The sequence below is a fragment of the Myceligenerans indicum genome (genome assembly GCF_016742955.1).
In the GTDB taxonomy this organism is placed as follows: Bacteria; Actinomycetota; Actinomycetes; order Actinomycetales; family Cellulomonadaceae; genus Myceligenerans; species Myceligenerans indicum.
Genome location: NZ_JABBYC010000001.1, coordinates 57,672 through 115,342, shown reverse-complemented (window position 1 = coordinate 115,342; position 57,671 = coordinate 57,672). Strand labels below are relative to the sequence as shown.

42 protein-coding genes (2 of these 42 cut by a window edge) are annotated in these 57,671 nt (G+C 71.3%); 12 read left to right on the top strand and 30 right to left on the bottom strand.

Annotated elements, in window-relative coordinates:
* Positions 1-1,101, bottom strand: partial view of an RICIN domain-containing protein gene (locus HGK34_RS00450; RefSeq protein WP_201844597.1) — the 5' portion only. It extends 312 nt beyond the left edge of the window; 1,101 of the gene's 1,413 nt are visible here — the first part of the coding sequence; the start codon lies at positions 1,099-1,101; its stop codon lies off the left edge, out of view.
* A 190-nt stretch (positions 1,102-1,291) separates the two neighbouring features.
* Between HGK34_RS00450 and HGK34_RS00445 the strand changes: the two genes are divergently transcribed.
* Together HGK34_RS00445 and HGK34_RS00440 are read left to right on the top strand one after the other, a co-directional pair.
* Positions 1,292-1,576, top strand: coding sequence for a Uma2 family endonuclease (locus HGK34_RS00445; protein ID WP_201844596.1), 285 nt, complete (start codon positions 1,292-1,294; stop codon positions 1,574-1,576).
* A 36-nt stretch (positions 1,577-1,612) separates the two neighbouring features.
* Positions 1,613-2,065: an SRPBCC family protein gene (locus tag HGK34_RS00440; RefSeq protein WP_201844595.1), complete on the top strand. Its 453-nt coding sequence runs from the start codon at positions 1,613-1,615 to the stop codon at positions 2,063-2,065.
* Between the two features lie 47 nt (positions 2,066-2,112).
* On the opposite strand, the gene HGK34_RS00435 is transcribed toward HGK34_RS00440, so the two are convergent.
* The 4 genes from HGK34_RS00435 to HGK34_RS00420 all read right to left on the bottom strand — a co-directional run bounded on the left by HGK34_RS00435 (position 2,113) and on the right by HGK34_RS00420 (position 7,379).
* Positions 2,113-3,939, bottom strand: coding sequence for a glycoside hydrolase family 35 protein (locus HGK34_RS00435; RefSeq protein WP_201844594.1), 1,827 nt, complete (start codon positions 3,937-3,939; stop codon positions 2,113-2,115).
* A 171-nt stretch (positions 3,940-4,110) separates the two neighbouring features.
* Positions 4,111-5,454 carry an extracellular solute-binding protein gene (locus HGK34_RS00430; protein ID WP_201844593.1) on the bottom strand — a complete coding sequence of 448 codons (1,344 nt, stop codon included), beginning with the start codon at positions 5,452-5,454 and terminating at the stop codon, positions 4,111-4,113.
* 105 nt (positions 5,455-5,559) lie between these two features.
* Positions 5,560-6,465, bottom strand: coding sequence for a carbohydrate ABC transporter permease (locus tag HGK34_RS00425; RefSeq protein ID WP_201844592.1), 906 nt, complete (start codon positions 6,463-6,465; stop codon positions 5,560-5,562).
* Entirely contained in the window at positions 6,465-7,379 is a 915-nt protein-coding gene (locus HGK34_RS00420) for a carbohydrate ABC transporter permease (protein WP_201844591.1), read from the bottom strand. Before HGK34_RS00420 ends, HGK34_RS00425 begins: the two co-directional genes overlap by 1 nt.
* A gap of 121 nt (positions 7,380-7,500) precedes the next feature.
* Between HGK34_RS00420 and HGK34_RS00415 the strand changes: the two genes are divergently transcribed.
* Positions 7,501-8,550, top strand: a complete 1,050-nt coding sequence (locus HGK34_RS00415; protein WP_201844590.1) for a LacI family DNA-binding transcriptional regulator — start codon at positions 7,501-7,503, stop codon at positions 8,548-8,550.
* A 39-nt stretch (positions 8,551-8,589) separates the two neighbouring features.
* Here the strand turns inward: HGK34_RS00415 and mmsB are convergent, their stop codons facing one another.
* The 3 genes from mmsB to chvE all read right to left on the bottom strand — a co-directional run bounded on the left by mmsB (position 8,590) and on the right by chvE (position 12,520).
* Complete coding sequence (gene mmsB, locus HGK34_RS00410) at positions 8,590-9,756, bottom strand: multiple monosaccharide ABC transporter permease (RefSeq protein WP_201844589.1); 1,167 nt, start codon at positions 9,754-9,756, stop codon at positions 8,590-8,592.
* On the bottom strand, positions 9,753-11,303 hold the full coding sequence (gene mmsA, locus HGK34_RS00405) for a multiple monosaccharide ABC transporter ATP-binding protein (protein WP_201844588.1): 1,551 nt from the start codon (positions 11,301-11,303) through the stop codon (positions 9,753-9,755). The genes mmsB and mmsA overlap by 4 nt, the downstream gene beginning before the upstream one ends.
* An 80-nt stretch (positions 11,304-11,383) precedes the next feature.
* Entirely contained in the window at positions 11,384-12,520 is a 1,137-nt protein-coding gene (gene chvE / locus HGK34_RS00400) for a multiple monosaccharide ABC transporter substrate-binding protein (protein ID WP_201844587.1), read from the bottom strand.
* Between the two features lie 154 nt (positions 12,521-12,674).
* Here chvE and HGK34_RS00395 point away from each other — a divergent pair, with 154 nt between their 5' ends.
* Positions 12,675-13,841 (top strand): ROK family transcriptional regulator, encoded by a 1,167-nt coding sequence (locus tag HGK34_RS00395; RefSeq protein WP_307815594.1) that lies wholly within the window; start codon positions 12,675-12,677, stop codon positions 13,839-13,841.
* A gap of 15 nt (positions 13,842-13,856) precedes the next feature.
* Positions 13,857-14,633, top strand: coding sequence for an ATP-binding cassette domain-containing protein (locus HGK34_RS00390; protein ID WP_201844586.1), 777 nt, complete (start codon positions 13,857-13,859; stop codon positions 14,631-14,633).
* Here the strand turns inward: HGK34_RS00390 and HGK34_RS00385 are convergent.
* Entirely contained in the window at positions 14,611-15,117 is a 507-nt protein-coding gene (locus HGK34_RS00385; RefSeq protein WP_201844585.1) for a GNAT family N-acetyltransferase, read from the bottom strand. The two genes, HGK34_RS00390 and HGK34_RS00385, sit on opposite strands and share 23 nt — an antisense overlap.
* Before the next feature lie 128 nt (positions 15,118-15,245).
* Between HGK34_RS00385 and purU the strand changes: the two genes are divergently transcribed.
* Complete coding sequence (gene purU / locus HGK34_RS00380; protein WP_201844584.1) at positions 15,246-16,106, top strand: formyltetrahydrofolate deformylase; 861 nt, start codon at positions 15,246-15,248, stop codon at positions 16,104-16,106.
* Positions 16,107-16,168: 62 nt separating this feature from the next.
* Here purU and pulA read toward each other — a convergent pair whose 3' ends face one another.
* The 4 genes from pulA to HGK34_RS00360 all read right to left on the bottom strand — a co-directional run bounded on the left by pulA (position 16,169) and on the right by HGK34_RS00360 (position 27,641).
* Positions 16,169-21,652: a pullulanase-type alpha-1,6-glucosidase gene (gene pulA, locus HGK34_RS00375; protein ID WP_201844898.1), complete on the bottom strand. Its 5,484-nt coding sequence runs from the start codon at positions 21,650-21,652 to the stop codon at positions 16,169-16,171.
* A 124-nt stretch (positions 21,653-21,776) separates the two neighbouring features.
* Positions 21,777-22,247: a GNAT family N-acetyltransferase gene (locus HGK34_RS00370; RefSeq protein WP_201844583.1), complete on the bottom strand. Its 471-nt coding sequence runs from the start codon at positions 22,245-22,247 to the stop codon at positions 21,777-21,779.
* A 44-nt stretch (positions 22,248-22,291) separates the two neighbouring features.
* Positions 22,292-25,906, bottom strand: coding sequence for an ATP-binding cassette domain-containing protein (locus HGK34_RS00365; protein WP_201844582.1), 3,615 nt, complete (start codon positions 25,904-25,906; stop codon positions 22,292-22,294).
* 46 nt (positions 25,907-25,952) lie between these two features.
* Complete coding sequence (locus HGK34_RS00360; protein ID WP_201844581.1) at positions 25,953-27,641, bottom strand: HNH endonuclease signature motif containing protein; 1,689 nt, start codon at positions 27,639-27,641, stop codon at positions 25,953-25,955.
* 279 nt (positions 27,642-27,920) lie between these two features.
* Here HGK34_RS00360 and HGK34_RS00355 point away from each other — a divergent pair, with 279 nt between their 5' ends.
* A complete protein-coding gene (locus tag HGK34_RS00355) occupies positions 27,921-28,124 on the top strand; it encodes a helix-turn-helix domain-containing protein (RefSeq protein ID WP_201844580.1) in 204 nt (67 codons plus the stop codon).
* A gap of 52 nt (positions 28,125-28,176) precedes the next feature.
* Complete coding sequence (locus tag HGK34_RS00350) at positions 28,177-28,710, top strand: Clp protease N-terminal domain-containing protein (protein WP_201844579.1); 534 nt, start codon at positions 28,177-28,179, stop codon at positions 28,708-28,710.
* Positions 28,711-28,797: 87 nt separating this feature from the next.
* Here HGK34_RS00350 and HGK34_RS00345 read toward each other — a convergent pair whose 3' ends face one another.
* Both HGK34_RS00345 and HGK34_RS00340 read right to left on the bottom strand, forming a co-directional pair.
* On the bottom strand, positions 28,798-31,017 hold the full coding sequence (locus HGK34_RS00345; protein WP_201844578.1) for an NADP-dependent isocitrate dehydrogenase: 2,220 nt from the start codon (positions 31,015-31,017) through the stop codon (positions 28,798-28,800).
* Positions 31,018-31,131: 114 nt separating this feature from the next.
* Positions 31,132-32,118, bottom strand: a complete 987-nt coding sequence (locus tag HGK34_RS00340) for a malate dehydrogenase (RefSeq protein WP_201844577.1) — start codon at positions 32,116-32,118, stop codon at positions 31,132-31,134.
* A gap of 222 nt (positions 32,119-32,340) precedes the next feature.
* On the opposite strand from HGK34_RS00340, the gene HGK34_RS00335 reads away from it, so the two are divergent.
* On the top strand, positions 32,341-33,261 hold the full coding sequence (locus HGK34_RS00335; protein ID WP_201844576.1) for an MIP/aquaporin family protein: 921 nt from the start codon (positions 32,341-32,343) through the stop codon (positions 33,259-33,261).
* A 91-nt stretch (positions 33,262-33,352) separates the two neighbouring features.
* On the opposite strand, the gene HGK34_RS00330 is transcribed toward HGK34_RS00335, so the two are convergent.
* Positions 33,353-34,711 carry an NAD(P)/FAD-dependent oxidoreductase gene (locus HGK34_RS00330; protein ID WP_201844575.1) on the bottom strand — a complete coding sequence of 453 codons (1,359 nt, stop codon included), beginning with the start codon at positions 34,709-34,711 and terminating at the stop codon, positions 33,353-33,355.
* 89 nt (positions 34,712-34,800) lie between these two features.
* On the opposite strand from HGK34_RS00330, the gene HGK34_RS23390 reads away from it, so the two are divergent.
* Positions 34,801-35,247, top strand: a complete 447-nt coding sequence (locus HGK34_RS23390) for a DUF3017 domain-containing protein (protein WP_201844574.1) — start codon at positions 34,801-34,803, stop codon at positions 35,245-35,247.
* A gap of 6 nt (positions 35,248-35,253) precedes the next feature.
* Here HGK34_RS23390 and HGK34_RS00320 read toward each other — a convergent pair whose 3' ends face one another.
* From HGK34_RS00320 to HGK34_RS00285, 8 genes are all read right to left on the bottom strand, one after another.
* Positions 35,254-36,282, bottom strand: coding sequence for a septum formation family protein (locus HGK34_RS00320; protein ID WP_201844573.1), 1,029 nt, complete (start codon positions 36,280-36,282; stop codon positions 35,254-35,256).
* A gap of 89 nt (positions 36,283-36,371) precedes the next feature.
* On the bottom strand, positions 36,372-38,006 hold the full coding sequence (gene purH, locus HGK34_RS00315; RefSeq protein ID WP_201844897.1) for a bifunctional phosphoribosylaminoimidazolecarboxamide formyltransferase/IMP cyclohydrolase: 1,635 nt from the start codon (positions 38,004-38,006) through the stop codon (positions 36,372-36,374).
* 193 nt (positions 38,007-38,199) lie between these two features.
* Positions 38,200-39,873, bottom strand: coding sequence for a BCCT family transporter (locus tag HGK34_RS00310; RefSeq protein ID WP_201844572.1), 1,674 nt, complete (start codon positions 39,871-39,873; stop codon positions 38,200-38,202).
* A 178-nt stretch (positions 39,874-40,051) separates the two neighbouring features.
* Positions 40,052-40,696 carry a phosphoribosylglycinamide formyltransferase gene (gene purN, locus HGK34_RS00305; protein ID WP_201844571.1) on the bottom strand — a complete coding sequence of 215 codons (645 nt, stop codon included), beginning with the start codon at positions 40,694-40,696 and terminating at the stop codon, positions 40,052-40,054.
* A gap of 9 nt (positions 40,697-40,705) precedes the next feature.
* On the bottom strand, positions 40,706-42,049 hold the full coding sequence (locus HGK34_RS00300; RefSeq protein WP_201844570.1) for a cell division protein PerM: 1,344 nt from the start codon (positions 42,047-42,049) through the stop codon (positions 40,706-40,708).
* Positions 42,050-42,285: 236 nt separating this feature from the next.
* Positions 42,286-43,182 (bottom strand): succinate--CoA ligase subunit alpha, encoded by an 897-nt coding sequence (gene sucD, locus HGK34_RS00295; protein ID WP_201844569.1) that lies wholly within the window; start codon positions 43,180-43,182, stop codon positions 42,286-42,288.
* A gap of 39 nt (positions 43,183-43,221) precedes the next feature.
* Positions 43,222-44,400, bottom strand: coding sequence for an ADP-forming succinate--CoA ligase subunit beta (sucC, locus tag HGK34_RS00290; RefSeq protein ID WP_201844568.1), 1,179 nt, complete (start codon positions 44,398-44,400; stop codon positions 43,222-43,224).
* A 232-nt stretch (positions 44,401-44,632) separates the two neighbouring features.
* Complete coding sequence (locus HGK34_RS00285; RefSeq protein ID WP_307815590.1) at positions 44,633-45,877, bottom strand: AGE family epimerase/isomerase; 1,245 nt, start codon at positions 45,875-45,877, stop codon at positions 44,633-44,635.
* Positions 45,878-45,940: 63 nt separating this feature from the next.
* On the opposite strand from HGK34_RS00285, the gene HGK34_RS00280 reads away from it, so the two are divergent.
* Both HGK34_RS00280 and HGK34_RS00275 read left to right on the top strand, forming a co-directional pair.
* Positions 45,941-48,097, top strand: coding sequence for an alpha-galactosidase (locus HGK34_RS00280; RefSeq protein ID WP_201844566.1), 2,157 nt, complete (start codon positions 45,941-45,943; stop codon positions 48,095-48,097).
* Between the two features lie 89 nt (positions 48,098-48,186).
* Positions 48,187-50,184 (top strand): acyltransferase family protein, encoded by a 1,998-nt coding sequence (locus tag HGK34_RS00275; protein ID WP_201844565.1) that lies wholly within the window; start codon positions 48,187-48,189, stop codon positions 50,182-50,184.
* Between the two features lie 21 nt (positions 50,185-50,205).
* On the opposite strand, the gene pcrA is transcribed toward HGK34_RS00275, so the two are convergent.
* The 6 genes from pcrA to HGK34_RS00245 form a co-directional block, all read right to left on the bottom strand.
* Positions 50,206-52,893, bottom strand: a complete 2,688-nt coding sequence (gene pcrA / locus HGK34_RS00270; protein WP_201844564.1) for a DNA helicase PcrA — start codon at positions 52,891-52,893, stop codon at positions 50,206-50,208.
* A 106-nt stretch (positions 52,894-52,999) separates the two neighbouring features.
* On the bottom strand, positions 53,000-54,382 hold the full coding sequence (locus tag HGK34_RS00265; RefSeq protein WP_201844563.1) for a hypothetical protein: 1,383 nt from the start codon (positions 54,380-54,382) through the stop codon (positions 53,000-53,002).
* Positions 54,379-54,966, bottom strand: a complete 588-nt coding sequence (locus tag HGK34_RS00260; protein ID WP_201844562.1) for a SigE family RNA polymerase sigma factor — start codon at positions 54,964-54,966, stop codon at positions 54,379-54,381. The genes HGK34_RS00265 and HGK34_RS00260 overlap by 4 nt, the downstream gene beginning before the upstream one ends.
* Before the next feature lie 164 nt (positions 54,967-55,130).
* Positions 55,131-56,468, bottom strand: coding sequence for a hypothetical protein (locus HGK34_RS00255; protein WP_201844561.1), 1,338 nt, complete (start codon positions 56,466-56,468; stop codon positions 55,131-55,133).
* On the bottom strand, positions 56,465-57,040 hold the full coding sequence (locus HGK34_RS00250) for a SigE family RNA polymerase sigma factor (RefSeq protein WP_201844560.1): 576 nt from the start codon (positions 57,038-57,040) through the stop codon (positions 56,465-56,467). The genes HGK34_RS00255 and HGK34_RS00250 overlap by 4 nt, the downstream gene beginning before the upstream one ends.
* Positions 57,041-57,235: 195 nt before the next feature.
* A protein-coding gene (locus HGK34_RS00245; RefSeq protein ID WP_201844559.1) for a hypothetical protein crosses the window boundary here: on the bottom strand, positions 57,236-57,671 show its final stretch. Its footprint extends 1,001 nt past the window's final position; the window shows 436 of its 1,437 coding nt (coding positions 1,002-1,437); the start codon falls outside the window, past its right edge; it ends in the stop codon at positions 57,236-57,238.

Here is a 57,671-nt window from a genome sequence, read left to right as displayed (position 1 = left end):
CAGCTGCTCACCGGCCGTGAGATTGTTGTTCGTCACGTCGGCGCAGGTGCTCGCGTGCCGGGGCTCCAGGGTGAGGAACGGCCCTCCCTGTCCGGTGACGGTCCCGGCCGCGGTGTCGATGGCCAGCTCGGCGAAGTAGTCCACCTGCATGGTGGTGCTGTTCGGGAACTCGATCGGCGCCCACACGTAGCGGGAGTCGTTGACGATGCCGCCGAACGAGTTGCCCCACCGGTCGCCCATGTAGAGGTAGTCGGTGCCCTGGCTGCCCTGGACCGGCAGCACGAACGCCGTCTGCGAGCCGTACATCGTCGAGTCGCCGACGTTCTGCATCGCCGTCCAGGGGCCGGCGATGCTCGACGCCGTCGCGTACTGCTGCTGGTTCGGCGACCAGCCGGTCGCGCCGGAGGTCAGCATGAAGTAGGTGTTGCCCCGCTTGAACAGGGCGGGCGCCTCGCGGTGACCGCCGTGCCACGGGTCGGCGACCTGTGCGTCGATCCCCGTGAAGTCGGCGGTGAGCCGGTAGATGAGCAGGTCGTAGTTGTTCCGGGCCGCGGAGTACATGTACCCGGTGCCGTCGTCGTCCACGAAGACGCCGATGTCGCGGGACATGTTGCCGAGCGGCTGGAAGCTGCCCTGGTAGTCGTAGCTGCCGCACGGCTGGTTCGTCGTGGAGACGGCGACGGCGGCCCGCGCCTCGCTGTAGTCCGACCCGTTCTCCTTGTGGGCCCAGATCACGTACCGGTCCGTGGCCGCGTTGTACATGATCTTGGGCCGCTCGATGTTGGCGGACTGCAGTTCCGGGTCGCTGGACTGCGTGAGCACGTTGTTGACGAACTCCCAGTTCGCCAGGTCCGTGGACCGGTAGCAACTGACGTACCGGAATCCGTTGTCCGTGGGCTGGCGATTCTCGCCGATCCAGTAGTAGTAGCTGCCCGACTTCACGACACCGCCGCCGTGGGCGTGCACGGGGCTCCCGCCCGTGGTGGTGAACTGGGTCGCGTTCTGCACGGTGACCTGCTGGGCCCAGGCCGGCAGCCCGAACGTCAGCGCCGAGACGACCGCACAGCACAGGGCCGCGAGGGCCCCGTAGATGCGTCGCATGACGAACCACACTCCTTCTTCGCAGTGCACTTCTCGCCCCGCGGCCGCCGTCGGCCCGGGGCCCGGACCGGGACCTTCGCCCGGACCGCCCCCGAGAGTATGGCAACGTTAACATCGGGTCAATGGATCATTTCAACGGGCCTTCGCCGCCACCTGCTGCGTAGTGACCTAGATGCTTCAACGTCTGGTCGTGCAATCGGCATGGCTTCCCGCGGCCGACGTCGAACTGGTGGTCGAGGTCATCTCCCCGGAGTCCGAGCAGCGCGACAAGAAGATGAAGCCCGTCAAGTACGCGGGCGCAGGAATCCGGCACATGCGGCTCGTCGAGCAGGAGAACGACGGCGGCATCGCCGTCTCGGTCTACGAGCTCGACGACGTCGCCGCCGCCTACACCCGCACGCAGGTCGCCCGGCGCACGCTGACGACTCCCCTCCCGTTCCCGATCGAGCTCGACCTCACGACGCTCGCCCCCTGAACGCCCCCCGCCGGCGCCGGCCTCTAGGCTCGCCTCATGCCTCACCTGCGCTTCGAGACCCTCGTTCCGGCGACGACCGACGAGTGCTTCCGCGCCAGCCTGTCGGTGGACGCGCACACCGCGTCCATGGCCGCGTCCGGGGAGCGTGCGGTCGCGGGCGTGACCCGGGGCGTCATGGACCTCGGTGACACCGTGACCTGGCAGGCCCGCCACTTCGGGCTCCCGATCCGCATGACGTCGGCGATCACCGCCCTGGACCGGCCACACCGCTTCGTCGACGAGCAGGTGTCCGGCCCGTTCGCGCACTGGTACCACGAACACGTGTTCACGCCGGTGGACGCGGGGACCCGCATGGTGGACACGATCGACTTCCGGGCGCCGCTCGGACCCCTCGGCGCCGTCGTCGACCGCCTGGTGCTGACGCGGTACATGACCCGCCTGATCCGGGAACGGAACAGCTGGCTCGTCGCGGCGGCGGGCACGCCCTAGGACCCGCCGGGGAGGCGCCGCCCGGGCCCGGGCGGCGCCTCCCCGGGTCACTCCTCGTCGTGCCCCAGGTCCGGCGCCGCCACGAAGCGGGCTTCCGCCGAGGCCGCGCCGTGCAGCTCCAGCACCACGAGCTCGTTGTGCTCGCGCAGCACCGGTCCGGGGACGTACATCGTGCGCGTGGGGCCGTGACTCCAGTACCGGCCGAGCGGCCAGCCGTTCACCCAGGCCAGGCCCTTGGTCCAGCCGTCGAGCCGCAGGAAGTGGTCCGCCCCGGGTTCGCTCGTGAACTCGGCCCGGCACAGCACGGGCCCGGCGACCGGCCGGTCCGCACCCGGTGGGGTGCCGGCCGCCGCACCGGTATTCGTGCCCTCCCCCGCCACGGCGTCGCGGACGACGGGCGACAGCATGCCGTCCTCCCCGTCCAGCGCCAGCGGGGTCAGGCTCCAGTCGGTCACCTCACGGGTCGCCGTCCGGGCGGGCCCGATCAGCCCCTTCGCCTCGCCGATGCGGGCGCCGTAGCTGACGCGCCCCTGGTCCTCGACGAGCAGCGTCAGCTCGCCGTCCACCGCGGGCAGGGGCAGCGTTCGCTCCCCCAGCGTCCGGCTCAGCGTGCCCACGGGAGCGCCGTCCACGAACGCGATCGCCCGGTCACGGACCTCACCGAAGGTGATCGCTCCGTCGTCGGCCCGCACGCGGGTGGTGTAGACACTGAGACCGGACCAGTGTCCGACGTCGTCGTGGGTCAGCAGGCGGTCGCCGTGCACCACACGGCCCAGGTCCGGGGCTGCCGGCACGAGGGGCAGGCGCTCACGGAGCGTCACGGAGAACGCGGGCGCCGGCGCGACCGTCGCGGGCGTCTCCTCGGGCACGTCCCGGTACCGTCCGATCACCTCGCGCATCGCGTGGAACTTCGGGGTCACCGCACCGTGCTCGGCCAGCGGCGCGTCGTAGTCGTACGACGTGGCGATGGGCAGGTAGGTGCCCTTGTCGTTGGCGCCGTTCGTCAGCCCGAAGTTCGTCCCGCCGTGGAACATGTACAGGTTCACCGAGGCGCCCGCCGCGAGCAGGTCGTCGAGGTCACGGGCATTCGTGCCGGGGGCCGCGGTGTGGTGGTGCTGCCCCCACGAGTCGAACCACCCGTTCCAGAACTCCATGGACATCAGCGGCCCGGTGGGCTGATGGCGGCGCAGCACCTCCAGGCGCTCGGTGGACCGCGACCCGAACGACGCCATCCTGTGCAGCTCGGGCAGGCCGCCCCGGGACTGGTGGTGGTCGTTCGCCTGGTCCACGGTGAACAGTGGCACGTCCAGGTACTCCCGGAGCAGGTCGACGAGCGCCCGCAGGTACTCCTCGCGACGCTCGGGCGGGTCGTCGCCGTAGGCGCCGTACTCGTTCTCCACCTGCACGGCGAGCACCGGCCCGCCGGCCGTGACCTGGCGCTTGGCGACGATCGGCAGCAGCGCGCCGAAATACTCGCCGATCGCGGTGAGGAACGCCGGGTCCGCGCAGCGCACGGCGGCCGCGCCCCGGCCGTCGTCGGCGGCGAACAGCCAGGCGGGGAGGCCGCCACCGTCCCACTCGGCGCAGATGTACGGGCCCGGGCGGACGACGGCGTGCAGCCCCTCCGCGTCGACGAGGTCGAGGAACCGCCCCAGGTCGTAGCGACCGGTGGTGCGGAACTCGCCGCGCGACGGCGCGTGGAAGTTCCACGGCACGTACGTCTCGATCGCGTTCAGGCCCATGAGCCGGGCCTTGCGGATCCGGTCGGCCCACAGGTCGGGGTGCACCCGGAAGTAGTGCAGCGCGCCGCTGACGAGCTGCATCGGCTCCCCGTCGAGCAGGAAGTCCCGCTCACCGATCTCGAACCTGGTCATGGGGTCCTTCCCTCAAGCGATTCCGTCTCAGACCATCCCGCTCGGAACCCCGCCGGGGCCCGTTCAGACCTCGGTCCCCCTGGGGTGATCGGCAGGTCGCGATGCCGATCGCCCGCAGAGGGACCGATCGTGCGGCCGGCCGGTCACACGGTGACCGACCGGCCGATCAGCTCACTCGGTGACCGTGAAGCCCTGGTCGGTGCCGTACTTCACGTTCTCCGCCTGCCAGGCCGCCAGCCCGTCGGCCAGGGTCGTCTCACCGAGCCACGCCTGGCCCACCGTGTCCGCGAAGATGCCGTTCGCGTACGACTGCCACGGCAGATACTGCCACCCCTCGACGACGTCGTCCGCGCCGGCCACGAGCACCTCGTTGATCGCCTGGCCGCCGAAGTACTCGGACTCGTAGCCGAGGAACTCGTCGGACTCCAGCTGCTTCACGGTCGCGGGGAAGCCGCCGGTCGCCATGAACTCGTCGATCGACTCGTCGCTCGTGTTGAGCCACTTGAGGAAGCCGACGCCGAGCAGCTTGTTCGGCGCGTCGGCGGGCACGGCCTCCGAGGAGCCGCCGTTCTCGGCGTTGACCGGGGTGCCGTCGTAGCTCAGCATCGGGGCGATCCGCCAGTCACCGGCACCGTCGGGCACGCTGCCCTCGAGGATGCCCGGTCCCCACGCACCGAACGTGATCGATGCGATGGTGCCGTCGTTGAGCGCCGCGAACCACTCGTCGGTCCAGCCGGGGATGTCGCAGAGGATGCCGGCGTCGAGGACCCGCTGGTACATGTCCGCCCACCGGGTGGTGCCCTCGTCCGCGAGGTCGATCGTGACCTGCTCGCCCTCGGCGCGGAACGGCTGGCCACCGGCCTGCCAGATGAGGCTCGTGGCGAGGCCCGCGTCACCGGTGTCGTTGCCGATGCAGACGTCCGGGTCGGCCTTCTTGAGCGCCTTGCCGGCCTCGATGTACTCGTCCCAGGTGGTGGGGACGTCCACGCCGTGCTCGGCGAACAGCGCCTCGTTGTAGAAGAACGCCATGGGGCCGCTGTCCTGCGGCAGACCCCAGATCCCGTCGTTCTGTGACACCGCGCCCCAGGTGGACGGCGTGTACAGGTCCTCGAGGTCGCCGAAGCCGAACTCCGTCAGGTCCGTCAGCTGCCCGGGGAGCTGGAACTGCAGCAGGGACTGGTATTCGATCTGCACGACGTCCGGCACACCGTCACCGGCGGCGATCGCGTTCTGAAGGGCCTGGTTGTTGTCCGCCGCACCGGACGTGTCGACCAGGTTCACGTCCACGTTCGGGTAGGCCGCCTCGAACGCCGCGACCTGCTTCTCGGCCTGCGGCGTCCACGTCCAGTAGGTGAGCTCCCCGCCCTCCTGGAGCGCGGCCTCGATCTCGTCGGCGGAAGCGCCGTCGCCACCGCCGCCACCGGCCTCGGAGCCGCCGCCGCAGGCGGCCAGCGTTCCGGCCAGGGCCAATCCCGCGCCGGCGGCCAGCGCCCGGCGCATCGTGTGGTTCTTCATGTCGTTCTCCGGATCTCTCGTCAGTGAGGTTGTCGGTCGGGGAGGTGCTCGGGATGCCGAGCGGGACTCAGCGGGACGGATGCGGTGCGTGCCCGGCTGTGGCGGTCACTGCTTGACCGATCCCGCGCTCAGCCCGGACTGCCAGTAGCGCTGCAGGACGAGGAACGTGATGACGATCGGCACGATCGTCAGGAACGCTCCCGTGATGACCAGGTGGAACACGGGCTGAGCACCGACCCCGGACGCGTCGGCCAGCCACCGGTACAGGCCGAGGGTGAGGGGAAAGAGGTTGGGGTCGTTGAGCATGATGAGCGGCAGGAAGTAGTTGTTCCACGTCGCGACGATCGCGAACAGTGCCACCGTGACGATGCCCGGCACCAGCAGGCGCAGCGAGATCGTGAAGAAGGTGCGCAGCTCGCTCGCGCCGTCGACCCGGGCCGCCTCGAGCAGCTCGGTGGGGACGGCCTCGGCGGCGAACACCCACATGAGGTACAGGCCGAACGGCGAGACCAGGGAGGGCAGGATGATCGCCCACATCGTGTTGGTCAGACCGAGCTGGCTGAACAAGAGGAACGTCGGGACCGCCAAGGCCGTGCCAGGAACGGCGATCGCGCCGAGGACCACCGCGAACACCGCGTTGCGGCCACGGAACCGGAACTTCGCGAGGCCGTAGCCGCCAGCCGTGGCGAGCAGCGTGGCACCGCCGGCGCCCACGACGACGTAGACGATGGTGTTGAGGAACCAGCGGGTGAAGATCCCGCCGTCGTAGGTGAACACCTCGGCCAGGTTGTCGAACAGCGAGAAGTCCTCGCCGAACCACAGGCCGAACGAGCTGATCAGGTCCGGCTGGTCCTTGGTGATGCCGAACAGCAGCCAGGTCAGGGGCAGCACGGAGTAGATCAGCAGGAAGCCGAGCAGCACGGTGAGCGTGATCGACCTGCGCGGCCGGGAGTACGAGTACGCCGACGAACCGCGCAGGCGGGACGACGACCGGGTCAGGGTGAGAGCCATCAGCTGTCCCTCCGCATCCCGCGCAGCTGCACGAGGTAGGCGATGCCCGCCGTGATGACGCCCATGACGATCGCGACCGTGGCCGCGTAGCTCACCTGGTTGCCCTGGAAGCTGAGCGTGTAGGCGTAGATGTTGGGCGTGTACGACGTCGAGATCAGGTTCGGCACGAGGCCCTTGAGGATCTGCGGCTCGTTGAACAGCTGGAAGCTGCCGATGATCGAGAACACCGTCGCGATGACCAGCGCACCGCGCACGGCGGGCAGCTTGATGTGCCGCACGATCCGGAACTGGTCGGCGCCGTCGATCGCCGCGGCCTCGTACGTCTCCGTGGGCACGTTCTTGAGCGCGGAGTACAGGATCAGCATGTTGTAGCCGACGAACTCCCAAGTCACGATGTTGCCGATGGAGACCAGTAGCCAGTGCTTGGCGTACGGCGCGAGCAGGTCGAAGCCCGCCAGGTCGTTCAGGGAGCCCGTGAGCCCGATCCGGTCGGAGTACATGAAGCCCCACATCATCGCTGCCACCACGCCCGGCACGGCGTACGGCAGGAAGAGTCCGATGCGGAAGAGCCTGCGCCCGTGCAGCCGGCCCGAGTCGATGGCGAGCGCCGCCACGAGTGCGATGGCCAGCATGATCGGAACCTGCACGGCGAGGAACAGCATCACGCGCAGCGCGCCGTCCCAGAATTTGGGGTCGACGAACACGGCGGCGTAGTTGTCAAGCCCCACGAACTGCGTGCCGCCCACGAGTTGGTTGCGGAACAGGCTGAGGTACAGGGAGTAGGCCAGCGGCGCGATGAAGACCAGCGCGAACGCGATCAGGAACGGCGTCACGAAGCCGGCTCCGGCGCGGGACACGCGCGCCGTGAGCCGGCCGCCGGGTCGCGGCCGGGTGGCAGGTGGTAATGCGGACATCCTCGTCCTCTCGCCGTGGTCATCGAGCAGACGAGATTCTTGCCCACCGCCGACTGTTTACGCAAACATTTCTGGTGTCGATTCGGCCACGAGCGTGGCCCGGGCCCAGTATCGTCAAGGTATGACCGAGTCCCGTGGCAGTTCAGAGGCCCGTCGGCGGCGGCCGACCCCGCCCGGCCCGTCGATGACCGATGTCGCCGCGCTCGCCGGGGTGTCCGCCCAGACGGTGTCCCGGGTCGCCCGCGAGGAACCGACGGTGCGCGAGGCGACCGCCGTACGCGTGCGCGCCGCCATGGAGGAACTCGGATACACCCCCAACCGTGCCGCCCGGGCCCTGCGGTACGGGCACTACGGCACGGTGGGGATGATCGCGCACCGGCTGGCCCGCACGGGTGAGTCGCGCACGGTGGAGGCCGTGGTGGAGGCCGCCCAGGCCGAGGGATACACGGTGACCCTCGTCGACATCGCCTCCCCCGCACCCCATGACGTGTCCGCGGCCGTGGCACGGCTGTCGCACCAGGACATCGACGGCCTGATCATCATCCGGGCCGAGAGCGCGACCCCGGACACCCTGGCGCTGCCGTCGCACCTTCCGGTGGTCGTGTCCGACTCCCGGTTCGTGGGGCACCACCCCGCCGTCGGTGCCGATCAGGCCGGAGGCGCGCGGGCGGCCGTCGAACATCTGCTCGGGCTCGGGCACCGCACCGTGCACCACCTGGCCGGGCCCGCCGACTCGACCCCGGCCCGGCAGCGGGAGGAGTCATGGCGTTCGGCGCTCACGGCGGCCGGGGCGACCGTGCCGGCCGTCGTCCGGGGCGACTGGACCGCGGCCTCCGGACACGACGCCGGGGCCGCCCTGGCCGCGGACCCCGAGGCGACCGCCGTGTTCGCCGCCAACGACGAGATGGCGGCGGGGCTGGTGCGCGCTCTGCACGAGGCAGGGCGCTCCGTGCCCGCGGACGTGTCCGTGGTCGGGTTCGACGGGATCGAGCTGTCGGCCCAGCTCTGGCCCCCGCTGACCACGGTGGAGCAGGACTTCGGGGAGATCGGGCGGCAGCTGGTGGACCTGCTGCTGCGTCAGGTCCGCGACGACGAGGACCTGCAGGACACCCACACGGTCGTTCCGGTCCGGCTGGTCGAGCGTCAGTCCACGGCACCGCCCAGGCCCTGACGGCTCGGCGGGACGGGAGTCCCGTCCCGCCGCGCCGCCTCAGGCGTAGGCGCGGCGCCGCTTGCTGACGACGTCCAGGGCGACCGCGAGAAGGAGGACCAGGCCCTTGATCGTCTGCTGCCACGCGGAGTCGACCGCCAGGATCGACAGGCCCATGTTGAGCACGCCCATGATGAGCGCGCCGATCATGGCGCCGGAGATCTTGCCGACGCCGCCGCGGACGGCACAGCCACCGATGAAGCAGGCCGCGATCGCGTCCAGCTCGTACAGCTGGCCGGCCGAGGCCACGCCGGCTCCGGCCCGGGAGGTGGTGACGATGGCCGCCACCGCGGCCAGCAGGCCCATGTTCACGAAGATCATGAAGTCGGTCACGCGCGTCCGCACGCCCGAGAGCTGGGCGGCGTGCCGGTTGCCGCCGACGGCGTAGATGTGGCGCCCGAACACCGTCCGGCTCAGCACGAACGTGAAGATCATGATCAGACCGCCGACGATGAGCAGCACGATCGGCGTGGCCCGCAGCGCGAGCCAGTAGGACACCACGCCGATGAGCGCGACCACCACCAGGTTCTTCACGAGGAAGATCCCCATCGGCTCGACGGCGAGCTCGTGCTTGATCAGGCCGCGGCGCGCACGCAACTGGGACAGGACGAAGCCGGCCATGCCGATGGCGCCGATCAGCAGGGTCACACCGTCCAGCCGGCCGACGAACCCGAGCCAGGAGGGCAGCTCGCCGCCGGCGATCGCGTTGAACGCGTCGGGCAGACTGGCGCGGGTCTCGCTGACCAGCACGATCGCGAGCCCGCGGAAGATGAGCATGCCCGCGAGCGTCACGATGAAGGCCGGGATACCCACATAGGCGACCCAGAACCCCTGCCAGCAGCCCACGAGCAGCCCCAGCACCAGGGCGAGCGCCACCGCGAGGGGCCACGACCAGCCCCAGTCGGACATCATGATGGCCGCCGCGCCGCCGATGAACGCGACGAGCGACCCGACCGACAGGTCGATGTGGCCGGCGACGATCACCATCACCATGCCGATCGCGAGGATCATGACGTAGGCGTTCTGCTGGATGAGGCTCACGACGTTGCTGGGATCGAGCAGCCGCCCACCGGTCAGCGCCTGGAACAGGGCGACGATCGCGAGCAGGGCGATGACGATCCCGTACTGCCGGGCGTTGCGACCCAGGTATTCCGTGATCTCGTTCATCGGGTCTTCTCCATGGTCATGTAGCGCATGAGTTCTTCCTGTGTCGCCCGCTCGCGCGGTACCTCGCCGGTGATCCGGCCCTGCGACATCGCGTAGACACGGTCGCAGACGCCGATCAGCTCGGGCAGTTCGGAGGAGATCACGATCACCGCCTTACCCGCCTCGGCGAGCTCGTTGACGAGGGCGTAGATCTCGTACTTGGCGCCGACGTCGATGCCTCGCGTCGGCTCGTCCAGGATGAGGACGTCCGGGTCGCTGAAGACCCACTTGGACAGCACCACCTTCTGCTGGTTGCCGCCCGAGAGCTGGCCCACCGTCGACTCGACGGACGGCGCCTTGATCCCGAAGTCGCGGCGGTACCGTTCCGCGACCGACGCCTCCCGCTCGCCGCTGATGACGCCCATCCAGTCCATGAGCTTGCCCAGGGCGGAGGAGGAGATGTTCTCCCGGATGGTCTGGATGAGGTTGAGCCCCAGGCTCTTGCGGTCCTCGGTGGTGTAGGCCAGGCCGTGCCGGATCGCGTCGGGGACGGAGGGGATCTTGATCTCGCGGCCGTCCTTGTAGACGCGGCCGGAGATGCCGGTGCCCCACGACCGGCCGAACAAGGACATCGCCAGTTCCGTGCGCCCGGCCCCCATGAGCCCGGCGAGGCCGACCACCTCGCCGGACCGCACGTTCAGGCTCGCGTGGTCCACGACCACGCGCTCGGTGTCTGACGGGTGATGCACCGTCCAGTCCTCGATCCGCAGCACCTCGTCGCCGATCGTGGCGTCGCGGCGGGGGAAGCGGCTCTCCAGCGAGCGCCCTACCATCCCCCGGATGATCCGGTCCTCGGTGACGGGCTCGTCGCCGTGCAGATCGAGGGTCTCGATGGTCCGGCCGTCACGGATGACGGTGACCCGGTCGGCGACCGCGGTGATCTCGCCCAGCTTGTGGCTGATGATGATGCAGGTCATCCCCTGCTCGCGGAACTCGCGCAGCAGCCGGAGCAGATGTTCGGAGTCGTCGTCGTTCAGCGCGGCGGTGGGCTCGTCGAGGATGAGCACGTCCACCCTCTTGGACAGCGCCTTGGCGATCTCCACGAGCTGCTGCTTGCCGACGCCGATCTCGGCGGGGGTGGTCTCGGGGTTCTCGTCCAGGCCCACCCGGGCGAGCAGGTCGGCCGCCGCGCGGTGCGTGCGGTTCCAGTCCACCACCCCGCCGCCCGAGTGCTCGTTGCCGAGGAAGATGTTCTCCGCGATCGACACCTGCGGGATGAGCGCCAGCTCCTGGTGGATGATGACGATTCCCCGGTCCTCGCTGTCCCGGATCCCGCGGAAGGCCATCGGCTCGCCGTCGAACACGATGTCGCCGTCGTACGAGCCGTGCGGGTAGACGCCGGACAGCACCTTCATCAGCGTCGACTTCCCGGCCCCGTTCTCGCCGCAGATCGCGTGGATCTCGCCGCGCCGCACCCGCAGGTTCACGTCCTGCAGTGCCTTCACACCGGGGAACTCCTTGGTGATCCCCAGCATCTCGAGGACGACGTCCTCGTGTTTCTCAGTCATCCCATGTCTCCTGTGCCCGACGGCGGTCGTGGATGAGGGGGTCCCGGCAGGGCGCGCGGCCCTGCCGGGACCTCCCGGCGTCACAGACCCAGGTCGGAGGCCTCGTAGAAGCCGGAGCCGACGAGGACGTCCTCGACGTCGTCCTTCGTCACGACCTGCGGCTCGAGCAGGTAGGACGGCACGACCTTCATGCCGTTGTCGTAGGTCTCGGTGTCGTTGACCTCGACCTCCTCGCCCGCCACGATCTGGTCGACCATGGTGGCCACCTGGTCGCCCAGGGTACGGGTGTCCTTCCAGACCGTCATGGACTGCTTGTCGGCCAGCATGTTCTTCACGTTGGCCTCGTCGGCGTCCTGGCCGGTGATGATCGGCCAGTCCTTGCCGGGCTCGTAGCCGGCGCCCTCGAGGGCCTGCTCGATGCCGAGCGCGAGCGAGTCGTTCGGGGACAGGACGACGTCGACCTTGTCGTCACCCTCGTAGAAGGAGTTGAGACGGTTCTCCATCTCGGACTGGGCCTTGGCCGACTCCCAGCCCTGGATGCCGATGCTGGTCCACTCGTCCACGGTGGCGGGGGCCTTGCCCGACGGGACCTCCAGCACGCCGTCCTCGACGTACGGGGAGAGGACGTCCCAGGCGCCCTTGAAGAAGAACTTGGCGTTGTTGTCGTCGGGGGATCCGGCGAACGGCTCGAGCGTGAACGGACCCTTCTCGCCGTCGTCCAGGCCGAGCTGGTCCACGATGTACTCGCCCTGGAGCGTGCCGACGAGCTCGTTGTCGAACGTGGCGTAGTAGTCGACGTTCTCCGACTCGTTGATCAGCCGGTCGTAGGCGATGACCGTGACGTCCTCGTCGGCCGCGTCCTGCAGCACGGGCGCCAGGGCCGTCCCGTCGATGGACGCGACCACCAGGATGTCCGCGCCCTCGTTGACCATGTTCTGGATCTGGGTGATCTGCTGGTCGACCTTGTTGTCCGCGTACTGGAGGCTGGTCTCGTAGCCGGCGTCCCCGAGCAGCTCCTCCAGGTGCGACCCGTCGTTGTTCCACCGCTCCAGGGAGCGGGTGGGCATGGCGATGCCGACCATGGTGGTCTCCGAGCCTCCGTCCGAGGTCTCTTCCGCCCCACCGGCGCGCTCGGCGCTGCACGCGCCCAGGGCCCCGACGGTCAGCGTGGTGGCGGCCAGGGCCGCGGTGATGCGTCCGAAACGGCGCAGTGACATCGTCGTCTCTCTTTCCTCGTCGAATGAGTCGTCCGGGACGCTAGCACGTTGGGTTCGACCTTCAACCCCACTCCACCGGATCGTGACCTTTTTGTGTTCGAGTCCCTAACTCAAGATCGAGGACTCGATCACACTTCCGGGTTAGAGTCCCAGCGTGACCAGGAGCCCAACGCCCGGCTCGGCGACCTCCATGCGGGAGGCGAACCGGGCGCGCATCGTCGACGCGGTGAAGCGCTACGGAGGGCTGACCCAGGTCGAGCTCGCCGCGGCCACCGGCGTCTCGACGGCGACCGTGTCCACGATCGTGCGCGAGCTGCTCGCGGCCGGCGTCGTGGAGACGCACTCCACGTCGCGTTCGGGGCGTCGTGCCACGCGGGTGACGATGGCCCGCCAGCTCGGCCTCGTCGCCGGGGTGCAGGTGGGGCCGCGCACGCTCCAGGTCGCGCTGAGCGACCTCGCCCTCGACGTCGTCGCCGACCAGCGCATGCCCCTGGCTCTCGACCACCGGGTCGACACCACGCTGGACCGGGCGGCGCTGCTCGTCATGGACCTGCTCGACCAGGTCGGAGCCGACGTCGACGAGCTCCTCGCACTGGGCCTCGCGCTCCCGGCCCCCGTCGACTCCGGCACCGGCGCACTCACGGTGCGCGGAGCCATGCGCGGCTGGGAGGACTCGGAACTCGCCGAGGTGCTGTCCCGGCGTATCTCGCGGCCGGTGTACGCCGACAAGGACGCCAATCTCGGCGCGATCGCCGAGCACGACCTCGGTGCGGCCCGCGGCCTGCACGACGTCGTCTACGTCCGCGTCGGCCACACCACCACGGCCGGGCTCCTGCTCGACGGGCGGGTCCACCGCGGGCGTGCCGGTACCGCGGGCGAGATCGGGCACGTCCAGGTCGATCCCGCGGGCCCCGTCTGCCGGTGCGGCAACCGGGGTTGCCTGGACACGGTGGTGAGCGCACCGGCCCTCCTGAGCCTCCTGCGGGCCAGCCACGGCGATCTCACCGTCCAGGACCTGCTGAGCCACGCCGCCGACGGCGACCCGGGCTGTCGGCGCGTCCTGGCCGACGCCGGCCGCGCCGTCGGCCAGGTGGTCGGGGACCTGGTCACGGCGCTCGGGCCGGAGTCCGTCGTCGTCGGCGGGGAGCTGGCCGCGGCCGGCGGCGTCCTCCTGGATCCGCTGCGCGAGGCCGTGGCCGCCCGCGCCGTCCCGTCCACCCGCGGCGCAGTACCCGTGCTCGGTGGTGAACTGGGCGAGAGAGCCGACATACTGGGCGCGCTCGCTCTCGCACGCCGCAAGACCCAGATCGAACTGGCCTGAAGGAGGCACGACGACGTGACCCACCCCCAGCCCGTGCTCTCCGTACGGGGAGTACACAAGTCCTTCGGCCCCGTGCGCGCGCTCGACGGTGTCGACCTCGACGTGCACGCCCACGAGGTGGTCGCCCTCGTCGGCGACAACGCAGCCGGCAAGTCGACGCTCGCCAAGGTCGTCGCCGGGGTCCTGGTGCCCGAGGCCGGCACCGTCACCGTGGACGGCAACCCCGTCCCGCCCGGCTCGCCGGCGTCGGCCCGGGCTCTGGGCGTGGCGACCGTCTTCCAGGACCTCGCCCTGGCCGAGAACCTGGACGTGGTGCAGAACCTCTTCCTGGGCCAGGAGATGTCCGGCCGGGGCGGGTTCGGGCTCGACGAGGCCGCCATGGAGAACCGGGCACGCGAGATCCTCGAGTCGCTCACCTCGCGCATCCCCTCGGTGCGGACGCCGCTGTCGGCGCTCTCCGCCGGGCAGCGACAGACCGTGGCGATCGCACGCACCCAGCTCGGCTCCCCGAAGGTGGTGGTGCTCGACGAGCCCACGGCCTCCCTGTCCGTGGCCCAGACCGCCGAGGTCCTCACCCACGTCCAGTCGCTGCGGGACCTCGGTCACGGCGTCATCCTCATCAGCCACAGCCTGTCGGACGTGCTCGCCGTCGCCGACCGGATCGAGGTGCTGCGTCACGGACGCAACAACGGCTCGTTCACCGCGGCCGAGGCCAGCCACGAGGCCGTCGTCGCCGCGATCACCGGCGCGACCCGGGTACCGCGGCGCGCTACGCCGTCGTCTCGTCCTTGACCTCGACCGAGCCCAGGACGCGCCGCAGGTAGGTGTACGTCAGGTCGCCCGCGGCCTGGTCGTACTGCTCCTCGTAGCCGTGCTTCGTGTACAGCGACAGGTTCTGCTTGGAGTCCTTGCCCGTGAACACCCACACCTCGGTGATCTCCGGCGGCAGGTACGGCGCGACGGCGACGAGCATCTGGGTGCCGATCCCCCGTCCCTGCTTGTCGGGCGCCACGGCGAGGCGCCCCAGCGTGGCCTTCTGGCCCTCCAGCTCGACACGGATCGAGCCGATCAGGCGGGTGCCCTCCCAGGCCCCGACGGTCACGATGTCCTCGCGGGCCATGTCCTCGCGAAGCTCGTGCAGCGTCTGGGTGAGCGGGGGGATGTTCGGGTCGTCGTAGAGCTGCGCCTCCGTGACGAACGCAGCTCGGCGGAGGGTGAGGAGTTCGCCTGCGTGGTCGTCGTCGACCAGGGCGATCGTCGTGGGTGCGTCGCTCATGGGGCCATGGTCGCAGAGTTGCGCGCCGCGCGGTGCACGGTTCGCCATCTGGTCGCACGATCGATGCGCGGGCGGCCGCCGTGTGGGACGTTCGCGCGCGCCACGGCGGGCCGACATAGGCTTCCGGAGTGACCGCACAGACCGAGACGACCCACTGGATCCTCACCCTCTCCTGCCCTGACGGTCCCGGAATCGTGCACGCCGTCGCCGGGATGCTCGCCGAGCACGGCGGGAACATCACCGAGTCGCAGCAGTTCGGTGACCCGTACTCGGGACGGTTCTTCATGCGGGTCCAGGTGGAGTCGGCGGCGTCACGCGAGGACCTGGTCTCGGCGGTGACCCCGCTGGCGGCACGGTTCGACATGACCTGGAACCTGGACACGGCCGGCCGGCCGATGCGCACGCTCCTGCTCGTGTCGAGGGCCGCGCACTGCCTGGTGGACCTGCTCTACCGGGAACGGTCGCAGCATCTGCCGATCGACGTGGTCGGCGTCGTGGGAAACCATCGCGACCTGGAGGACATCGCCGCGTTCTACGACAAACCGTTCCACCACGTGCCCGTCACGAAGGACACGAAGCCGCAGGCGGAGGCTGCGCTCCGCGAGCTGATCACCGGCACCGGCGCCGAGCTCGTCGTGCTGGCCCGCTACATGCAGATCCTGTCGGACGAGATGTGCCGCGACCACGCCGGGCGGATCATCAACATCCACCACTCGTTCCTGCCGTCGTTCAAGGGCGCCGGCCCCTACCGGCAGGCGCACGACCGCGGCGTGAAGATCATCGGCGCCACCAGCCACTACGTGACGGGCGACCTCGACGAGGGTCCCATCATCGAGCAGGACGTGGAACGGGTGGACCACACCCACACCATCGACGACCTGGTCCGCATCGGCGAGGACACGGAGCGCCGCACCCTGGCCCGCGCGGTGCGCTGGCACGCGGAGCACCGGGTCCTCCTGGACGGGCACCGTACCGTCGTCTTCCGCTGATCCCCCGCCGCCGACGTCGGCTGGCAGGCCGGGACGGGGAAGATCCCCCGTCCCGGCCGTGCTCAGTTCGCCGGATCCAGGAGCAGCGCCACCGTGCGGGCCGGAACCACGGCCGTCCCCGTCCCCGCCTCCCAGGTGGTCCGTCGGACGACGTCGTCCACGCCGCCGGCCTGCACCGGCGAGAGCGCGTAGTCGCGGCCGGACAGCTCCGGGAGTTCGACCGCCGCGTCGGCCGGGGACGCGTTGAAGACGATCAGCGCGCCGTCGAGGTCCGGGTCGACGTCGGCCGAGCCGGCCAGGTCGTCGACGGACATCGCGAACACACCCGGCAGGTCCTCCGCGCCCGCCCCTGCGGCTGTCCCCGGGAACGTCACCTTCTCCTGGATCAGGTCCGCGGAGCCGAGCCGCAGCAGGTCCGTCGACGCCCGCAGCTCCAGCAGCTCCGCGGCCTGGGCCGACGCGAAGGCGATGTCGTCCGGTGACGGAGCCAGTGACTCGTCGGCCAGCAGCGGCGCCATGAACGGCCAGTTGTCCTCGTTGTCCGCCGCCATCGGCAGGCCGCGGCCGAACCCGTTGTCCTGACCGCTCCAGTCGATGGCGTTGAACCAGTCACCGGAGTCGTAGGAGTTCCGGTCCAGCGACTTGGACCGCAGCAGGTCCGTCCCCGCGTGCCAGAACGAGGGCGTCTGTGCCAGGGCCGTCGTCGCCAGCGTCAGGCTGTTCATCCGCACCCGCTCGTCCATCGGGGTGTCCGCCGGGAGCTTGAGCGCGAGCAGGTCGAACAGCGTCTCGTTGTCGTGCGCGTCGACGTAGGTGACGACTTCCTCCGGCGAGTCCGCGTAGCCCGCGGGCGACCCCCGGTAGTCGATCTCGTCACCGCGACGGACCTCGCCGTCGGAGGTGGTAAACTCGAAGTCGCGCAGGTTCCCCGCGAGCCCCAGCTTCACCAGGTCCGTCTCGTGCGCGAGGTCGGCGGCCTCGTCGGCCCCGCCGTCGTTCACCGACGCCGCGTCGCCCAGGGACGCCTCGTGCCCGTTCGGGTCCGTGAACAGCCCCGTCCCGATGCCCTGCTGGAACAGCGAGGACCCGTCCACCGGAGACCCGCCGTGCATCGCGTCCCGCAGGCGGTCGCTGAACGTCCCGATGCCGGTCCCGCCCAGGTTGCCCTGCGTGGCCTGCTCGAAGCGGGCGCCGTTCGCCACCTCGCCGAAGTTCCAGCCCTCGCCGTACAGGTACACGGCCGAGCCGTCGACGCCGTCGTCGTCGGGCGTCAGCTCGTCCAGCGCCGCCCGGACCGCGAGCAGGTTCGCCTTCGAGTGGTGGCCCATGAGATCGAAGCGGAAGCCGTCGACGTGGTAGTCGCGGGCCCAGGTCACCACGGAGTCGACCATGAGCTTCTCGCCCATCGCGTGCTCGGTGGCGAGGTTCTGGCAGCAGGTGGAGGTCTCCACGTCGCCCGACACCGCGTTCAGCCGGTGGTAGTACCCCGGCACGACGCGGTCCAGCACGGACCTCTCCTCCTGGCCGGAGGCCGCCGTGTGGTTGAACACCTGGTCCAGGATCACCTGGAGGCCGGCGTGGTGCAGCGACCCGACCATGCCGCGGAACTCCGCGACGCGGGCGCCGCCGTCGGCGCGGGTGGCGTAGGAACCCTCGGGCGTCGTGAAGTGGTAGGGGTCGTAGCCCCAGTTGAACCCGTCGTCGGCCGCGATCCGGGAGACCGCCGCCTGCTGCTCGGTGCCGTCCGGGGCGAAACCGGACAGGTCGCCCGTGGTCGCCTGGGCGTCCCGGTCCTCCGGGATGGTGGCGATGTCGAACGTCGGCAGCAGGTGGACGCCGGTCATCCCGGCCTCGGCCAGGTCGCGCAGGTGGGTCATGCCGTCGGAGTGATCGACCCCGAACGCGGCGTACGTGCCGCGCAGGCGGGCGGGCACGGTCTCGTCGGCGATCGAGAAGTCGCGCACGTGCAGCTCGTAGATCGTCTGGTCGACGGGACGGTCCACGACCGGAGCGGGTGTGGTGCGCCACCGGCGCGGCTGGAACCGCTTGTCGTCCAGGGACACCACCACCGAGTGCGTGGAGTCGCGGGTCAGCCCGACCGAGTACGGGTCGGTGACGACGTTGGTCTCCACCTGCCCCGTGCTCGGCACGTACACCTCGACCGCGTAGCGGTAGCGCGCCCCGTACCAGGGGTAGCGCCTGTCGGTCCGCCTGCCGTCGAGGGTCCAGGCGCCGTCCCGCTGCCGCCGCGCGTCGAACCGGTCCGGTTCGGCGTCGAGATCGCGCCCGGCGGGCCAGACCAGCAGGTCCACGTCACGCGCGGTGGGCGCCCACAGCGCGAACGACGCCCACTTCAGGTTCGGGTGCACCATTACGCCGAGCTGCCGGTCCGTCGCGAACAGGTCGTCGAGCACGCCCGGGATCTGCACGCCCGTGACCGCGGTGGGCTCGCCGGGCGTCTCACCGTCCGCGTCGTACCGCTCCACGCTCAGCGCGCCCCGGAGCGCCGCCGTCGCGGCACCCCGGTCCATGCCCTCGATCAGGAGAGCCTGGTAGCCGGCGAGGTGCGGGAAGTCCTCGGCGACGTCCGCCGGCATCTCGCCCGGGCTCATCGGGTACGACGCCGCGTCACCCGCGACCAGGCGCCAGTCGTCGCCCTGCCCGAAACCCTCCGCGGGGACCAGCACGACGTCCTTCCGGACCCAGTGCGCCGCCAGCTGTCCCTCGCCGGGCGTGCCCGGCTCTCCGGCCTCGACCGCGGGAACCTTCGTGTCCGGGTCCCAGGTGAACGTCACCTCGCCGCCGCCGGTCGTGTACGGGATGTTGGCGCCGTCCCGCACGCCGTCCGCGCCGTAGTTCTCGGCCCAGGAGCCGTTGACGGCGACCTTGAACTCGTAGCTGCCGGCCGGGAGCTCGAACGTTCCGGCGTAGGTGCCGTCGTCCTGGAGCGTGAGCCGGGCGGCCTCGCAGTCGGGCGTCCAGTCGCCGGCGCAGCCCATCTCCGAGTTGTGGCTGCCGGGCACGGTGACCAGGTCGTAGGTGTCACCGGGCACGTCGTCGTCCACCACGCCGCTGACGTCGAGACCGACCGAGGCGTACGACGACGCCGCCGCCCGGTCACCGTCGGCGTCCCGCGTCACGGCGCGGTACTCGACCAGGGTCCCCTCGGCCAGGCCGGAGGTGTCGTGGAAGACCCGCGGATCGGTGTCCTCCGCCGTGCCGAGCGCGTGCCACTCCTCGGTGCCCACGGCCCGCCAGGCGAACGAGGTCTCCGCCCAGGCGTCGTCGATCGCCGCGGAGACCGGGGCGGTGCCCGTGACGGCTGCTCCGCCACGGTGCGTCTCGCCGGGTTCGACGGCGATCGTGCCGGTCGTGTCGGCGCCGACCTGCCGGTCCGCGACGAGGACGACGGCGGAGCGGGCCGGGACCGTGAGCGTGATCTCGCCGTCGGCATCGGCCGAGACCGCGTCCGCGCCACTGCCGCCGTCGTACAGCACGCCGTACGACGCGCCCGGCGTCAGCGTCGTGAACGACGCCGTGGCCGCCTCGGCGGCGTTGTTCAGCGCGACCAGGTGCTCGATCTTCTCGGTGCGGTCCACGCGCGAGAACGCGTAGATCCCCGCGCCGTCGGCGGCGTAGCGCTCGATCTGCGCCCCCGTCGCGAGTGCCGGGTGGTCCTCACGCAGGGCGGCGAGGGTCGCGATCTCCTCGTACAGGGGCGCGTCGGTGTCGTACCGGTCCTGGCTCCCCGCCTGCTCGCCGGTGACGAGGGACTGGTTCGCGTACTCGTCCACCTGCGTGGCGAAGAGCGTCTGACGGGCGTCCTTGTCGCCGCCCGTGCCGGCGAAGCCCTGCTCGTCGCCGTAGTAGACGACCGGCTGACCGCGGGTCAGGTACATCAGCTCGTGCGCGAGCTCGTCCCGCTCCAGCGGAGCGTCGGTGCCGGCGAGCATGTAGCCGACCCGGCCCATGTCGTGGTTGCCGAGGAACGTGGGCAGGGCCGTGGCCGAGGAGTCCGCCGTGGTGTAGCGGTCGTCGCTCGCGAAGTGGTCGGCGAGGCGCCGGGCGCTGTTGCCGCTCGCGTAGCTCGTGGCCGCCGACTGGAAGGCGAAGTCCAGCACCGAGGACATGTCCGTGTCACGGACGTAGGGCGAGGTCTTGGCCGCGTCGGCGTCGTACACCTCGCCGAAGGTGAAGAAGTCGTCCTTGCCCTGGCCGTGGGCGTAGTCCTGGATGGCGGCGGACCACTCCTCCCAGAACTCGAAGTTCACGTGCTTGGCCGTGTCGATCCGGAAGCCGTCGATGCCCAGGTCGATCCACGCCTCGTAGATCTCCTCCATGCCGCTGACCACCGTGGGGTGCTCGGTCATGAGGTCGTCGAGGCCGGAGAAGTCGCCGTAGGTGACCGACTCCCCCTCCCAGGTCGAGTTGCCCCGGTTGTGGTAGAGCGTCGGGTCGTTGAGCCAGGCCGGGACCTTGAGGTCGGCGTCCTCGGGGGCGATCTGCGGCGTGTACGGGAAGCTCGTGGCGGCGTCGAGGGCGGGGAAGTCGCCCGTGCCGGCGTGGTCGGCCGGGTCGAACGCGACGCCGTCGGCGTCCGTGTAGGGCCGGGTGGCCTGGTCGACGTAGTCGTAGGTGCCCTCGGCGTAGTCGACGACGTCGGCCGTGTGGTTGGTGATGATGTCGAAGTAGACCTTGATGCCGCGCGCGTGGGCGTCGTCGATCAGGGCCGCGAGCTCCTCGTTGGTGCCCAGGTGAGGGTCGATCCGGGTGAAGTCCGTGATCCAGTAGCCGTGGTAGCCGGCGCTCACGTCGTCACCGGAGCCCTGGACGGGCCGGTTGACGAAGGAGGGAGTCAGCCAGATCGCTGTGGTGCCCAGGCCCTCGATGTAGTCGAGGTTCTGCGCCAGGCCGGCGAGGTCGCCGCCCTGGTAGAAGCCCTTGTTCGTCGGGTCGAAGCCGGTGTCGAGCGGGCCGCCCGTCAGGCCGCCGTCGTCGTTGGACTCGTCGCCGTTGGCGAACCGGTCGGTCATGACGAAGTAGAAGCGCTCGTCGGACCCCGGCTGGCGGACCGGTGCGGCCACGAGGGGGTCGTCGGCCTCGGTCCAGCCGCCCGCGAGGTCCAGCGGGGTCAGGGCGATGCGGTGGGTGGCGTCGTCGTAGGTGACGCGGATCGTGGTGGGGCCCTCCAGGGTGAGGGGTGCGTTGTCGGCGCCGCCGTCGCGCCCGTACGACTCGTCCCAGGACCCGTCGAGCGCCACCTTGTACTGGTAGCTGCCGGCGGGGAACTCGAAGTCCGAGGAGAACGTGCCGTCGCCCGCCGGGGCCAGGGTGGTGTCCGCGCAGGTGGGGTCCCAGTTCTCGGTGCAGCCGAGCGCGGTCTGGAGGTCTCCGACGAGCGTGGCGGAACCGGCCGGGGCAGCGTCGGCCGCCACGGCCGTGACCGAGACGCCGAGACCGGCGACGGCCAGCAGGGAGCCGACTGCGGCCAGCCCGGCCGGGCGGCGGAGCGCGGCGCGCGGGCCGGAACGGGACCGGATGGGCATGCGGGCAGGGGGCGCGGCTGGCATGGAGACTCCTTCGTCGTCCTCGGGGCATCCCACGCAAAAGGGCTGGGCGTCAGCGACTGTAACGGTTGCAACGCCTTGCAGCAATACCTTCCAGCAGCTTTCAGCCGCGCTCCAGAGGCAGCTTGAAGCCCTCGTGGGACTGCTGGTAACCCAGGGAACGGTAGAAACGGTGGGCGTCCGGGCGCTGCTTGTCACTGGTGAGCTGTGCCAGCACGCAGCCCCGGGCACGGCCGCGTTCGTGGGCGTGCTCCATCAGCAGCCGCCCGATGCCCTGGCCGCGCAGCGCCGCGTCGACGCGGACCGCCTCGACGAGCAGGCGGCCCGCGCCGTTGCGGGAGATGCCCGGGATGTAGGTGAGCTGCATGCAGCCGATCACCTCGCCGTCGCCGGAACCTCCGTCACGCACGGCGACGACCAGGTCGTTGTCGGGGCTTGCCTGGATCGCCTCGAAACCGCGCACATGGGCCGCGCCGAAGGTACCCGCGCGCCGGGCGGCCACGGCGTCGTCGGCGATCAGTTCGACGACGCGCGAGAGGTCGTCACGGCGCGCTTCCCGGAAGATGATGTCCACGGCGCCACGGTAACCGCCCGCGACGGGTCCTCCTTCGGGACGACTCACCCCGCCAGGTGCGACCACGTCGGGGCCAGCTCGCGCCAGGGCCCCACCGCAGCCACCTCGCCCTCCTCCAGGACCACCACGCGGTCCGCGCGGGCGAGCGCCGCACGCTTCGACGTCGCCCCGATCACCGTCGTGCCGCGCTCACGCAGCGCCGCCCACAGCTCGATCTCCGTCGCGGCGTCGAGGGCGGACGACACGTCGTCGGCGAGCAGCAGCTCGGCGTCGGCGGCGAGTGCTCGGGCGAGCGCCAGGCGCTGGACCTGCCCCCCGGACAGCCGCACCCCGCGATGGCCCACCAGGGAGTGCGGGCCTCCGGCGTCGGCCATGTCCGGCGCGAGCCGTGCGGCCTCGACCGGGCCCTCGAGCTCCCGCTCGTGATCCAGGCGCACGTTGTCGGCGAACGTGCCCGAGAGCACGCGCGGGATCTGCGCGACGTAGGCGACCTGTCCGGGACGCAGGAACGTCTGGGCGTCGGTCACCTCGATGTCGTTCCAGCGGATCTGCCCGGCGTGCTCCATGAGCCCCGCCATCGAGGAGAGCAGGCTCGACTTGCCCGAACCCACCTGGCCGAGCAACAGGATGAGCTCGCCGCGACGCACGGTGAGATCGACGCCCGACACACCGATGGTCCCGTCGTCGTGCACGGCGGTGAGCCCGCGCAGCTCGAGATGGTCCAGGGTTTCCCGGGGACCGGGTGCGGGCTGGGGAGCGGCTCCCGTGGGCAGGTCGACCCCGGCAGGCTGGTCGATCAGGTCGACGCCACCGGCGAACCGGCTGGTCGCCTTCTGCCAGTTGCGCGTACCGGGGGCCTCGGTGATGACCATGCCCGCGACCATGCCGAACCAGCCGAAACCGGCGACCGCGCCGGCGACCATCAAGGTGGTCGCCAGGCTCCACGTGCCGTGCAGGAGCAGGGCCCAGGCGACGACGACACCACTCTGCAGGACGATGCCCGGCACACCCTCCAGCACCGCCTGGACGCGGTGTTCGAAGATCGCCGCCCGGACGCGCCCGCCGTCGACCTGGCGCAGGTGGGCGTGGACCTCCGGGGTGCGGGCGGCGAGCTTGACCGTCCGCGCCGAGTCGAGGGCGGAGACCAGGGCGCGGCCGAAGCGCGCCCGCGCCGCCGAGGACCTGGTCGCGGAACGTCCCGCGATCGGGCGCCCGATCGCGGACGCGAGCGCCGAGATCGCCATGACGCTCAGCAGGACCGCACCGACCAGCCAGGATCGGCCGACCAGCGTCGCCACGGAGACCACGACGAGGCCGTTGACGAAGTCGATCCAGCGGTCGGTGTAGTTCACGAAGCGGTCGGCGTCCATCGCCCGGGCGACGATCTCGCCCGGCGGGGTGGCGGGAAGGCGCCGCTGCCTGGTCTGCCCGGCCATGACCGACATCCGCACGCGGAGCAGGATGTCGATCCACCACTTCGGGTACACGTAGATGGCGTGGGCGAGCAGGATCGGCGAGGCGATCAGCAGCACGGGCAGTCCGATGAACTCGGCCAGCGGAACGCCCCCACCCGAGTCGATGCCCTCCACGATGCGGCCCCACAGGAACGTCGTGAGCACGCCCGCGGCGTTGACCATGCTGAACGCCAGGAACAGCACGACCCCGAACAGGCCCCACGCGGGGCGGACGAGGACCGCGTGCAGGACGGTGCGCGCCAGGCTGGGACCGTCCCCGGGATCGTCGATCTCCGGCGGAGCGCCTCGGCGCCGCCTGGTCCCGACACCACCCCCGGACGGGGTCGCCGTGGGAGCGTCCGCCGTCATCTCCGTCTCCGCCTCCGCGGGCGCGACGACCTTGCCTGCCGCGACCACGGCCTCCTGCCGGTCGGCTTCTTCCAGGAGGCCGTCCTCGGCGGCGTGCGACGCGCTCGCCTCCAGCAGGTCCCGGAACGGGCCGGCGGCCACGGCCAGCTCGGCACGCCGCCCCTGCTGCACCACCCGGCCGTGGTCGAGGACGGCCACGTGCCCCGCGCGCTCGATGGTGGTGAGACGGTGCGCGATGAGGACACCCGTGCGCCCGGTCAGCAGCCGGTTCGCGGCGGCCACGACACGCGCCTCGGTGAGCGGATCCATGCGTGCCGTCGCCTCGTCCAGCACGACCACCTGCACGTGACGTACCAGCAGCCGCGCGAACGCGACGAGCTGCTCCTCCCCCGCCGACAGCCGGGTGCCGCCAGGGCCGAGCAGGGTGTCCAGCCCGTCGGGCAGTCCGCCGACCCAGTCGGCCAGGCCGAGTTCTGCCACGGCAGCCTCGATGTGTTCCCGGGGCACGTCGGCGAACAGCGCGATGTTCTCGGCGAGCGTGCCGGCCAGGATCTCGGTGCGCTGGGTCACGACCCCGACCGAGGCGCGCAGCGCCTGCAGGTCGAGATCCCGCACGTCCACACCGCCCAGGAAGACCGACCCGCGGGGCGGCTCGACGGCGCGGGACAGAAGGCCCGCCAGGGTGGACTTGCCGGAGCCGGTCCGCCCCACCAGGGCGACGGTCTCACCGGCGGGCACCCTCAGGTCCACACCCTGCAGGGCGAACGTTCCCTCGCTGTAGGAGAAGTGCAGGTCACGCAGTTTCAGGTTCAGCGGCGGCTCCGGCACGGGCTCGCCGCCGTCCGGCTCGGGTGCGACGCCGAGCATCTGCTTGATCCTGGTGATCGCTCCCAGACCCTCCTGGATATCGGGCAGGTGATGGATCAGCATGTCGGTCTGCGCCACGAAGCCGGCCGTGACCAGGAACAGCGTCACGAGCCGGTCGATGCCCAGATCGCCGTCGGCCGCAAGGGCTGCGCCCATCACGGCGACGCCCGCGAGCATGGCGTGCAGCGCGACGCCGGCGCGGCGCAGCATCCGCGACTCAACCTTGACGACTGCCTCCAGCCGGCGGTGCACCTCGGCGGACAGCCCGGCCAAGCGCCGGATCGCGAACGCACGGCCCAGGCTGGTGCGCAGATCGTCACGGGCGGCGATCGCCTCCTCGAAGGCGGCGGCATGATCGGTCCACGCCGCCTCCTCCACGACCTTGAGCTTCACGATCTGACCCAGCAGGCCGCGGATGAGCAGCACGGTCGTCGCGACGAGAACGGGGAACAGGAACCAGGCGGGCCACCACTGCAGCCCGGCGATGATCCACATCGGCACGCAGCCGACCACCGAGCGCGCGGCACCCCACAGCTGCCGGCGCACGAGCTGCCCGACGGCGTGCGTGTCGTCGTCGACGCGGTCCAGGATCTCCCCGACCGCCTGCTCGTTGAGCGTGTCCAGCGGCTGGTGCATGGCCGCCCGCAGCAGATCGCCGCGCAGCCTGCCCTCGGCCCGGTCCGTGACACCGGCCCATGCCACCTGACCGGCACTGTCCAGGAACGCTCCGCCGACGAGGCACGCCGCGAGAAGCACGACGCCCATGACGGTGGCACTCTCCGCGAGCCGTCCTGCGACGACCGCTCCGTATGCCTGAGCCGTGACCGCCACGACCAGGGCGAGGAGCGCGATCGCCGCGACGGGACCTCGCAGCCGACGCCAGTCGAGCCGTCGCGACGGGTCACCGGAGACGCGCTCGTCCCGGGTCTGGGTGGCGCGCTGCGGAGGAGAAATCGTTGCCTGGACCATCACCGCTCACGCTACGTCGGCACAATGACATCGCCCTCCTCTTTTTTCAGAACGGCAGCTCCACGTCACCATCCGGTGGCTCGGCCGGCTGTTGGCCGGCCGCGGGCCCGGTGGGCGGGCAGGCCAGGGTCAGCCCGCCGGGCACTTCCGGGACGGGATCGGCATGGATGCCGGCGGTCAGTGAATACCGGGCTGCCGGATCGACGGGATCTGGTCGGTAGACCTCGGTGTGACCGCCGGGGGCCGTCCAGGTCTCGGTGCCGGTGACCGGGTCTCGTTCGACGTGCCAGCCGGCGTGGGTCTTGAGGTTGTGATGGCGTCGGCACAGTGCGTGCAGGTTGCCCGCACGGGTCTGCCCCGGATCACCCGGCGCCTCCCGGCGATCGGGGTCGAACGGATCGATGTGGTCCAGGTCGCACCGCGTGGCAGGGCGGTCGCAGCCGGCGTGGGCGCAGAAGCCGTCGCGAACCTGGACGGCCTGGCGGAGCCGGTCCGGTGGCCGGTACCCCGCGGTGGAGTAGTCCGTCAGGATGCCGGTGACCGGGTCGGTGACGAGGCGGTGCCACACGCCCTCGCCTGCGATCTCTCGGGCGGTCTCGGCCGGGATCGGACCCAGCAGGTCCAGGATGCCGGGAGTGTCGCCGCCGGGAGCGGCCAGCACGCTCGCGGGGACGGTGACGTTCACGGTCGCGGGCACCTCGACGGCACGCACGACCACCCCCGCCTCGACAGGCGCGGGGACCGTGGACGCCACACCGTCCTCCTCGGCCGGTACGGGCACCAGGTCGGTGTCCCGCACGGGTGGCACCAGCACACCCGGTTCCGCGATCGGGACACGCAGACCGTCCGGAGCACCTCCGGCCGGCTCCCCGCCACCTTCCTCGATCAGGTGCGGCACCATTCGCCCGGTCACCAGTGAGGTGAGCGCCGCGGCGCGCGCCTGCCCGCGCCGCCGCCGCCGACCCGGCTGCCGCAGGAGCTGGTCCGCGCCCGCCTGAACCGCGTTGAACACCCGGGCGGCGTCCTTCGCGGGCATCAGGGCGGTCAGGAGGGCCATTCCCGGCGCGGCGGTCTCCAGCCACACGTTCGAGCGCTCGGCGGCCTGCTCCCACTCCTCCCCACCGCCGTGCAGGCGATTCGCCAGAGCGTTCAGCTGCTCCGACAACCAGCACCAGGTACGCCGTGACGCCTCCGGCAGGAGCACTTGGATCGCGGCGGCGCGTTCCTCGTCGGTCAGCTCGGCACCCGCACCCAGAAGAGTGTCAGCCTTGCGCACGTCGATGCGACCGGCCTCCAGAGCGGCCAGCACCTCCGGAAACCGGACGCACCGATCCGCGCGACGCACGACGGCCCCTCCCTCGCGGGCGGTGACCTTCAGGCGGTCCTTGAGGACCGTCTCGGCCTGGTCGAGTGCGAGCACACCGCCCTGGGATCCCACCAGCGCGGCGGCAGCCCGGGCCTGCAGGGCCTGCGCCCACGCGGTCAGCCGCTCGGCACCTGCGGCCAGCGCCGCCAGTTCCACGGCATCGAGCCGCTCGAGATCTCCCGGCCCCTCCGGCGCGATCAGCGCCTCCAGCACCTCCGCGAGCCATGGCCCCGGCTCCACCCCGACCTGCGCGAGCAGCGCAATCAGCCCTTCGCCACCGAGAGGCCGCTGCGACCATCCCCGCGAGAGGTCCTCCCGGGACCCCCAGGGCAATGCGACCTCGACCCGCGCGCGGGTGTGAGAGGGCACGGGAAGCGCTCCGCGCCTGTCCCGCACTCCAGGGAACGTCCCGCTCACGACAACCACCCCCTCGACCGGCATCAGCCGGCATTGATCGCATTCAGCGCCCCAGCGCCATCGTCCTTGCGTTCGATCCTATCCATCCCGCGCACGAACCTCCCCCTGAAGCAACCATCTGTGGATAACACCGCCCTGATCGCAGGATCGAACCGCACCCCCACCGCAGCCGCGACACAACCTTGTCAACCTAGATTGACAATTTCGACCGTCGTCAACCATAGTTGACAGATGAACTCCACTCTCGCCACCACCGCCGCCGGGGACGATCCGCGCGCGGGACTGCGCGCCGTGCGCTCCCTGCGCGAGCTCGCCGACCGCCTCGAGTCTCTCCAGGTGGAGCGCGCCCGGGACCTCGGCTGGTCCTGGCAGGACATCGCCGACGCGCTCGGCGTCAGCCGCCAGGCGGTCCACAAGAAGCACCGGCGTCCGTAACCCCGCCCACCCGCACAGGAACAGCCCACCCCATCACCCAGGAGGCCCGCACATGTTCGAGCGATTCACCCGCGAGGCACGCGCCGTCGTCACCGACGCACAGATCGTGGCCCGCAGCCTGCACTCACCCGCCATCGACACGCGCCACGTCGTCATCGCGCTCACCGAGTCCGGCGGCACCACTGCCAGGGCCCTGCGCTCGTCAGGCCTCGCCCCGGGCACGATCGCATCGGCGGTCCGCCGCGAGATCTCCGGCGACAGCGGCCTCGACCGCGAAGCACTCGCCTCGCTCGGGATCGACCTCGACGCCGTCCGCGAGACCGCCGACGCCACTTTCAGCGACGGGGCGTTCGACGCCGCGACCCGGCGTCACGGCCGGGGTGGGCACCTCCCGTTCACCCGTGACGCCAAGAAGTGCCTCGAGCTCGCACTGCGCGAAGCGGTCCGCCTGCGCAGCAAGGACATCAGCGCGGGCCACCTGCTGCTGGGCGTTCTCCGCGACCCCCGCTCCCCCGGCGCCCGGGCACTCTCGGCGGCAGGCACGGACCTCCCCACCCTGCGGGCAACCCTGGAGGAAGCTGCCTGAGACCACCGCCGGGGCGAACGACGACGGCGGCCGTGGTGACGTTCCGTCCGGAACCCACCACGACCGCCATCGTACCCGCCGAGAGCGTCAGAGCGACGCGAGCGCCTCGTTGAAGATCGCGCTCGGGCGCATCACGGCGCTGGCCTTGTCGTCGTCCGGCCGGTAGTAGCCGCCGATGTCGGCGGGCTTGCCCTGGACGGCGACCAGCTCCGCGACGATCGCCTCCTCCTCGGCACCCAGCTTCTCGGCCAGCGGCGCGAAGGCGGCGGCGAGTTCGGCGTCGTCCGTCTGCGCGGCGAGCTCCCGCGCCCAGTACAGGGCGAGGTAGAAGTGGGAACCGCGGTTGTCGATGGTGCCGAGCTTGCGGCCGGGGGAACGGTCCTCACCGAGGAACGTCCCGGTCGCCGCGTCGAGGGTGTCGGCGAGGACCTGCGCACGCGCGTTCCCCGTGAACCTCGCCAGGTGCTCGAACGACGCCGCCAGCGCGAAGAACTCGCCGAGGGAGTCCCAGCGCAGGTAGTCGTCCTCGACGAGCTGCTGCACGTGCTTCGGGGCCGAGCCGCCCGCGCCCGTCTCGAAGAGACCGCCGCCGTTCATCAGCGGCACGATGGAGAGCATCTTCGCCGAGGTGCCCACCTCGAGGATGGGGAACAGGTCGGTGTTGTAGTCGCGCAGCACGTTCCCGGTGACCGAGATGGTGTCCTCACCCTTGCGGATGCGCTCCAGGGAGTACTTCGTGGCCTCGGCGGGCGCCATGATCTCCAGGGTCAGCCCACCGGTCTCGCCGGCGGAGCCGTCGTCCAGGTACTCACGGACCTTCTCGATGAGGCGGGCGTCGTGGGCGCGGTTCTGGTCGAGCCAGAACACGGCCGGCACGCCGGTGGCGCGGGCGCGGGTGACGGCCAGCTTGACCCAGTCACGGATGGCGACGTCCTTGGTCTGGCAGGCACGCCAGATGTCGCCGGCGCCCACCCGGTGCTCCATGACGGTCTCGCCGGCGGCGTCGACCACGCGGACGACACCGTCGGCCGGCACCTCGAACGTCTTGTCGTGAGAGCCGTACTCCTCGGCCTTCTTGGCCATGAGGCCGACGTTCGGGACGGAGCCCATCGTGGCCGGGTCCAGCGCGCCGTTGGCCTTGCAGTCGTCGATCACGGCCTGGTAGACGCCGGCGTACGACGAGTCCGGGATGACGGCGAGCGCGTCCGCCTCGTTGCCGTCCGGGCCCCACATGTGGCCGCCGCCGCGGATCATGGCGGGCATCGACGCGTCGACGATGACGTCGGAGGGGACGTGCAGGTTCGTGATGCCCTTGTCGGAGTTCACCATGGCGAGCTCGGGGCCGTCGGCGAGTGCGGCGTCGAACGCGGCACGGATCTCGGCGCCGTTCGGCAGGCTCTCCAGCCCGGCGAAGATCGAGCCCAGGCCGTCGTTGGCGGACAGGCCGGCGGCGGCCAGGTCGGCGCCGTACTTCTCGAAGACGTCGCGGAAGAACACCTTGACGACGTGGCCGAAGATGATCGGGTCGGAGACCTTCATCATCGTGGCCTTGAGGTGCACGGAGAAGAGCACGCCCTGCTCCTTGGCCGCCCGGATGGCGCCGGCCAGGAACCGGTCCAGCGCGGCCGCCGACAGGAAGGTTCCGTCCAGGACCTCGCCGGCGGTGACCTTCAGGCTCTCCTTGAGGACCGTCAAGGTGCCGTCCTCGGCGACGTGCTCGATCCTCAGGGTGTCGTCCGCCGGGATGACCACGGACTTCTCGTTCGAGAAGAAGTCGTCGTGGCCCATGGTCGTGACGGCGGTCCTGGAGTCGGAGGTCCAGGCGCCCATGCGGTGCGGGTGCGCCTTGGCGTAGTTCTTGACCGACGCGGGGGCACGGCGGTCCGAGTTGCCCTCGCGGAGCACCGGGTTGACGGCCGAGCCCTTGATCTTGTCGTAGCGGGCGCGGGCGTCGCGCTCCTCGTCCGTGGCCGGGTCCTCCGGGTAGTCCGGCAGGTCGTAGCCCTTGCCCTGGAGCTCGGCGATGGCGGCCTTGAGCTGCGGGACCGACGCGGAGATGTTGGGCAGCTTGATGATGTTGGCGTCCGGGTGCGTCGCCAGCTCGCCGAGCTCGGCCAGCGCGTCGGGCTGGGCCTGCTGGGGGGTCAGACGCTCCGGGAACTGCGCGATGATGCGGCCGGCCAGCGAGATGTCGCGGGTCTCGACGTCCACGCCCGCCTTGGCCGCGTAGGCCGAGACGATCGGGAGGAAGGAGTAGGTCGCCAGCAGCGGCGCCTCGTCCGTGTGGGTGTAGATGATCTTGGCCATGGGCAGAACAGGCTCCTGGATCAGTTGGCAGACGATTTCTTGATATCAAGATACCGCGCCGAAACCTCGATCGAGACATCGGGTAACGAGACTCACAGGCCGCCGCCCACGGCGTCAGATCAGGCCGAGCTCCTTGACCGCGTCCCGCTCGGCGGCCAGCTCGGCCACGGAGGCGTCGATCCTCTCGCGCGAGAAGTCGTCGATCTCCAGCCCCTCCACGATCTGCCAGTCTCCTCCGGCGGACGTCACCGGGAACGAGGACACCAGCCCCTCGGGCACGCCGTACTCACCGCGGCTGTGCACCCCGGCGCTGGTCCAGTCGCCCTCGCGGGTACCGAGCGTCCAGTCCCGCACGTGCTCGATCGCCGCGTTCGCCGCCGACGCCGCCGACGACGCACCGCGCGCCTCGATGATCGCGGCCCCTCGCTTCGCGACCGTCGGAATGAACGTGCCGGTCAGCCACTCGCGATCCGCCGCGAGCTCCGCGCCCGGGGTGTCGCCCACCGTCGCCTGGAACAGGTCCGGGTACTGGGTCGCGGAGTGGTTGCCCCAGATCGTCAGCCCGCTGATCCTGCTGACCGGCGTCCCGGTCCGCGCCGCCACCTGGGAGAGCGCGCGGTTGTGGTCCAGCCGCGTCATCGCCGTGAAGCGCTGCGCGGGGACGTCGGGCGCATGCGCCGACGCGATGAGCGCGTTCGTGTTCGCGGGGTTCCCGACCACCAGCACCTTGACGTCCGATGCCGCGCCGTCGTTGATCGCCCGGCCCTGCGGGCCGAAGATGCCGCCGTTCGCCTCGAGCAGGTCGGCCCGTTCCATACCCGCGCCGCGCGGCCTGGCCCCCACCAGAAGCGCGACGTTCGTTCCGTCGAACGCCTTGACCGGGTCGTCGAAGATGTCGACGCCCGCCAGCGTGCCGAAGGCGCAGTCGTCGAGTTCCATGGCAGTACCCTCGGCCGCCCTGACCGCGGCGGGGATCTCCAGGAGGCGGAGCCGGACCGGCACGTCGGCGCCGAGCATCTCCCCCGCGGCGATACGGAAGAGGAGCGCATACCCGATCTGGCCAGCGGCTCCGGTGACGGTGACGTTCACGGGTTCAGTCATGGGCTCACTCTTTCACCGAACCGGTACCCCTGCCCAGTGCCCGCCCGAAAATCTTCGCGAACTCGTGACCGACGGCATCACCGACGGCATGGAGGCCGCGCGCCCGGGCCAAGGTGCGGGTCAGGAATCGCCGCATTCAGGTCGTGTTCAGGTGATTACTGGCAGGATGCTCCCCGACACCCGGCACGCACCCGCGTGCGCCACCCGAAAGGATCATCTCTCATGGCCAACGCGTACGCCGTGCCCGACGGCGCGCTCGACGCCCCTTCCGAGACCTACGGCTCCGGCACCCTGTCGCGGGTGCTCGCCGAGGCCTTCGGCACCTTCGTCCTCGTGCTCGGGGTGCTCGGCATCGGCGTGTACAGCTTCCTCAACCAGTCGGGCACCATCGGCATCGCGCTGACCGCCGGCTTCGCCTACGCGGCGGCACTGATCGCCGTCGGCCACGTGTCCGGCGGCTGGTTCAACCCGGCGATCACGCTCGCGCAGGCCATCGCCGGCCGGGTGCCCTGGGCCGAGGTCCCGCTGTACTGGATCGGCCAGCTCATCGGTGGCTTCGCGGCCGGCGGCCTCATCGTCGCGACGATCCCTGACAAGCTCCACGAGCTGCTCGGCAAGGAGGACAAGTGGGACCTGTACGCCGGGGCCGCGAACGGATGGGGTGACTTCTCCCCGCTGTCCGTGCTCTCGCAGGGCGGCGCGACGTTCAACCTGTTCCAGGCGGGGATCGTCGAGCTCATCGCGTCGGCGGCACTGGCCGGCATCGCGCTGGGCGCCGGGACGAAGAGCCGGGGTGTCATGGCGGCGGCCGGCGGTGCCGGCCTGGCCGTGCTCACCGTCGTGACCTACCCGGTCACGGGTGCGGGCCTGAACCCGGTGCGTTCCACCGTCGCCGCGGTCTTCGCCAACGACTGGGGCGGCGTGAGCGGCCAGGTCTGGCTGTTCTGGGTCGCCCCGCTCGTGGGCGCCGGGATCGCCGCGCTCTTCGCGGTGGCGTTCGGCTCGCAGGAACCGGATCAGGGCGTCGAGGCGTTCGGGACCGAGGCTCCCGAGGGAACGTACGGCGGCGACACCACCGAGGACGACGTCGTGGACACCGACACGGACGCCGACACGGACGCCACGGACAAGAAGACCGACTGAGTTCTGAGGACCACGACGCACCGCCGGGGCGGTGGGTTCCCACGGGAACCCACCGCCCCGGCGGTCTCCGGCCAGGCAGGGAGACGGACGGTCAGACCACGGCGTCCCGGAGCCGCACCGACGGATCCACCACCTTGTCCAGGTCGACGACCAGCGGTTCGGGACGGTTCATCAGCTTCCGCACCTGGCCGACCTCCCGCGGCGAGTCCGCCAGCAGCACCGCCCGCACCCGGGCGACGTGGTGCCCTTGCCCGGTCGGCGGCGGGTTGCGGTGCATGCGGTGCTCGACGTAGAACGCCGCCCAGCGCTCGCCCCCGGCGGGATCCCCCCGGAAGGCCACCTCCTCGAACGGTGACGGAACCCCGAAGAGTGCCAGATCGTGCCCGAGCTGCCGGCTGAACACATACGGCGCCTGGCTGCGCAGCGGGGCCAGGCCGAGCCGCGCACGCACCTCCTCCGCATCCGCCGGGCGCTCGTCGACGCCCAGCAGGGCACGCGCCGTCTGTTCCGGATCGTGCAGCGCCGCGGACCAGTGCCCGCCCGGAACCGGCCCGAACACCGGGTGGTCCCGTGTCGCGATGTCCCCGACCGCCCACACCCGGTTGAGGGCGTCGGCATGCAGCCGGCCCGCGGGGTCGCTCGGCGTGGACAGCCCGAGGAATCGGCCCGCGCGGTTGACCCGGAGTCCGCCGCGGGCGTCGAGCGGGAGCGAGCCGCGCAGCCAGTCCGACGCCGGCCGGGCACCCACGGCGGCAAGCACCAGGTCCGCGGCGAAGTGTTCGCCCGCGGCGGTGCGGACGCCGTCGTCGGACACCTTCTCGACGGGCACGCCCGTGACCAGGCGCACCCCGGCCGCCGCGAACCACGGCGCGAGATGAGCACCGACCGTGCCACCGAGCTGCCGTTCGAGTGGGGACGCGCCCGCCTCCACGACGGTCACCTCCGCACCCGCCCCGGCGGCGACGCCCGCCACCTCCGCGCCGATCCACCCGGCTCCCACGACGACCACCCGCACACCCGGCCCGATCGCCGCCCGCAACGCCTCCGCGTCGCGGTACGTGTGCAGCACGGACGCCGCCTCCCAGCCCGGGGGGAGGACCGGCTGGGCCCCGCATGCCAGTACCACGGCGTCCGAGACGATCGTGTCCGACGACGCCACCGTCGTGGCCACGTTCTCCCGGGTGACGGTGAGACGGGTCGCCGGGTCGTCCAGGCGGACGTCGTCGGCCAGCACGGACAGGTCGACACCCAGGTCGTCCGAGATCCACAGCGGCTCGGTACGTGTGAGCAGCTCCTTGGACAGCGGCGGTCGGTCGTACGGCGGCACGCCCTCCGCGCCGAGAACGGTCAGCCGGCCGGCGAAGCCGTGCGCACGAAGGCCCGCGGCGGTCTGCGCGCCGGCCAGACCAGCTCCGACGATCGTGATGGACCGAGGCGAGGACGACGGCATGGACCCACCGTAGCCGGGATCGGCCGGGGTGGTTGCAGCATGGTTACGGGTGGTCCGGATCTGCCTGTTTCGCCGGTAGGCTCTGCCGCGTGGATCTCAGCAGGACTTCGGCCGGCAGCGAGCCCCACCAGGCGGAGGCCGGAGGAGGCACCACGACGCTCGTCGCGCCCGACTGGCGACAGCGCGCGGACGAGGCAGGCTGGAACGACGGCACCTCGTCCCCCGAGCGTGCCGGTGATCGTGCGGCCGAGGAGGATCCATTGGACGCGGAGCACCCTTCGCGCAGGAACACCCGCGCGGTCTGGTGGCTGCTCGCCGGTGTCCTGGCCTCGCTGCTCCTCGGTCTCGTGATCGGCGGCCGCGCCGGATCCCTCGGGATCGCCGTGACGCTCGCGGTCGCCGGGACGTTCCGCGCGGTGCTGCGCGGTCCGGGCCCGGCCGGTCTGGCGATCCGGACCCGGAGCCTCGACGTCGTCATGTACATGACCGCGGCCGTCCTCATCGGCGTCCTGGCCGTCGTGGCACCGATCGGCTGACCCCGCTCAACGTCCGGCGCCCGCGAGGGTTCCCGTGACCGGGTCGGCCGACTCGACGATGCAGGCCACCTTGCGATCGCCCTCCTCCCAGCTCTCCTGGGACGGGGCAACCGGCCAGTACGTCAGCTGGGAGGCCGCCCACGGCTCACCGACGAACTCGTCGAACTCCGGATAGCAGAAGCCGTCCGCCGCCTCCCAGAGCCGGCTCTGCGTCGGAGCATCGCCGTGCGTGGCGGCGGCCGATCCCGAGCCCAGCGAGTCGTCCAGCAGCGTGACGCCGAAGACCTCACCGTTGTGCGGTTCGTCGCACGGCACCACGGGGATCCAGTACAGGACCGCGACGCCGTCCACCGCCTCGGTGTCGAGACAGTCGCCACGTTCGAGGTCGACGGGTTTGGTGCGCGAGGGATCGTCGGTGGCCTCCTGCCCCTCGGTCGCCCACCACCGGGCGAGGTCCTCGCCCTCGGAGGTGCCCGGTGTCGGGAGCATGTCGAACTGCTCCCCCGTACCGCCCGGTGTGCCGGGGTACGCGGGAGCGTCCGGGTCCCCTCCTGCCGTGGCGTTCGCCGGACGCTCCGGGTCCGCGACCGCGACTCCCGCCATCTCGGCGAGGGCCGGCGGCACGTACTCCGCGGCACCACCCGGGAGCCAGGCGGGGGCCATGACGACCGCCGCGGCGGAGCCGGCCAGGATCACGGTCCCGGTGCAGATCGCGGCCACGGCGAAACCCAGCGCGCGACGAGATGCGGTCCGAGCCCCGCCGACCTGGCCGGCAGCCGCCTCCCGTGCCGCCCTGACCGCTTGGACCAACGCAGGGACGGCCAGCGGCCAGAACAGCAGGAAGGCGGCCACCACCCACCCCGTCCGGGCCGAGACCCGGGCCGGCTCGGCGTCCGGCTCCGCGTCTGGCTCCGCATCCGGCTCGGCATCGCCGTCGGCGTCCGGCGCGTCCTCGGCGTCCGGCTCAGGATCCAGCTCGGTCTCGGCGTCCTCGTCAGAAGTGTCGTCAGGCTCGGCGGGGGGATTCTGGGCCATGACGCGGGATGGTATCGCCATCGCCTGATAAGGCACCTGTTCCGGCTTTTCCCGAGTTGGGCTTTTCCCGAGTTGGGCTCTTCCCTGAGTCAGTGGGCGAAGTGGCGGGTCCCCGTGAGATACATCGTGATCCCGGCGGCCTTCGCCGCCTCGACGACCTCCTCGTCACGGATCGACCCACCGGGCTGGACGACGGCGCGGACACCGGCGTCGAGCAGCACCTGAAGCCCGTCGGCGAAGGGGAAGAACGCGTCCGACGCGGCCACGGCGCCCCGGGCCCGCTCCTCGCCCTCGGCGAGCGTGTTGGCCCGCTCCACCGCGAGACGGCAGGAGTCGACACGGTTGACCTGTCCCATCCCGATGCCGACGGCGGCGCCGTCGTGCGCGAGCAGGATCGCGTTCGACTTGGCTGCCCGCACCGCCTTCCAGGCGAACGCCAGGTCGGCGAGGGTGGCATCGTCCGCGGGCTTCCCCGCGGCAAGGGTCCAGGACGCCACGTCGTCGCCGTCGGCCTGGAAGGTGTCGCGCTCCTGCACCAGCACCCCGCCGCTCACCGGCCGCAGCTCCATCGGGGCCGGACCCGTTCCCCGGTCGCGCCCGCCAGGCTCCTCGCACGCCAGGATGCGCAGGTTCTTCTTGCGCCGCAGCACGTCGACCGCGCCGTCCTCGTACCCGGGCGCGATGATCACCTCGGTGAACACCTCGGTCACCTGCTCCGCCATGGCCACCGACACCTCGCGGTTGACCGCGATCACGCCGCCGAAGGCCGACACCGGATCCGTCGCGTGCGCCCGGCGGTGCGCCTGCGCGACGTCCGAGCCGACCGCGATCCCGCAGGGGTTCGCGTGCTTGATGACCGCGACCGCTGGCTCGGCGTGGTCCCAGGCGGCACGCCAGGCGGCGTCCGTGTCCTGGTAGTTGTTGTAGGACATCTCCTTGCCGCCCAGCTGCTCGGCGCCCGCCAGACCGCCGGTGCCGTCGCCGTAGAGGGCGGCGCCCTGGTGCGGGTTCTCGCCGTACCGCAGCGGTGTGGTCAGCGTCCAGGTGCGTCCCGCGAAGGCCGGCCACGCGCCGTCGTCCTGCGCCCCGGGGACGTACTTGCGCGCGAACCACTCCGCCACCGCCACGTCGTACTCCGCGGTGTGCGCGAACGCGGCCGCCGCGAGCGCCTTGCGCTGGGCGAAGGTGAAGCCGCCGGCAGCCACGGCGGCGGCCACGTCGCCGTACCGGGCCGGGTCGACGACGACGGCGACGCTGGGGTGGTTCTTCGCGGCGGCGCGGACCATGGACGGGCCGCCGATGTCGATCTGTTCGACGACGGCGTCCGGCTCGGCGCCCGAGGCCACGGTCGCCGCGAACGGGTAGAGGTTGACGACGACGAGCTCGAACGGCGCGATGTCCAGGTCGGCGAGCTGGTCGAGGTGGTCCTGCTTGCGGGTGTCGGCGAGGATGCCGGCGTGCACGCGCGGGTGCAGCGTCTTGACGCGGCCCTCCAGGCACTCGGGGAAGCCGGTGAGCTCCTCGACGCGCGTCACGGGGATCCCGGCGTCGGCGATGCGCTGGGCCGTGGAGCCGGTGGAGACCAGTTCGACGCCCGCGCCGTGCAGCGCGGTCGCGAGGTCCTCCAGGCCGGTCTTGTCGTAGACGCTCAGCAGCGCGCGGCGCACGGGGCGCTGCGCGTCGTCGGCGAGCTGGACATCGGGGGCAGTGGGGGCACCGGACATCAGAAGGTTCTCCTCATCCATGCGGGATTCGCGGGACAACCCTGGCACCCAGGCGGGCGGCGCGCATCGCGGGCAGCGGCCCGCCTCGGGCGGGCCCGGCCGCTCCCCGGTGGTGTCCCACCCTCGCCAGTCACGACCGGAACGATCGTACCGTCCGCCGGGAGGTGGCTCGATGGCCACCTCCCGGCGGGGCTCAGGACCCGTTCCTGATCTGGTCGGCGATCTGGCCCGCGAACCAGCGGCGCTGCTTGCGCTCCCGGATCCGCTGCTCGGCGAGCAGCGCTCTCGCGGTCGCCGCGCACATCATGAGCATCACGATGCTGAACGGCAGGGCCAGCAGGATCGCCATGGTCTGCAACGCGCCGAGGGGGTTGACGTCGAGGCCGTCCGCCGCGGCCTGGAGCCCGACCCACAGCAGGACGGCGGCGATGGCGCCCTCCATCGTGGCCCAGAACACCCGGCTCCACACGGGCGGGTTGGGGTCGCCGCCGGAGCCGAGCATGTCGACCACGAACGACCCGGAGTCGGAGCTCGTGACGAAGAAGATCACGATGAGGAAGACGGCGACGGTGCTGGTCACGGCTGAGATCGGGAACCCGTCCAGGAGCTGGAACAGGGCCGTGTTCGAGTTCACCGCGCCGTCGGCACCCACGAGGCCGCCCGCGCCGAAGAGTTCGCGGTACAGGCCGCTGCCGCCCATCACGGAGAACCACAGGAACGTCACGATGGTCGGCACGAGCAGCACGCCGAACACGAACTCGCGGACCGTCCGTCCCTTGGAGATGCGCGCGATGAACACGCCCACGAAGGGTGCCCAGCTCATCCACCAGCCCCAGTAGTAGGTGGTCCAGCCGCCCAGCCACTCCTTGCCGCCCTCGGTGAAGGGCCGGGCGTTGAACGTCAGCGCGAAGAAGTTCGTCAGGTACGAACCGATCTGCGTGAGGAAGTCGCTGAAGATGAACACGGTGGGGCCGACCACGAGGACAAAGACCACGAGGGCGATCGCCAGGCCCATGTTGGCGTTGGAGAGCCACTTGATGCCCTTGTCCACACCGGTGACCACCGAGACGAGGGCGATCGAGGTGATGACGACGATGAGGCCGACCAGCAGCCAGGTGGCAGGATTGCCCTCCTCGTCGAGCTCCACCATCCCCAGGTACCCGAGGCCGGCGCCGATCTGGCTGACGCCGATGCCGAGCGACGTCGCGACGCCGAAGAGCGTGCCGAGGATGGCGATGACGTCGATCACGTCGCCCCAGAAGCCGCGGATCTTGTTGCCGAGCAGCGGGTAGAGGGCCCAGCGGATCGAGATCGGGTTGCCCCGGCGGTGCACGGAGTAGGCGATGGCGAGACCGACCACCACGTAGATGGCCCAGGCGTGCAGGCCCCAGTGCAGGAACGTGACGTTCATCGCGGACTTGGCCGCCTGGGCGGCGGTGGCTCCGGGCTCGCCCGGCGGCACGGCGGAGTAGTGGCTCAGCGGCTCGGCGACGCCCCAGTAGACGAGGCCGATGCCCATGCCGGCCGCGAAGAGCATCGCGAACCAGGAGCCGAGCGAGAAGTCCGGCTCGTCATCGTCGTCCTTGGCGAGCACGATGGCTCCCATCGGCGAGAGGGCGAGCCACAGGGAGAAGAAGACGAAGAACGCGACGACCCCGATGTACCACCAGCCGAGCTCGGCGACCACGGTGTCGTTCGCGGCCGAGATCCAGCTCCCCATCCACTCGGGGAAGATCGCCGTGGCCAGCACGAACAACAACAGGATCCCAGCGGCCGGATAGAAGACCCGTGGTGCTGCGACCAATCTGCTGCGACCGGGCGGCGCCTCGGGTACGTCGGATACGGACACCTGCTGGTCGACAGCCATACGACCTTCCTTGTTCTCGAAAGCATTCTGACCAAACAGCCACTCACGCTAACGAGAACATTCACCCGCACCCGCTCTCCGTGGCGTCACCACGGTCAATCTTGATCAAGACGTGACCGGTGCGCGCGGCGAACGGGACCACGGGTGGACCGGAACGGGTCCGTGGGCCCAGGCCGGATCACCCTCCGATCGTGGCGTGCCGCCCGGCGACGTACAGCCCCTCGCGCGCGAGGCGTCCCACCGTGTCCACGAGCAGCGCCCGCTCGGCGACCTTGATGCGTTCGTGCAGGGCCGACTCGTCGTCGCCGTCGTGCACGGGCACGGCCGCCTGGGCGAGGATGGGGCCGGTGTCGACGCCGTCGTCCACCAGGTGAACCGTGCAGCCGGTGATCCGCACGCCGTGGGCGAGCGCGTCGCGCACGCCGTGCGCGCCGGGGAACGACGGCAGCAGCGCGGGATGGGTGTTCACGACGCGCCCCTCGAAGCGGCGCAGGAACTCCGGTGCCAGGATCCGCATGAACCCGGCCAGGACCAGCCAGTCCGGACGGAAGACCCGGACGGCGTCGGCGATCCCCTGGTTCCAGGCGGCGCGGTCCTCGAAGTCCTTCATGGCCACGACGGCGGAGGGGACTCCCGCCGCCTGCGCCAGGTCGAGTGCGCCGGCGCCGGGACGGTCGGTGACGACCCCGACCACCCGTGCCCCGTAGGCGGGGTCGTCGTGCGCGGCGAGCAGCGCGGCGAGGTTGGATCCCCCGCCCGAGGCGAGGACGACGAGCCGGGAGGCGGAGCTGGTTTCGATCGCATGACCGGACGGAGTCTGCACGCCAAGATCCTACGTTCCCGGTGCCGCCGTCCCGCCGCGGGGCCGGCTCGCGAGGTGGTGCGGCAGGAGTACCGCCGCGGCGCCCACAACCATCTCGCCGGCGGTCAGGAGCGCCGTCAGCCATGGCGTCGCGCCGACGTCGGACAGCCGCGCCGCACCGACGGCACCCGAGGCGGCCGCCTGCAGCAGGCCGACGAGCAGGCCCGCGACCCCAGCGAGGCCGCCCAGCACCACCGCGACGTCGTACCAGCGCAGCAGGCCTGGTTCCAGGCGGCGCCACGCGAACCACCCGGCCACGGCCCCGCACGCCACGACGCTCAGCGGTACCACGTACGCGAAGCTCCCCGTCCAGTCCTGGCCCGGCAGCGCCGCGAGCAACGGCACGGCGGGCAAGGGCCCGGGGTCCGCACCGAACGGCGTGAAGCTCGTCCCGGAGCCGACGGCGAAGCCCGTGCCGCTGAGCCAGGCCATCGCCCACAGGACGAGATCGGGCAGGAGTGTGAGCTGCGCGACGGCGAGCACGATCCCCCCGGTCCAGCCGGGGTCCAGGCCCCGGATGATGTCCGACGACGTGGCCCGGCCGGCGACCGCCCACACTCCCACCAGAAGGGCCGCGAGGCCGGCGAGCAGCCCCGTGGCCACCAGTCCGGCCCGCGCGCCGAGGCGCAGTGTGGGCGGGCACCAGCCGCGTGCGAGGTGGTCGAGCCGATCACCGAGTTCCGCGGGCGTGGGCGCGCCCGCACGCGCGAGGGTCCCGAGCCCGAAGCCGAGGCCCCCGACCAGAGCGCCCGCCGGCGGGACCACGAGCAAGGACCATCCGGCGACGCCCGGCACGGCGGCGGCCACCGTCGTCGCCACCGTGGCGTAGGCGACGGTCGCGGCGATCCAGGTGCGCAGCGACGCCCGCGCGGCGTGGCGGGCCGTGACGTTGCAGGCGAACACGGCGAGCGCCGTGAGACCGAGCGGGACCAGCGTGACCGTCGCGCCGGACGCGGTCACCGGCACGCCGTGCCCGAGCAGCCAGATCGCCGACGCGATCTCCGCCGGGGTCCGCCAGGTCTGGCCGTCGCCCGTACCCGATCCGGAGGCGGTCGAGGCGATGCGTGCCAGGAACGCCGGGAGCACGACCACGGCGAGCGACAGCATGGCGGCCTGAACGGCCGAGAGGACTCCCGAGATGCCGTCGGCGACGGTCTCGACGCGCCGGGTGACATCGCCGTCGGTCTCGGCGTCGACGGTTCGCGGACGGCCGGTCGCGCGCGACCGGGTGCCGGGACGCGGGCGAGTCTCCGGACGTGGCCGGCGAGCCGGGCCGAACCGGGACACGGCCCGGCCCCGGGTTGGTGCACTCACCGTCCCATCCTCACCCGCCCCGCAGCGGCTCGGGGAGCAGCGCCCCCGGCGCGTCGGCCGCCGCGCCGTGAGACGTCAGGCACACTTCGCCGGAACGAGACAAGCAGGGCGGCTGGGGGCTCCGCGCCGTGGTCGGTCGTTCGGCGTGTGGTCGGTCGATCACTTGACCGACCACACGCCGAACGACCGACCACGGCGCCGGGCGGTCCGGGATCGCTCCCGGGAGGGCCGTCTCGTCAGACGGTCTTCAGGATCTCCCGCATGAGGTCCGCCGTCTCGGAGGGGGTCTTGCCGACCTTGACGCCCACGGCCTCCAGGGCCTCCTTCTTGGCTGCCGCGGTGCCGGCGGAGCCGGACACGATGGCGCCCGCGTGACCCATGGTCTTGCCTTCGGGGGCGGTGAAGCCCGCGACGTAGCCGACCACCGGCTTGGTGACGTGCTCCTTGATGTACGCGGCGGCACGCTCCTCGGCGTCGCCGCCGATCTCGCCGATCATCACGATCGCCTTGGTCTCCGGGTCGTTCTCGAAGGCCTCGAGGGCGTCGATGTGCGTGGTGCCGATGACCGGGTCCCCGCCGATGCCGATGGCGGTGGAGAAGCCGTAGTCCTTCAGCTCGTACATCATCTGGTAGGTCAGCGTGCCGGACTTCGACACGAGACCGATCGGGCCCTTGCCCGTGATGGTGTGCGGGGTGATGCCGGCGAGCGACTCGCCGGGCGTGATGATCCCCGGGCAGTTCGGGCCGATCATCCGGGTCTCCTTGCCCTGCAGGTAGGCGAAGACCTCCGCCGAGTCCTGCACGGGCACGCCCTCGGTGATGACCACGAGCAGGCCGATGCCCGCGTCGATGGCCTCGATGCACGCGTCCTTGGTGAACGCCGGCGGCACGAACACGACGGAGACGTCCGCACCGGTCTCGGCCATGGCCTCCTTGACCGTGCCGAACACCGGGAGGGTGACGTCGTTGCCCTCGTGGTCCTTGTGCTGCACCGTCGTGCCGGCCTTGCGGGCGTTCACGCCGCCCACGATCGTGGCGCCGGAGTCGAGCATCAGGGCGGTGTGCTTGGCACCCATGCCGCCGGTGATGCCCTGGACGATGATCTTGCTGTCCTTGTTCAGGTAGATGGACATGTCGTTAAGTCTCTGCTCTCTGTGGCGTCGTCGCGGGGCTCAGGCGGCCGGGGCGGCAGCCTTGGCAGCGGCCAGATCAGCGCCGCCGTCCATGGTGTCGGCCAGGGTGACCAGCGGGTGGTCGCGGGTGGCGAGGATCTCGCGGCCCAGGTCCACGTTGTTGCCGTCGAGGCGCACGACGAGCGGCTTGGTCGCGTGGTCGCCCAGCAGGTCCAGCGCACCCACGATGCCCTTGGCGACCTCGTCGCAGGCGGTGATGCCGCCGAACACGTTCACGAACACGGCCTTGACCTGCTCGTCACCGAGGATGACGTCCAGGCCGTTGGCCATGACCTCGGCGTTCGCGCCGCCGCCGATGTCGAGGAAGTTGGCGGGCTTGACGCCCCCGTGCTGCTCGCCGGCGTAGGCGACGACGTCGAGGGTCGACATGACCAGACCGGCGCCGTTGCCGATGATGCCGACCTCACCGTCCAGCTTGACGTAGTTGAGGTTGTTGGCCTTGGCCTTGGCCTCCAGCGGGTCGGTGGCGGACTTGTCCTCCAGCTCCGCGTGCTCGGGGTGGCGCACCTCGGAGGCGTTCTCGTCGAGCGTGACCTTGCCGTCCAGCGCGATGATCGCGCCGTCGGAGGTCTTGACGAGCGGGTTGACCTCGACGAGGGTGGCGTCCTCGTTCTTGAAGACGGTCCACAGCGTCTGGATGGTCTCGGCGACCTTGCCCCGGATGTCCTCGGGGAAGCCGGCGGCTTCCACGATCTCGGCGGCCTTGGCCTCGTCGATCCCGGTCAGCGGGTCGACGGCGACCTTGGCGAGCGCCTCGGGCCGCTCGACGGCGAGCTGCTCGATCTCGACGCCGCCCTCCACGGAGCACATGGCCAGGTAGTTACGGTTCGCGCGGTCCAGCAGGATCGAGAAGTAGAACTCCTCGGCAATGCTCGCGCCCTGCGCGATCATCACGCGGTGGACCGTGTGGCCCTTGATGTCCATGCCGAGGATCTCGGCGGCCTTGGCCTCCGCCTCCTCCGGCGAATGGGCCAGCTTCACGCCGCCGGCCTTGCCTCGACCTCCGGTCTTCACCTGGGCCTTGACGACGACGGTACCCCCGCCGAGCTTCTCCGCGCCTTCGCGAGCCTCCTGCGGCGTCGTCGCGACAACCCCGCCCAGCACGGGTACACCGTGCTTCTCGAAGATGTCGCGCGCCTGGTATTCGAACAGGTCCACCCTGCTGCGTCCTTCCATCGGTCTCACCCCCGCGCGCTGCACGATCGCAGGGGCCTGCTAGGCAGATGTCCCTGGTCGAGTGGATGCGCAGCGGATGACCTGACGGGCCGTGCCTCACGGTCGAGGGCAGCTCGTCGGTTCCGGCCGGTGTCTCGACGTCAAGACATCCCGTACAGAGTAGCCCTGTTGGCCCTCCCGCATAAGTTCACGGTGTGGGAATCGCGTCACACCGCTACGGCCGCGGAGCCGCGGCCAGAGCGGCGGCCAGGGTCGGGGCCGCCGGGAGGACCGGGATCAGGGTGGCCTGGAACGCGTGGTAGAGATCCGGCTTGCCGGGCCAGACCGTCGCCGCGGGCCGGTTGGCCTCGTCCAGCTCGTGGTGCCACGAGCCCCTCCCGTGGTCGATCAGGTACCGCTCCGCGTAGTCCCACCAGCGGGCATACCACTGCGCGAATCGCGCCTCTCCCGTCCTGCGGTGCAGAACCGCCGCCGCCCCGATCGCCTCCGCGAGTACCCAGTGCATCCGGGTGGGTACCACCGGATCGCCCTCCCAGTCGGTGGTGTAGACGAACCCGTCGGCGCCGTCGGCCGCCCAGCCGTCCGCGACCGCACGGTCGAACAGGACCGTCGCGGTGCGCACGAGCCCCTCGTCAGGACCGGTCGCGGCCTCCAGATGGAGGATCAGCCGCGCCCACTCCAGCCCGTGGCCCGGTGTCGCCCCGTACGGCTTGAACTTGTCGTCCGGCCGGTCACGGTTGAGCCCGAGGTCCGGGCTCCAGTCCGGCCCGAAGTGTTCCGGCAGCCGGCCGTCGTGGCCCTGGGCGAGCTCGGCCACGAACGCGACGGCCCGGGCGGCCCGCGCCCGCCACGCGGCTCCGTCGCCGTGGTCGGCGAGCGCGTCCACGGCGTCGGCGACCGCGAGCATCGCCTCGACGGAGTGCATCGTCGCGTTGAGGCCGCGGTAGTCGTCGCACCGCGTGAACGCGGCGTCCCAGGTGTCGACCGGCCGGCCGGCGTCGTCGTCCCAGAACTTCTCGAGGTACACGCGCGTCGCCTCGGCGAGCAGCTCCACTCCCCCGGGCCGTCCGGCGAGGGCGGCCGAGGAGGCCGCGAGCATGACGAAGGCGTGGTCGTAGCAGGACTTGCCCGCGGCGGTGTCGGGCACGCCGTCGGCGTCCAGCGCGTGGAACCAGCCGCCGTCACCGGTGTCACGCAGCGGGCCGGTGAGCCCGGCCAGGGCCGCGTCGGCGACGGGGGCGCAGCCCGGGATTCCCAGCAGCGTGCCCAGGGAGTAGACGTGCACGGTCCGGCACGTGATCCAGGTCTGGACGCCGCGGGCGGGGTCCGGGTCGCCGGCGTCGTCCAGGTACGCCGCCCCGCCGCCGGGCAGGCCGGCGCCGAGGCCGAAGGAGAGCAGGCGCCGCGACTCGGCGTCGAGCCAGGAGCGATGGGAGGGCAGTTCGGTCCACGGTGTCACAAGGCCGAACCTACTACGCCACGGACGGTCGAAGACAACGCTGTCATAGGGATAATGATCCCGATGACGCACATACCCTCTTCCGAGTCGCAGGCCTGGACCGTCCTCCGGCGCGACGGCGTCGCCATCGTTCTCGAGCATCCGGCCTCCGGCCTGCCGTCGGTCCTGCACTGGGGCGCCGACCTCGGGCCGCTGTCCGCCGCCGACACGGCCGCCCTGGACGCCGCCACCGACCCGCTGACCCCTCCCGGCACGCTCGACGCCGGGCGGCGGGTACCGCTGGTCCCGCAGGACTCGGACGGCTGGGCGGGCCGGCCGGGGCTGCTCGCGACGCGCGACGGCGAACCCGTCTTCCCCCGCTGGACGGTGACGGAACGGACCGGCGACGACGCCGAGCTCCGCCTCACCGCGACGTCCGACGGTCTCGCACTGCGCACCCTGCTCGCCGTCGGGCCCGGCGGCCTGGTGACGCTGCGTCACGCACTCGCCAACACGGGCGACGGCACCGTGACGCTCGACCACCTCGACGCCACGCTTCCCCTGCCGCGCACCGCGGACCACCTGACCAGCTTCACCGGACGGTGGCCGCGCGAGAAGTCTCCGGTCACCACACCGATGCCGCCCGGAGCGGCGACCCGCACGAGCCGGCGGGGACGCGGCGGACACGACAGCCCGTGGGTGAGCATCGCCTCCGACGGCACGCCACGCAACCGCACCGGGGAGGCCTGGGCGGTCCACCTGGGGTGGTCGGCCGACGTCGTGCACCGTACCGACCGGACGACCGACCACGAGACCCAGTTCGGGGCGGGCGAGCTGCTCCGGCCCGGCGAGCTGCGTCTCGCCCCGGGCGAGACCTACGAGACCCCGGTCGCGTACTTCGCCTGGTCCGGCGAAGGCCTCGACGGGCTCTCCCGCCGGTTCCACACCTGGCTACGGGACCGGGATCAGCACCCGCGCGGCGCTCGTCCGCTCGTGCTGAACACGTGGGAGGCCGTGTACTTCGACCACGACCCGGAACGTGTCGCGGCGCTGGCGCGGGCGGCGGCCGCCGTCGGCGTCGAACGGTTCGTGCTCGACGACGGCTGGTTCCACGACCGGCGCGACGACACCCGCGGGCTCGGCGACTGGGTGGTGGACCCGGCGGTGTGGCCTGCCGGGCTGGAGCCGCTGGCGGACCTGGTCCACGGGCTCGGCATGCAGTTCGGCCTGTGGTTCGAGCCGGAGATGGTGAACCTCGACTCGGACGTCGCGCGGGCGCACCCGGAGTGGATCCTGGCGAACCCCGCGTCGGTCCCGTCACCGGACGGGCTGTCGTTCCGGCAGCAGTACGTCCTGGACCTCGCACGCCCCGAGGCCTGGGAGCACGTGCGAGGGCAGCTGTCGGCGCTCGTCGACGCCCTCGGCATCGACTTCGTGAAGTGGGACCACAACCGGGACCTCGTGGAGGCCGTGCACGTCGACGGCACGCCCCGCCACGGCACACACGTCCAGACGCTCGCGGTGTACCGGCTGATCGACCGGCTCAAGGCCGATCACCCGGGGCTGGAGATCGAGTCCTGCTCGTCGGGGGGCGCCCGCACGGACCTGGGGATCCTGGCGCGCACGGACCGCGTGTGGGCCTCCGACTCGAACGACCCCGTCGAACGCCAGGACATCCAGCGCTGGACGGAGCTGGTGCTCCCGCCGGAGCTGATCGGAGCGCACGTCGGGCCGTCACCGGCGCACTCGTCGGGGCGGGCCACGGATCTGTCCTTCCGGGTGGCCACGGCACTCCAGGGCCACGCCGGGTTCGAATGGGACATCCTGGGGTGTACCCCGGAGGAGACCGAGGCCCTCGGCGCGTACGCCGCGCTCTACAAGGAGCTGCGGGGGCTGCTGCACTCCGGCACCGTGGTGCACGGTGATCCCGCGGACCCCGCGCTGCGGGTCCGGGGCGTCGTGGCGGCGGACGGAACGGAGGCGGTGTTCACGGTGGCGACCGTCGGTTCGCTGACCGACGCCCGGCCGGAGCGGGTCACGCTCCCGGGCCTCGCGCCGGAGCGGCGCTACACCGTGCGGGTGCGGGAGGAGGCCGGTCCGGCGAGGTGGCACGGCGGGACGCCGCGATGGCTGGGCAAGGATGCGGGCGACGTCCCCGGGACGGTCCTCGGCCGCACCGGCCTCCAGCTACCCGCCCTGTGGCCGATGCAGGCCCTCGTCCTGCACCTGCGGGCGGTCTGAGGCAGTCTTCCCGCCGCAGTCCCGGGCATTCCAGGACCGGTCCGGCAGTTGAGCCGGACTCGGCAGGACGTATCCGGTAACGTCCGAGTGTGGCCGATGTGACCACCGACACCGCATCTTCCGGGCCGGGGACCGTCCCGGTCCCCGCGGCTGCGGGCACGGCCCGGGCGCACGGCCCCCGCATCCTCGGCCTCGACGGGTTGCGCGCACTCGCCGTGCTCGCAGTGCTCGCCTACCACCTCGAACCCGGGTGGGTTCCGGGCGGGTTCGTCGGCGTGGACATGTTCTTCGTCGTGAGCGGGTACCTCATCACCACGCTGCTGCTGCGGGAGATCCGTGCCACGAACTGGATCAGCCTGCCCCGCTTCTGGACGCGGCGCGCACGGCGCCTGCTGCCGGCACTCCTGCTCGTCCTGCTCGTCGCGGTCCCCGTGGCGCGTCTGGTCGAGCGGGACCTGGCCGTCGGCATCGGGCGTCAGGTGCTCGGGGCGGTCACGTTCAGCACCAACTGGCTGGAGATCTCCGCCGGCTCGGACTACTTCGACCAGGCCTCCACGCAGCTGCTGCGGCCCCTGTGGTCCCTGGCCATCGAGGAGCAGTTCTACCTGGCCTGGCCCCTGCTGCTGGTGCTGCTGCTGCTCGCCGTGCGGTCCGGGGCTCGGCGGCAGCGGATCGTGCTCGGCGGAGCCGCCGTCTCCGCCGCCGCGATGGCGTTCCTGTTCTCCGCGGGCGACGACCCCACCCGTGTCTACTACGGCACCGACACCCACGCGTTCGGCCTGCTGCTCGGCGCGGCGGTCACGCTGCGCTGGCCCCGGGCGCGCCCGCTGCTTCGAGGTGCATGGGCCGGCGTGCTGCCGGCGTTCGCGCTCGTGGGCCTGGCCACGCTGTGGGTCCTGCTGCGCAGCGACGGCTCGCTGACGTACCCGGGCGGGCTCGTGCTCGCGTCGCTGCTGACCCTGGTGCTCGTGCTGGCGTGCGCGTCGGGCGTGCGCTGGCTGACCGCCGTCCTGGAACTGCCGCCGCTGCGCTGGGTCGGGGAGCGCTCGTACGGGATCTACCTGTGGCACTGGCCGGTGCTGCTGATCGTCGCGGCCGCGCTCGGCGGCGCGAGCACGGTAGCTGGAACGTGGCGGGCATGGGCCGTGGACGGGACCGTGGTCGCGGTGACCCTGGCCGTGGCCGCCCTGTCCTACCGGTTCGTGGAGACACCGGTGCGGCGGCTCGGCTTCCGCGGCGCCCTCCGCGCACTGTGGGTGCAGGTCGCCGCCCGCGTCCCCGACGCGCGGCCCTGGGCCGCCCGGGCCGCCGTGGCCGTGGTCGCACTGGCTCTCGCCGGGACGACGACGGCGGTCGCCACCGCGCCGCGGATCTCCGGCGCGCAAGAAGCGGTGGAGGCGGGTCTGGCAGCACAGGCAGCCATGGAGCGGGACCGGACCGCCACCGGGAACACGGCCGCCGCCAGTGCGAACGAGGGCCGTGCCGTCCGCGACACCGGCTCCGCGAGCGACGGACGTACCGGCAGCGACCCCGTACGGTCCGAGGCAGGCTCCCGTTCCGACGACCACCTGCCACCACCGGGCGCGGGCAAGGGCAAGCGAATCTCCGGGTTCGGGGACTCGGTCCTGGCGGCGGCCGCGCCGGCGATGCTCTCGCGCTGGCCCCGGGCCGACATCGACGCGAAGCCGAACCGGAAGTGGACCGATGCCCTGCCCCTCGTGCGCCGTGCCGCCAAGCAGGGCACGCTGCGCGACGTCGTCGTCCTCAACTTCGGCACCAACGCCGGGTTCCAGGAGAACGGGTCCGTCGACGCGGCGAAGCGGACGCTGGACCTCATCGGCCCGGAGCGACAGGTGGTGCTCATGAACACCGTGGGCATCTCCTACTGGGTGCCGGACGCCAACGCCCGCCTGGAGAAGATCGCGAAGGGCCGGGACAACGTCGTGGTGGTGGACTGGAATGCCGTGTGCGCCAGGCATCCGGACCTGCTCCACGCGGACGCGACCCACCCCAACATGGCGGGCATCGAGGTCTACGCGAAGCAGGTTCGCGAGGCGTTCGACGAGCTGGAGGAACGCTCGGCGTAGCAGTTCCGCCCGGTCACCAGGTCAGAGCTTGGTGACCTTCGTGTACTTCAGGGCGATGCGCTTGGAGCCGTTCGAGCCGAAGTCGATCTTCACCACGTCGTTCTTCTCGACGCCGATGACCGTTCCCAGGCCGTAGGTGTCGTGGGTGACCTTGTCACCCACGTCCAGGGACGGGACGGACTTCTGGACGTTCACCGAGCCGAACCTCGGGCTGTTGCCGGACGACGTCGCGGATGCGGCCCGGCCGCTGGCATCTCCCCCGCGGGAGCGTGAGCCTCCGGCGCGCGAGCCGCCCCACGAGGTGTCCACCCGGGAGTCGGAACCTGCGCCGCGACGCCCGGTGCCGGCGCCGTAGCCGCCCGGACCCCAGCCGCCGTACCCGCCGCGGATCGCCTGTGTCGAGGACTCCCGCCGCTTCCAGTCCCAGAGCTCCTCCGGGATCTCGTCCAGGAACCGGCTGGGCGGGAACTCGTTCAACATGCCGAACGCCGACCGGACGGCCGAGCGGGAGATGTACAGCCGCTCCCGCGCCCGCGTGATCCCCACGTAGGCGAGCCGACGCTCCTCGGCCAGCTCGACGTCGTCGTTCATGGAGCGCATGTGCGGGAAGGTGCCGTCCTCCATGCCGGTGAGGAACACGACCGGGAACTCCAGGCCCTTCGCGGTGTGCAGGGTCATCAGGGTGACGACACCGCGGTCCGCGGACTTCTCCTTCTCCTCCTCCGCCACGCTGTCGGCGACGTCCTCGTCCGGGATCTGGTCCGCGTCCGCGACCAGCGACACGCGTTCCAGGAAGTCCGCGAGATCGCCCTCGGGTTCGAGCTCGCCGAACTCCGTGGCGACGGCGTGCAGCTCCGCGAGGTTCTCCACGCGCGAGGCGTCCTGCGGGTCCTCCGACGCCCGGAGCTCGGCCAGGTAGCCGGTGCGGTCCAGCACCGCGGACAGGATCTCGGCCGGGCCGGCGCCGTCGTCGACCAGCTCCCGCAGGCCGGTCATCAGCTCGGCGAACGCCCGCAGCGGCTTGAGGGACCGGGTCGTCATGCCCGGGATCTCCTCCACCCGGTCGAGGGCGGCCCCGAACGAGATCCGCTCCCGCTCCGCGAAGTCCGCCACCAGCGACTCGGCCCGGGCGCCCAGGCCGCGCTTGGGCACGTTGACAATGCGGCGCAGGTTCACGTCGTCGTCCAGGTTGGCCAGTGCGCGCAGGTACGCGACGGCGTCCTTGACCTCCCTGCGCTCGTAGAAGCGCGTGCCGCCCACCACCTTGTAGGGCAGGCCGACGCGGATCAGCACCTCCTCCAGCGCGCGGGACTGCGCGTTGGTGCGGTAGAAGATCGCGACGTCGCCCGGGCGCACGCCGTCCTCGTCACCCAGCCGGTCGATCTCCTGGGCGACGTAGCGCGCCTCGGCGTGCTCGTCGTCGGCGACGTATCCGGTGATCCTGGCCCCCGCCCCGGCGTCCGTCCACAGACGCTTGGGCTTGCGGCCGGCGTTGCGGGAGATGACGGCGTTCGCCGCGCTGAGGATGGTCTGCGTGGAACGGTAGTTCTGCTCCAGCAGCAGCGTGGTCGCGTTCGGGTAGTCGGCCTCGAACTCCTCGATGTTGCGGATGGTGGCGCCGCGGAAGGCGTAGATGGACTGGTCGGCGTCACCGACGACGGTGAGCTCGGCGGGGTCGAGGGCGACGGCCTGCGGGTCGGTGCCCTCGTGCGCGGCCGCCGACTCGTCGCCGACTCCCGCGAGCTCGCGCACCAGCACGTACTGCGCGTGGTTGGTGTCCTGGTACTCGTCCACGAGGATGTGCCGGAACCGGCGGCGGTAGTGCTCGGCGACGTTCGGGAACGCCTGGAGCAGGTTCACGGTGGTCATGATGATGTCGTCGAAGTCCAGGGCGTGCGCCTGGGACAGACGCTGCTGGTAGCGCGTGTAGACCTCGGCGAGCACCTGGTCGAACCGCTGCTTGTCCCGCGCCGCGGCCCAGGCGACGCCCGCGGGCGCCTCCTCCTCGGAGCCGGCCTGGCGCGCGTAGGTGTCCGGGTCGATCAGCTCGTTCTTCAGGTCGCTGATCCGGTTCGCGAGGGAGCGCGGCGGGTACTTCTTCAGGTCCAGGTTCTGCTCGCGCGCCACCAGCTCGATCAGGCGACGGCTGTCCGCGGCGTCGTAGATGGAGAACGACGACTTGAGCCCGAGCGTCTTGGCCTCGCGCCGCAGGATGCGCACGCACGCGCTGTGGAAGGTGGAGACCCACATCCGGCCCGCCGCCGGGCCCACCAGGTGCTCCACCCGCTCGCGCATCTCCGCGGCGGCCTTGTTGGTGAAGGTGATCGCCAGGATCTCCCCTGCCCGGGCGCGCCCGGTGGCCAGGAGGTAGGCGATGCGGTGGGTGAGCACGCGCGTCTTGCCGGAGCCCGCCCCGGCCACGATGAGCAGCTGCCCGCCGGAGTGCACGACGGCGGCCCGCTGCTGCGGGTTCAGCCCGTCCAGCAGCTCGTCCGGGTCGAGGTGCGCGTAGGCCCCCTTCGCCCGGGGAGCCTCCGTCTCGTGCGGCAGTCCCGCCAGCCATTCGGGCTCCTCGGGGACCGCCGAGTCACCCGCGCCGTCGTCGTCCCATCGGGGCGCCACGTCCGGCAGGCGCGAGGTGTCACCCGGCTCGGCCTCGGAGCCGCCGGGAAAGCCGGGAAGATGCAGGGAGTCGAAGAGCGAGGTCATCGGAGCCAAGCCTATGCGGCGTGACTGACACATCCGCGATACGAGGCCGACGATCGGCGACTCGTCCGCACGGACAGCAGGCTCGGCCTCCGATGCCCCGCCGCGCTCACCTCTCGTAGCTCAGCGTGCCGATGAGCTGACGCACCAGTTCCAGCCCCTCGTCGCCGCCCGGGAAGTTGAGGGTGACCTTCGAGTGGTTCCCGTTGCCCGCCTCGTGCAGCCGGACATCCACGCTGAGTGCCCGCAGGCCTTCCTCCCCGGCAAGTGCCGGCCCCTCCGTGATCTGGACGAAGGCGTAGTCCGCCCCCGGCACGTCGATCTCGTTGGTGCCCTCCCGGGTCGGGTCGAACCAGCCGGGCCAGAAGTTCGCCCCCGGATCACCCGACTCGACGTAGCCGTTCCAGCGCACCTCCGGCTCGGCGAAGTCCGGTTCCACCGCGTAGATCTCGTCGGACCGGAACTCGACGAGCTTCCCGAACGTGCTCTCGTCCAGCGGCTCCGTGGTCCAGCGCTCCGGGTACGCGTACGAGAGCCCACCGGTCGTCGCTCTGGTCCATCCCGCCGGGATCGCGTGCTCGACCTGCCCGATCGTCGGATAGGTGAACATCGGCTCGTACCAGTCCGGCTCGCCGTACTCCTTCAGCCACAGGTTCCCGAGGAAGTCGCGCAGCATCTCGTCGCCGTCGGCGTCCGCCGGGAAGCGCGTCTCGATGACCCAGCCCTCACCTCCGCTGCGGATCCGCGTCCTGACCGGCCTGACCTCCGTCTCCCGGCCGTCGTACTCCTCGGTCACCACCTGGAGCGGCTCGATCACCACCAGATCGGCACCCTCGATCTCAAGTGTCATGGCCCCGGAGTCCCTGTCCGGGACGGTCCAGCCGGACACGTCGAACACGTTGCGCAGCTCGAGGTCTGCCACGACATCGTCGATCGACATGCTGAGCGGATCCGCCGTGATGTCGTTCGCGAGCGTGCTGTCCGGAGACGCCCAGCCGATCTTTCCGCCGACCCACACATCGCCGATCGCCGTCCATCCCCCCAGGGGCACCTCGTACCAGAGCCCACCGAAGATGTACGGGTGGGCGCCGCCGTCGGTCACGCCGTGCCGCACGCCCGGCATCACCGGCAGTTCCCCGTCGCCGGTGCTCACGTATCGCACGGACCCCTCGTCGCCGGACGGCTCGGGTTCCTCCGATTCCTTCGTGCTCGGCGAGGGCGACGGCGCGCTTGGCGACGGCGTCGTCGCAGAGACCGTGGACGCGGGCAAGGGCTGCTGCCGATCCGCGTAGACGGTCCCGGCGGCCCCGATCGCCCCGCTGAGCACCACGAGCACGGCGATGCAGGCGGCCACGGTCAGGACGGCGCGCCGCTGCCTCTCCTTCCGGATCGCGGCACCGGCCATCTCGCCGCCGTCGACCACCGGGGTAAGATCCCCGGCCATCCGGGCAAGATGCTGCACGAAGGGGTTGTTCTGCTCCGAAGCGTTCATGACCGGCCCTCCTCGCTCGTGGTTCCGAGCCCTTCGCCGCCCAGGTGTTCCCGCAGGATGGCCAGCGCCCGGGAGGACGTCGACTTCACCGTCCCCGCGGAGACCCCGAGCGTCTGAGCGGTCTCCGCCTCGGACCGGTCCAGCAGGTAGCGCAGCACGACGACGCGGCGCTGCTTGGTGGTGAGCCTCGCGAGCGCCCGCACGAGACGGTCCCGCTCGGCGATCGCGGCGTCCGACGCCGGCGTCGCCTCCGCCGTGCGCCACACCGTGGCGTCGTCCTCGGTGGGGACCTCCTTGCGGTTGCGCCGCCAGGTGTCGATGCGCGCGGTCGCGACCACCCGCCGGGCGTAGGCGTAGGGATCGCCGTCGGCCAGCTTGTGCCAGTGCCGGAAGGTGCGCTCCAAGGCGGTCTGCGCGAGATCGTGGGCGCGGTGCGAGTCACCGCACAGGAAATACGCCATACGCACCAGATCCGCGGTCCTGGCCTGGGCAAACGCGGTGAACTGCGCCTCACGGGTGGCGTCACCGGCGACGACGACGGGGAGGCTCCCGGTCACGGCGCCCGCGTTCGCGGCCGACGTCATCCGAGCACCTCCCCGCGTCGATGGTCCGGCGCGAGACCGGTGTGTGGTGGAGTCATACTGCCCTAACGCGGCTGATGCTGGTTCGGTTGGCTCGCGCGAGCCTCACTCCCCGTCGCTCGACCAGAGCTCCGTCCACCCGGCGGGCGTGGTCCACCGGGTGGCGGTCAATCGGTCAGGCGCAAGGAGCCGAGGAGGCGGTCCGCCGTGCGTCGTCCCTCCTCCGTGTCCGGGAACCGGGCCTGGACCGTCCAGAAGGACCGCAGCTCTTCGTCCCAGATCTCCAGCTCGACGTCCAGCGTTGTCGCGCCTCCGGGGAATCCCCGACTGACCGACTCGAAGAGGACGACACGCCCGGCGCCGTCGATGTCCACCGTCTCGCCGCCCAGGGTTCCGTCGAAGCCCAGCGGGGAGACCGCTCCTCTGCCGTTCACGTCGATGTAGGAGTCCACATCGAGCGCGACACCGTCCGCCTCCATCCAGGAGTCTCGCGATGATCCAGACAGTTCCAGTTCCTCCTCGGCCAGGCCCTCGGCCGTCTCTTCCTCCCACGGCGATCCCTCGGCCATGTCCGGGGGAACCGCGAGGGCAAGACCGTTGACCGAATGCGTTTCCCAGCTGTCCGGCACATTCTGGTCGGCCTTGTGTACGGACAGGTCCTTCCCCTGCGACCGGGCCAGGGCCCAGATGTCGTCGGTCGGCACCGTGAACGCCACGGTCTGCGCGAATTCCCGGCCGAACTGCATCACGTCGGGTTCGTCACCGACCGGGAAGGTGAACCACGCCGTGTACCAGATCCCACCCGACTGCTGTGCCTTCAACGCGACCCATTCGAGGTCGGTGACACCCGTCGAGTCCTGCGTGGGCGCCGTACCTGCCAGCAGCTCCGCGCTCTCGGCACCTGGGATGTCGACGTGTTCCCGCACGTCCTCATCCTCATTGGCGTAGGAGAACCATGGGTCGTACGCGTCGACACGCAGGGCGAAGGACCCGGTCACCGCCTCGCCGTTGACCCGCTGCAGCTCCAGCAGTTCGCTGGTGCCCCAGTCACCGGCCGAGAGATCAGCCGGCTCCCACCCGTCCGGTGTGGGCCGGCCCCAGTCCCGTGGCATCGCATACGCGAGCCCATAGAACTGTCCGGTCTGCCAGCCCTTCGGGGGATCCAGCGGTTCCGCCGTCGCCGAACCGCTCGACCGCACGGACGGCTCTGCCGATGGTGTCGGCGATGCGGTCGCTGTTCCGTCGTCCCCCGGCAGCGCCCGGGGCCCCGCCAGCAGATCCCCGGTCACCGCGAGCGCCCCCGCCGCCAGCACAAGCACCCCGACCACGCCACCACCCACGGCGGTCACGAGCCGCCGCCGTCGGACCTTCCGGACGGCTGCGGCTGCCATCGCGGCTCCGTCGAGAGCCGGCGGCGGCGCGATCGTCCCGCTCGCCCCGCGCATCCTGCGAAGCACGCCGTCGTGTCCTGCGTTGGTGTCGCGGTCAGTGTCGTGGACGTTCATGACCGGGCCTCCCGTCCTCGCTCGGGTGCTACCAAGGTGCGCAGCCGCGCGAGCGCGCGCGACGCGGTGGACTTGACCGTTCCCGTGGAGACTCCGAGCTCGGCCGCGGTCTCCTTCTCGGACCGGTCGAGCAGGTAGCGCAGCACGACGACGCGACGCTGCTTGAGCGGCAACGCCAGGAGGGCCCGCACGAGCCGGTCACGCTCGGCGATCTCCAGGTCCGACGACGGCGTCGTGGGACCACCACCCCCGGCAGGGTCGTCGCTGAGCACCTCCCGACGGGTCCGCCGCCAGCCGTCGATCCTGGCGGTGACGATCACGCGCCGCGCGTACGCGAACGGGTTCCCGTCGCCGACCCTCCGCCATGCCGCGTAGGTGCGCTCCAGCGCGAGCTGCACCAGGTCGTGGGCGCGGTGCTCGTCGCCGCACAGCAGATAGGCGATGCGATACAGCGCCGGGGTGCTCTCCTGGGCGAACGCCGTGAACGCCGCCACCGGGTCGGAATGCGCACGCACGACCTCGACGTCGTGCGCGAGTTCTCTCGTCTCGGGCGACGTGGCCGCCTCACTCATCCGGGCCACTCCCTGTTGTCTCTCATGTCCCTCAGACGTCGCCGCACCGGTGTCACGTTCCAGGTTTCTCGGTACGACGGTCCGGCGGATCGGCGTCGAGCACCATGCCGGCGGCGTCGCGTCACGCGCGCTCCAGGTCGGTCCGGTCGGGCCACGCGATCACGTGGGGAAACGTGATGAACGAAGCTCGTCCGCTCAGGTGGGACCGGCGCCCTCGGCGGTCGCGGCCTCGCCGGGCGGCTCGACGTCTTCCTCCGTCGCGTCCGCCCACCGCGGCAGCAGCACCACGACCGCCAGGATCAGCATCGGCACCGAGGCGTAGATCGGGCTGAAGAACAGGTTCCAGGCCGTGAGGATCGCGACGTACACGAGCAGGGCGTCCGCCATCCCGCGCACGGTGCGCCGCACGAGCGAGGTCAGCACCAGCAGCAGGAGGAACAGCCACAGCAGGACGCCCGCCGGCCCGTACACGGCCCAGAAGTCGCCGAACAGGGAGTGCAGCTCGATCCCGCGCCCGAACATGTACTCGTAGACGTAGTTGTTCTCGGGGTCGTAGCCGAGCAGGGACATCCCGTTCTTGGCCACGGCGAGGTCGTGACCGTTGAGGGGGACGCCCGGGCCGAAGCCCATG

Bases quoted from the DNA above. Each gene is read 5' to 3' on its own strand.
- HGK34_RS00440 (WP_201844595.1), top strand. From the start codon at position 1,613: ATGCCTCACCTGCGCTTCGAGACCCTCGTTCCGGCGACGACCGACGAG.
- HGK34_RS00435 (WP_201844594.1), bottom strand. From the start codon at position 3,939: ATGACCAGGTTCGAGATCGGTGAGCGGGACTTCCTGCTCGACGGGGAG.
- HGK34_RS00430 (WP_201844593.1), bottom strand. From the start codon at position 5,454: ATGAAGAACCACACGATGCGCCGGGCGCTGGCCGCCGGCGCGGGATTG.
- HGK34_RS00425 (WP_201844592.1), bottom strand. From the start codon at position 6,465: ATGGCTCTCACCCTGACCCGGTCGTCGTCCCGCCTGCGCGGTTCGTCG.
- HGK34_RS00420 (WP_201844591.1), bottom strand. From the start codon at position 7,379: ATGTCCGCATTACCACCTGCCACCCGGCCGCGACCCGGCGGCCGGCTC.
- HGK34_RS00415 (WP_201844590.1), top strand. From the start codon at position 7,501: ATGACCGAGTCCCGTGGCAGTTCAGAGGCCCGTCGGCGGCGGCCGACC.
- mmsB (WP_201844589.1), bottom strand. From the start codon at position 9,756: ATGAACGAGATCACGGAATACCTGGGTCGCAACGCCCGGCAGTACGGG.
- mmsA (WP_201844588.1), bottom strand. From the start codon at position 11,303: ATGACTGAGAAACACGAGGACGTCGTCCTCGAGATGCTGGGGATCACC.
- chvE (WP_201844587.1), bottom strand. From the start codon at position 12,520: ATGTCACTGCGCCGTTTCGGACGCATCACCGCGGCCCTGGCCGCCACC.
- HGK34_RS00385 (WP_201844585.1), bottom strand. From the start codon at position 15,117: ATGAGCGACGCACCCACGACGATCGCCCTGGTCGACGACGACCACGCA.
- pulA (WP_201844898.1), bottom strand. From the start codon at position 21,652: ATGCCCATCCGGTCCCGTTCCGGCCCGCGCGCCGCGCTCCGCCGCCCG.
- HGK34_RS00365 (WP_201844582.1), bottom strand. From the start codon at position 25,906: ATGGTCCAGGCAACGATTTCTCCTCCGCAGCGCGCCACCCAGACCCGG.
- HGK34_RS00355 (WP_201844580.1), top strand. From the start codon at position 27,921: ATGAACTCCACTCTCGCCACCACCGCCGCCGGGGACGATCCGCGCGCG.
- HGK34_RS00350 (WP_201844579.1), top strand. From the start codon at position 28,177: ATGTTCGAGCGATTCACCCGCGAGGCACGCGCCGTCGTCACCGACGCA.
- HGK34_RS00345 (WP_201844578.1), bottom strand. From the start codon at position 31,017: ATGGCCAAGATCATCTACACCCACACGGACGAGGCGCCGCTGCTGGCG.
- HGK34_RS00340 (WP_201844577.1), bottom strand. From the start codon at position 32,118: ATGACTGAACCCGTGAACGTCACCGTCACCGGAGCCGCTGGCCAGATC.
- HGK34_RS00335 (WP_201844576.1), top strand. From the start codon at position 32,341: ATGGCCAACGCGTACGCCGTGCCCGACGGCGCGCTCGACGCCCCTTCC.
- HGK34_RS00330 (WP_201844575.1), bottom strand. From the start codon at position 34,711: ATGCCGTCGTCCTCGCCTCGGTCCATCACGATCGTCGGAGCTGGTCTG.
- HGK34_RS00320 (WP_201844573.1), bottom strand. From the start codon at position 36,282: ATGGCCCAGAATCCCCCCGCCGAGCCTGACGACACTTCTGACGAGGAC.
- purH (WP_201844897.1), bottom strand. From the start codon at position 38,006: ATGTCCGGTGCCCCCACTGCCCCCGATGTCCAGCTCGCCGACGACGCG.
- HGK34_RS00310 (WP_201844572.1), bottom strand. From the start codon at position 39,873: ATGGCTGTCGACCAGCAGGTGTCCGTATCCGACGTACCCGAGGCGCCG.
- sucD (WP_201844569.1), bottom strand. From the start codon at position 43,182: ATGTCCATCTACCTGAACAAGGACAGCAAGATCATCGTCCAGGGCATC.
- HGK34_RS00280 (WP_201844566.1), top strand. From the start codon at position 45,941: ATGACGCACATACCCTCTTCCGAGTCGCAGGCCTGGACCGTCCTCCGG.
- pcrA (WP_201844564.1), bottom strand. From the start codon at position 52,893: ATGACCTCGCTCTTCGACTCCCTGCATCTTCCCGGCTTTCCCGGCGGC.
- HGK34_RS00265 (WP_201844563.1), bottom strand. From the start codon at position 54,382: ATGAACGCTTCGGAGCAGAACAACCCCTTCGTGCAGCATCTTGCCCGG.
- HGK34_RS00260 (WP_201844562.1), bottom strand. From the start codon at position 54,966: ATGACGTCGGCCGCGAACGCGGGCGCCGTGACCGGGAGCCTCCCCGTC.
- HGK34_RS00255 (WP_201844561.1), bottom strand. From the start codon at position 56,468: ATGAACGTCCACGACACTGACCGCGACACCAACGCAGGACACGACGGC.
- HGK34_RS00250 (WP_201844560.1), bottom strand. From the start codon at position 57,040: ATGAGTGAGGCGGCCACGTCGCCCGAGACGAGAGAACTCGCGCACGAC.